This window comes from Mesorhizobium sp. M0195 (assembly GCF_040322115.1).
GTDB lineage: Bacteria > Pseudomonadota > Alphaproteobacteria > Rhizobiales > Rhizobiaceae > Mesorhizobium.
Genome location: NZ_JAMYSV010000016.1, coordinates 1 through 55085 on the forward strand (window position 1 = coordinate 1; position 55085 = coordinate 55085).

60 protein-coding genes (1 of these 60 running past the window's edge) are annotated in these 55085 nt (G+C 63.2%); 32 read left to right on the forward strand and 28 right to left on the reverse strand.

All coding sequences use genetic code 11. The features are described from left to right. Window positions 1–170 precede the first annotated feature (170 nt). Complete coding sequence (locus NKJ12_RS24515) at window positions 171–479, reverse strand: hypothetical protein (protein WP_352705566.1); 309 nt, start codon at window positions 477–479, stop codon at window positions 171–173. 178 nt (window positions 480–657) lie between these two features. Between NKJ12_RS24515 and NKJ12_RS24520 the strand changes: the two genes are divergently transcribed. The 3 genes from NKJ12_RS24520 to dinB all read left to right on the forward strand — a co-directional run bounded on the left by NKJ12_RS24520 (window position 658) and on the right by dinB (window position 2903). Beyond that, window positions 658–1020, forward strand: a complete 363-nt coding sequence (locus NKJ12_RS24520; RefSeq protein WP_352705569.1) for a hypothetical protein — start codon at window positions 658–660, stop codon at window positions 1018–1020. Window positions 1021–1089: 69 nt separating this feature from the next. Then, window positions 1090–1548 (forward strand): GNAT family N-acetyltransferase, encoded by a 459-nt coding sequence (locus NKJ12_RS24525; protein ID WP_352705706.1) that lies wholly within the window; start codon window positions 1090–1092, stop codon window positions 1546–1548. Between the two features lie 113 nt (window positions 1549–1661). Continuing rightward, window positions 1662–2903, forward strand: coding sequence for a DNA polymerase IV (dinB, locus tag NKJ12_RS24530; RefSeq protein WP_352705571.1), 1242 nt, complete (start codon window positions 1662–1664; stop codon window positions 2901–2903). 30 nt (window positions 2904–2933) lie between these two features. Here dinB and NKJ12_RS24535 read toward each other — a convergent pair whose 3' ends face one another. Next, window positions 2934–4454 carry an FAD-dependent oxidoreductase gene (locus tag NKJ12_RS24535; protein WP_352705573.1) on the reverse strand — a complete coding sequence of 507 codons (1521 nt, stop codon included), beginning with the start codon at window positions 4452–4454 and terminating at the stop codon, window positions 2934–2936. 629 nt (window positions 4455–5083) lie between these two features. On the opposite strand from NKJ12_RS24535, the gene NKJ12_RS24540 reads away from it, so the two are divergent. Beyond that, entirely contained in the window at window positions 5084–6241 is a 1158-nt protein-coding gene (locus NKJ12_RS24540; protein WP_352705576.1) for a molybdopterin-dependent oxidoreductase, read from the forward strand. 69 nt (window positions 6242–6310) lie between these two features. Here the strand turns inward: NKJ12_RS24540 and NKJ12_RS24545 are convergent, their stop codons facing one another. Genes NKJ12_RS24545 through NKJ12_RS24555 form a run of 3 tightly spaced genes read right to left on the reverse strand, consistent with a single transcriptional unit; the run spans window position 6311 to window position 7813 of the window. Continuing rightward, the gene (locus tag NKJ12_RS24545; RefSeq protein ID WP_352705578.1) at window positions 6311–6568 is read right to left on the reverse strand and encodes a hypothetical protein; all 258 of its coding nucleotides are present in this window, start codon (window positions 6566–6568) and stop codon (window positions 6311–6313) included. Between the two features lie 13 nt (window positions 6569–6581). Continuing rightward, entirely contained in the window at window positions 6582–7493 is a 912-nt protein-coding gene (locus NKJ12_RS24550) for a sigma-70 family RNA polymerase sigma factor (protein ID WP_352705580.1), read from the reverse strand. Between the two features lie 8 nt (window positions 7494–7501). Beyond that, window positions 7502–7813 carry a hypothetical protein gene (locus NKJ12_RS24555; protein ID WP_352705583.1) on the reverse strand — a complete coding sequence of 104 codons (312 nt, stop codon included), beginning with the start codon at window positions 7811–7813 and terminating at the stop codon, window positions 7502–7504. 144 nt (window positions 7814–7957) lie between these two features. Here NKJ12_RS24555 and NKJ12_RS24560 point away from each other — a divergent pair, with 144 nt between their 5' ends. Both NKJ12_RS24560 and NKJ12_RS24565 read left to right on the forward strand, forming a co-directional pair. After that, window positions 7958–8323: a VOC family protein gene (locus NKJ12_RS24560; protein WP_352705584.1), complete on the forward strand. Its 366-nt coding sequence runs from the start codon at window positions 7958–7960 to the stop codon at window positions 8321–8323. Window positions 8324–8554: 231 nt separating this feature from the next. Next, window positions 8555–8755: a hypothetical protein gene (locus NKJ12_RS24565; RefSeq protein WP_352507818.1), complete on the forward strand. Its 201-nt coding sequence runs from the start codon at window positions 8555–8557 to the stop codon at window positions 8753–8755. Between the two features lie 45 nt (window positions 8756–8800). Here NKJ12_RS24565 and NKJ12_RS24570 read toward each other — a convergent pair whose 3' ends face one another. The 8 genes from NKJ12_RS24570 to NKJ12_RS24605 form a co-directional block, all read right to left on the reverse strand. After that, window positions 8801–10024, reverse strand: coding sequence for an MFS transporter (locus NKJ12_RS24570; RefSeq protein ID WP_352705586.1), 1224 nt, complete (start codon window positions 10022–10024; stop codon window positions 8801–8803). Then, window positions 10021–11403 (reverse strand): FAD-dependent oxidoreductase, encoded by a 1383-nt coding sequence (locus NKJ12_RS24575; protein WP_352705589.1) that lies wholly within the window; start codon window positions 11401–11403, stop codon window positions 10021–10023. Before NKJ12_RS24575 ends, NKJ12_RS24570 begins: the two co-directional genes overlap by 4 nt. 44 nt (window positions 11404–11447) lie before the next feature. Continuing rightward, window positions 11448–11780 carry an ArsR/SmtB family transcription factor gene (locus tag NKJ12_RS24580; RefSeq protein ID WP_254819693.1) on the reverse strand — a complete coding sequence of 111 codons (333 nt, stop codon included), beginning with the start codon at window positions 11778–11780 and terminating at the stop codon, window positions 11448–11450. 69 nt (window positions 11781–11849) lie between these two features. Beyond that, window positions 11850–12272, reverse strand: coding sequence for an arsenate reductase (glutaredoxin) (gene arsC, locus NKJ12_RS24585; RefSeq protein WP_254819694.1), 423 nt, complete (start codon window positions 12270–12272; stop codon window positions 11850–11852). Next, window positions 12269–12955 carry an aquaporin gene (locus NKJ12_RS24590; RefSeq protein ID WP_352705590.1) on the reverse strand — a complete coding sequence of 229 codons (687 nt, stop codon included), beginning with the start codon at window positions 12953–12955 and terminating at the stop codon, window positions 12269–12271. Before NKJ12_RS24590 ends, arsC begins: the two co-directional genes overlap by 4 nt. Window positions 12956–12960: 5 nt before the next feature. After that, entirely contained in the window at window positions 12961–13467 is a 507-nt protein-coding gene (locus tag NKJ12_RS24595; RefSeq protein WP_352705592.1) for an arsenate reductase ArsC, read from the reverse strand. 15 nt (window positions 13468–13482) lie between these two features. Then, a complete protein-coding gene (locus NKJ12_RS24600; protein WP_352705594.1) occupies window positions 13483–13815 on the reverse strand; it encodes an ArsR/SmtB family transcription factor in 333 nt (110 codons plus the stop codon). A 68-nt stretch (window positions 13816–13883) separates the two neighbouring features. Beyond that, on the reverse strand, window positions 13884–14507 hold the full coding sequence (locus NKJ12_RS24605) for an NAD(P)H-dependent oxidoreductase (RefSeq protein WP_502905732.1): 624 nt from the start codon (window positions 14505–14507) through the stop codon (window positions 13884–13886). Window positions 14508–14826: 319 nt separating this feature from the next. Here NKJ12_RS24605 and NKJ12_RS24610 point away from each other — a divergent pair, with 319 nt between their 5' ends. Then, window positions 14827–15570 (forward strand): SDR family oxidoreductase, encoded by a 744-nt coding sequence (locus NKJ12_RS24610; protein ID WP_352705599.1) that lies wholly within the window; start codon window positions 14827–14829, stop codon window positions 15568–15570. Window positions 15571–15614: 44 nt separating this feature from the next. Here NKJ12_RS24610 and NKJ12_RS24615 read toward each other — a convergent pair whose 3' ends face one another. Together NKJ12_RS24615 and NKJ12_RS24620 are read right to left on the reverse strand one after the other, a co-directional pair. Next, window positions 15615–16205 carry a DUF922 domain-containing Zn-dependent protease gene (locus NKJ12_RS24615; RefSeq protein ID WP_352705601.1) on the reverse strand — a complete coding sequence of 197 codons (591 nt, stop codon included), beginning with the start codon at window positions 16203–16205 and terminating at the stop codon, window positions 15615–15617. 331 nt (window positions 16206–16536) lie between these two features. Further along, window positions 16537–16962, reverse strand: a complete 426-nt coding sequence (locus NKJ12_RS24620; RefSeq protein ID WP_352705604.1) for a MerR family transcriptional regulator — start codon at window positions 16960–16962, stop codon at window positions 16537–16539. A 62-nt stretch (window positions 16963–17024) separates the two neighbouring features. On the opposite strand from NKJ12_RS24620, the gene NKJ12_RS24625 reads away from it, so the two are divergent. Then, window positions 17025–17771 carry a cation efflux transmembrane domain-containing protein gene (locus tag NKJ12_RS24625; protein WP_352705606.1) on the forward strand — a complete coding sequence of 249 codons (747 nt, stop codon included), beginning with the start codon at window positions 17025–17027 and terminating at the stop codon, window positions 17769–17771. Window positions 17772–18583: 812 nt separating this feature from the next. Beyond that, window positions 18584–19228 (forward strand): peroxiredoxin-like family protein, encoded by a 645-nt coding sequence (locus tag NKJ12_RS24635; RefSeq protein WP_352705608.1) that lies wholly within the window; start codon window positions 18584–18586, stop codon window positions 19226–19228. A gap of 364 nt (window positions 19229–19592) precedes the next feature. On the opposite strand, the gene NKJ12_RS24640 is transcribed toward NKJ12_RS24635, so the two are convergent. After that, window positions 19593–19901 carry a hypothetical protein gene (locus NKJ12_RS24640; RefSeq protein WP_352705610.1) on the reverse strand — a complete coding sequence of 103 codons (309 nt, stop codon included), beginning with the start codon at window positions 19899–19901 and terminating at the stop codon, window positions 19593–19595. Between the two features lie 132 nt (window positions 19902–20033). On the opposite strand from NKJ12_RS24640, the gene NKJ12_RS24645 reads away from it, so the two are divergent. The 6 genes from NKJ12_RS24645 to NKJ12_RS24670 all read left to right on the forward strand — a co-directional run bounded on the left by NKJ12_RS24645 (window position 20034) and on the right by NKJ12_RS24670 (window position 25696). Further along, window positions 20034–21473: a LuxR C-terminal-related transcriptional regulator gene (locus tag NKJ12_RS24645; RefSeq protein WP_352705613.1), complete on the forward strand. Its 1440-nt coding sequence runs from the start codon at window positions 20034–20036 to the stop codon at window positions 21471–21473. A 93-nt stretch (window positions 21474–21566) separates the two neighbouring features. Continuing rightward, window positions 21567–22331, forward strand: coding sequence for a pseudouridine synthase (locus NKJ12_RS24650; protein WP_352705615.1), 765 nt, complete (start codon window positions 21567–21569; stop codon window positions 22329–22331). Window positions 22332–22487: 156 nt separating this feature from the next. After that, a complete protein-coding gene (locus NKJ12_RS24655; RefSeq protein WP_352475589.1) occupies window positions 22488–22835 on the forward strand; it encodes a hypothetical protein in 348 nt (115 codons plus the stop codon). Further along, window positions 22836–23390: an RES family NAD+ phosphorylase gene (locus NKJ12_RS24660; protein ID WP_352705618.1), complete on the forward strand. Its 555-nt coding sequence runs from the start codon at window positions 22836–22838 to the stop codon at window positions 23388–23390. 150 nt (window positions 23391–23540) lie between these two features. Further along, window positions 23541–24932, forward strand: a complete 1392-nt coding sequence (locus NKJ12_RS24665; protein WP_352705620.1) for an NfeD family protein — start codon at window positions 23541–23543, stop codon at window positions 24930–24932. Further along, window positions 24929–25696 carry a slipin family protein gene (locus tag NKJ12_RS24670; RefSeq protein WP_352705623.1) on the forward strand — a complete coding sequence of 256 codons (768 nt, stop codon included), beginning with the start codon at window positions 24929–24931 and terminating at the stop codon, window positions 25694–25696. Before NKJ12_RS24665 ends, NKJ12_RS24670 begins: the two co-directional genes overlap by 4 nt. A gap of 39 nt (window positions 25697–25735) precedes the next feature. On the opposite strand, the gene NKJ12_RS24675 is transcribed toward NKJ12_RS24670, so the two are convergent. After that, window positions 25736–26665, reverse strand: a complete 930-nt coding sequence (locus NKJ12_RS24675; RefSeq protein ID WP_352705708.1) for a LysR family transcriptional regulator — start codon at window positions 26663–26665, stop codon at window positions 25736–25738. Between the two features lie 105 nt (window positions 26666–26770). Here NKJ12_RS24675 and NKJ12_RS24680 point away from each other — a divergent pair, with 105 nt between their 5' ends. The 3 genes from NKJ12_RS24680 (at window position 26771) to NKJ12_RS24690 (ending at window position 28987) form a co-directional block, all read left to right on the forward strand. Then, the gene (locus tag NKJ12_RS24680) at window positions 26771–27781 is read left to right on the forward strand and encodes a zinc-dependent alcohol dehydrogenase family protein (protein WP_352705625.1); all 1011 of its coding nucleotides are present in this window, start codon (window positions 26771–26773) and stop codon (window positions 27779–27781) included. 115 nt (window positions 27782–27896) lie between these two features. Then, window positions 27897–28292, forward strand: a complete 396-nt coding sequence (locus NKJ12_RS24685; protein WP_352705627.1) for a transposase family protein — start codon at window positions 27897–27899, stop codon at window positions 28290–28292. Then, window positions 28226–28987 (forward strand): ISAs1 family transposase, encoded by a 762-nt coding sequence (locus tag NKJ12_RS24690; RefSeq protein ID WP_352705710.1) that lies wholly within the window; start codon window positions 28226–28228, stop codon window positions 28985–28987. Before NKJ12_RS24685 ends, NKJ12_RS24690 begins: the two co-directional genes overlap by 67 nt. 201 nt (window positions 28988–29188) lie before the next feature. On the opposite strand, the gene NKJ12_RS24695 is transcribed toward NKJ12_RS24690, so the two are convergent. Genes NKJ12_RS24695 through NKJ12_RS24705 form a run of 3 tightly spaced genes read right to left on the reverse strand, consistent with a single transcriptional unit; the run spans window position 29189 to window position 32972 of the window. Then, window positions 29189–31510 (reverse strand): xanthine dehydrogenase family protein molybdopterin-binding subunit, encoded by a 2322-nt coding sequence (locus NKJ12_RS24695; protein WP_352705629.1) that lies wholly within the window; start codon window positions 31508–31510, stop codon window positions 29189–29191. Next, window positions 31507–32490: an FAD binding domain-containing protein gene (locus NKJ12_RS24700; RefSeq protein WP_352705631.1), complete on the reverse strand. Its 984-nt coding sequence runs from the start codon at window positions 32488–32490 to the stop codon at window positions 31507–31509. Before NKJ12_RS24700 ends, NKJ12_RS24695 begins: the two co-directional genes overlap by 4 nt. Next, window positions 32487–32972: a (2Fe-2S)-binding protein gene (locus NKJ12_RS24705; RefSeq protein ID WP_352705633.1), complete on the reverse strand. Its 486-nt coding sequence runs from the start codon at window positions 32970–32972 to the stop codon at window positions 32487–32489. Before NKJ12_RS24705 ends, NKJ12_RS24700 begins: the two co-directional genes overlap by 4 nt. Before the next feature lie 723 nt (window positions 32973–33695). Here NKJ12_RS24705 and NKJ12_RS24710 point away from each other — a divergent pair. Beyond that, window positions 33696–34328, forward strand: a complete 633-nt coding sequence (locus NKJ12_RS24710; protein ID WP_352705635.1) for a TetR/AcrR family transcriptional regulator — start codon at window positions 33696–33698, stop codon at window positions 34326–34328. A gap of 18 nt (window positions 34329–34346) precedes the next feature. Here the strand turns inward: NKJ12_RS24710 and NKJ12_RS24715 are convergent, their stop codons facing one another. Further along, complete coding sequence (locus tag NKJ12_RS24715) at window positions 34347–34787, reverse strand: lipid-binding SYLF domain-containing protein (RefSeq protein WP_352507169.1); 441 nt, start codon at window positions 34785–34787, stop codon at window positions 34347–34349. A 264-nt stretch (window positions 34788–35051) separates the two neighbouring features. Here NKJ12_RS24715 and NKJ12_RS24720 point away from each other — a divergent pair, with 264 nt between their 5' ends. Continuing rightward, complete coding sequence (locus tag NKJ12_RS24720) at window positions 35052–35987, forward strand: hypothetical protein (RefSeq protein WP_352507168.1); 936 nt, start codon at window positions 35052–35054, stop codon at window positions 35985–35987. 29 nt (window positions 35988–36016) lie between these two features. Here the strand turns inward: NKJ12_RS24720 and NKJ12_RS24725 are convergent, their stop codons facing one another. Together NKJ12_RS24725 and NKJ12_RS24730 are read right to left on the reverse strand one after the other, a co-directional pair. Then, a complete protein-coding gene (locus NKJ12_RS24725) occupies window positions 36017–37540 on the reverse strand; it encodes a serine hydrolase (RefSeq protein WP_502905728.1) in 1524 nt (507 codons plus the stop codon). Window positions 37541–37711: 171 nt separating this feature from the next. Then, window positions 37712–39145: a coiled-coil domain-containing protein gene (locus tag NKJ12_RS24730; RefSeq protein ID WP_502905733.1), complete on the reverse strand. Its 1434-nt coding sequence runs from the start codon at window positions 39143–39145 to the stop codon at window positions 37712–37714. 452 nt (window positions 39146–39597) lie between these two features. On the opposite strand from NKJ12_RS24730, the gene NKJ12_RS24735 reads away from it, so the two are divergent. From NKJ12_RS24735 to NKJ12_RS24760, 6 genes are all read left to right on the forward strand, one after another. Beyond that, entirely contained in the window at window positions 39598–40338 is a 741-nt protein-coding gene (locus tag NKJ12_RS24735) for an ATP-binding cassette domain-containing protein (RefSeq protein ID WP_254819718.1), read from the forward strand. Window positions 40339–40393: 55 nt separating this feature from the next. Next, the gene (locus NKJ12_RS24740) at window positions 40394–41455 is read left to right on the forward strand and encodes an ABC transporter permease (RefSeq protein WP_254819719.1); all 1062 of its coding nucleotides are present in this window, start codon (window positions 40394–40396) and stop codon (window positions 41453–41455) included. A gap of 53 nt (window positions 41456–41508) precedes the next feature. Then, entirely contained in the window at window positions 41509–42513 is a 1005-nt protein-coding gene (locus NKJ12_RS24745; RefSeq protein ID WP_352705642.1) for a sugar-binding protein, read from the forward strand. Window positions 42514–42561: 48 nt separating this feature from the next. Further along, entirely contained in the window at window positions 42562–43311 is a 750-nt protein-coding gene (locus tag NKJ12_RS24750; protein ID WP_254819721.1) for a glucose 1-dehydrogenase, read from the forward strand. 181 nt (window positions 43312–43492) lie between these two features. After that, on the forward strand, window positions 43493–44404 hold the full coding sequence (locus NKJ12_RS24755) for a DUF930 domain-containing protein (protein WP_352705644.1): 912 nt from the start codon (window positions 43493–43495) through the stop codon (window positions 44402–44404). A 152-nt stretch (window positions 44405–44556) separates the two neighbouring features. Continuing rightward, a complete protein-coding gene (locus NKJ12_RS24760; protein ID WP_352507161.1) occupies window positions 44557–45357 on the forward strand; it encodes a class I SAM-dependent methyltransferase in 801 nt (266 codons plus the stop codon). A 122-nt stretch (window positions 45358–45479) separates the two neighbouring features. Here NKJ12_RS24760 and NKJ12_RS24765 read toward each other — a convergent pair whose 3' ends face one another. The 4 genes from NKJ12_RS24765 to NKJ12_RS24780 form a co-directional block, all read right to left on the reverse strand. Then, window positions 45480–46055 carry a dihydrofolate reductase family protein gene (locus tag NKJ12_RS24765; protein WP_352705646.1) on the reverse strand — a complete coding sequence of 192 codons (576 nt, stop codon included), beginning with the start codon at window positions 46053–46055 and terminating at the stop codon, window positions 45480–45482. Between the two features lie 93 nt (window positions 46056–46148). Next, window positions 46149–46682 carry an SRPBCC family protein gene (locus NKJ12_RS24770; RefSeq protein ID WP_352705648.1) on the reverse strand — a complete coding sequence of 178 codons (534 nt, stop codon included), beginning with the start codon at window positions 46680–46682 and terminating at the stop codon, window positions 46149–46151. Then, the gene (locus tag NKJ12_RS24775) at window positions 46679–47068 is read right to left on the reverse strand and encodes an ArsR/SmtB family transcription factor (protein WP_352705711.1); all 390 of its coding nucleotides are present in this window, start codon (window positions 47066–47068) and stop codon (window positions 46679–46681) included. The genes NKJ12_RS24770 and NKJ12_RS24775 overlap by 4 nt, the downstream gene beginning before the upstream one ends. A gap of 143 nt (window positions 47069–47211) precedes the next feature. After that, complete coding sequence (locus tag NKJ12_RS24780) at window positions 47212–47847, reverse strand: ankyrin repeat domain-containing protein (RefSeq protein WP_352475611.1); 636 nt, start codon at window positions 47845–47847, stop codon at window positions 47212–47214. A 230-nt stretch (window positions 47848–48077) separates the two neighbouring features. Between NKJ12_RS24780 and NKJ12_RS24785 the strand changes: the two genes are divergently transcribed. Next, entirely contained in the window at window positions 48078–48932 is an 855-nt protein-coding gene (locus tag NKJ12_RS24785; protein ID WP_352705651.1) for an aldo/keto reductase, read from the forward strand. A 536-nt stretch (window positions 48933–49468) separates the two neighbouring features. Here the strand turns inward: NKJ12_RS24785 and NKJ12_RS24790 are convergent. Continuing rightward, entirely contained in the window at window positions 49469–49774 is a 306-nt protein-coding gene (locus NKJ12_RS24790; RefSeq protein WP_352507157.1) for a hypothetical protein, read from the reverse strand. Window positions 49775–49939: 165 nt separating this feature from the next. On the opposite strand from NKJ12_RS24790, the gene NKJ12_RS24795 reads away from it, so the two are divergent. The 5 genes from NKJ12_RS24795 to NKJ12_RS24815 form a co-directional block, all read left to right on the forward strand. Then, window positions 49940–51331, forward strand: coding sequence for an Nramp family divalent metal transporter (locus tag NKJ12_RS24795; RefSeq protein WP_352705653.1), 1392 nt, complete (start codon window positions 49940–49942; stop codon window positions 51329–51331). Between the two features lie 606 nt (window positions 51332–51937). Continuing rightward, on the forward strand, window positions 51938–52495 hold the full coding sequence (gene msuE, locus NKJ12_RS24800) for an FMN reductase (protein ID WP_352705655.1): 558 nt from the start codon (window positions 51938–51940) through the stop codon (window positions 52493–52495). A gap of 52 nt (window positions 52496–52547) precedes the next feature. Beyond that, complete coding sequence (locus NKJ12_RS24805; RefSeq protein ID WP_352705658.1) at window positions 52548–53912, forward strand: LLM class flavin-dependent oxidoreductase; 1365 nt, start codon at window positions 52548–52550, stop codon at window positions 53910–53912. 40 nt (window positions 53913–53952) lie between these two features. Continuing rightward, complete coding sequence (locus tag NKJ12_RS24810; RefSeq protein WP_352690332.1) at window positions 53953–54801, forward strand: ABC transporter permease; 849 nt, start codon at window positions 53953–53955, stop codon at window positions 54799–54801. Window positions 54802–54858: 57 nt separating this feature from the next. Then, window positions 54859–55085, forward strand: partial view of an ABC transporter substrate-binding protein gene (locus NKJ12_RS24815; RefSeq protein WP_352705660.1) — the start only. Its footprint extends 772 nt past the window's final position; only the first 227 of its 999 coding nucleotides appear in the window; the start codon lies at window positions 54859–54861; the stop codon falls past the right edge of the window.

Sequence of the window (55085 nt, forward strand, 5' to 3'; positions counted from 1 at the left end):
TTGTGGGGTTGGTGTTGTCTTCTTTTCCCCCTCGCCCCTACCGTCGGTGTGCTGTTGGGGGGCGCTTGGCTCGCCCTGCGCCCCGCCTCCCCGTTGCCCCCCCCCCGCGGCCGGATGAGGGGGACCCGTATGCGATAGCCCGCCCTGAGAAGCGGACCCGCGCCCGCCCCTCAAGCCCGCCTCGACTGCTCCGGCTCTCGACCGTTGAGCAGGCGCGCCTCGGCGCGCACCCGTTGCCGGTCGTCGATGAAGGCGGCCTGGATCGAAACGGCGGCGCCCGGCAGGCCATCGGCACGGCAGGCCTTGCAGATGAGGCGCCCCGAAAGCGCTGATAGCGGCGTCTCCGGCCTCACCCCATGCCGCTTGAGCTCGGCCGGCTTCCACCACCTGTTGCGGCCGCAGTCGATGCACTCGACGGCAATCGAGACAACATCGGCGATCGTCGCTTCCTTGCCCGCCAATGCCATGGCCACCCCCATCGTTGTTCCTGCTTTGTTCACATCATTATCGGTTTTTGGAGCGGAGTCGAGTCGGTTCCGCTTACATCAACGTGAAAGTTTCACTTGTTCAATTATTTGAGTTATGCTTATATCTGGCTGCGGGCTGGAATCGGCGCGAGCCACAGAACCGCGGCCGGCCGGCAGCAAGGGAGCGACGATGAACCCAGCCCAGTTCGCCCATGCCTGCGGCTATAGCGGCGACAGCCCGGCCATGCTTGCCGCTTTCGCGGCCATCCGCCAGGACGGCATCCGCAAGGCACGCCAGGGCCATCGCCAGCGCAAGGCGGCGATTGACCAGATGAAGCCGAGCGGCGTTCTGTTCCTGGCGGCGATCCGCCCGGCGCAGACAGCCGAGGAGGCACTCGAGGACGCCGCCCGCTTCCTGTCGATGTTCCGCAACATGCCGCGCTGGCGGCAGGAAAGGCGCGCCGCCGACCTCGCCCGTGCCAGACAGCAGCGCCTCTTCGCCCGCTTCTTCCGCCGCTACGGCCAGCGCCTCTGGGCGTTTGAGACCGCCTGAAGGCGCGGACCTCCCTTGCGGGTCAAAACGGATATTGCGAACGCCAAATCTACGCCGTATGTCCAGGCGATGAGCGAGATCGAATTCCGTGCCGCGCAGGCGCCCGACCTGCCGGCGATCGTTGCAATGCTTGCCGACGATGTGCTCGGTGCAGACCGGGAAGACCCATCCACGCCGCTTGCGCCACCCTATCTCGATGCCTTCAGCGCAATCGATGCCGATCCCAACCAGTTGCTGGCCGTGGCTGTCGAGGCCGGGCAAGTGGTCGGGACCCTGCAACTCACCTTCCTTCCGGGTATCTCCAGGAAGGGTGCCTGGCGCGGCCAGATCGAAGGCGTTCGCGTCGCCCGGCAATGGCGCTCGCGCGGCGTCGGCAAACTGATGGTCGAATGGGCGATTGAAACGTGCCGTTCGCGCAATTGCAGCTTCGTCCAACTCACCACGGACAAAGGTCGACGGGAGGCGCACGATTTTTACGAGCGCCTCGGTTTCACCGCCAGTCATCTCGGCTACAAGATGGCGCTGTAGGTTGCGGCGGCGGCCTCCGCGCTGCTTGACAATTCACCCGCAATGTTCTCTTTATGTTCCTATCATAACGCGAGACAATGCGGCGTTCGAGTGGCCGCGGGCGAACGGGCCGGATGGAAGCCAACATCCTCCACGCGGATCTGGATGCCTTCTATGCCTCGGTCGAACAATTGCTCGACCCGGCCTTGCGCGGCAAGCCGATTGCCGTCGGCGGCGGGGTCGTGCTTGCCGCATCCTATGAAGCCAAGGCGTTCGGCGTGCGCGGCGGTATGCCGGGACGGCGGGCGCGGGAACTCTGCCCGCAACTCATTTTCGTCGGCGGCCATTTCAAGGACTATCAGCGGCTGGGCGATGCGGCAATCAAGGTGCTCGGCGACTTCACGCCGGTGGTCGAGCGGATTTCGATCGACGAGGCCTTTGCCGACGTCGCCGGCTGCACCCACCTCTTCGGCTCGCCGGCTGAGATCGCCGGCAAGATACGCCGCCGCGTGCGGGCCGAGCTCGGCTTGCCGATCTCGGTCGGCGTGGCCCGCACCAAGCATCTGGCCAAGATCGCCTCACAGGTCGCAAAGCCGGACGGGCTGGTGGTGGTCGATCCGCGCCACGAGCTGGAGTTCCTGCACCACCTGCCGGTCGAGCTGATGTGGGGTGTCGGCCCGGTCACCAGGGAGCGGCTGGCCGGTATCGGCGTCGACACCATCGGCGAGTTGGCGAAGACCAACAGTGGTGCGCTGGAGCGCCTGCTCGGGCCGGCGGCGGGAGAGAAACTGAATGCGCTGGCGTGGAACCGCGATCCGCGCAAGCTTGAGACGCAGCGCCGGGCGCGCTCGGCCGGCGCGCAATCGGCGCTCGGCCGAAAACCGGCCGACGAGCAGGTCTTCGTCCCCGCCCTGCTGCATCTGGCCGACAGGGTCGCCACAAGGCTGCGGGCGAAATCCCGGCCCGGCCGCACGGTGACGGTTCGCGTCCGCTTTGCCGATTTGCGCTCGGTGACGCGCTCGATCACGCTCGATCAGCCGATATCGGCAACCGCCATGCTGGCCGAGATCGCCGAGGCGCTGGTCCGCAAGGTGCTCATCGATCATCCGCACGAAAAGACCATCTCGCTGCTGGCGATCGCCGTATCGCATCTGGAGCAGCATGCCGGCCTGCAACTGGAACTGCCGCTCGGGCTCGACGACGACCGCCGCCGCCCCGGTACCCGGAAGGGCGCGGCGCGCTGGACCGCTGATCGCGCCATCGACAAGATCCGCGACCGCTTCGGCTGGGAGGCGGTCGGCTACGCCTCGGTCGCGCTCGGACTACAGCGGTCGGTTCCCGACGCATTTCGGGAGCTGGCCGAGAAGGAATTGTGAGTTGCGCGGCGGCGGCGAAAAAAAGAAGAATTATCCGACAGGAGCCAGGGGCGATACGGCCGGCCCGTTCAAAGCCGTGCCGTCGACGGCAAAATGCGAGCCGTGGCAGGGGCAGTCCCAGCAGCGTTCCAATGAGTTCCAATGGACATGGCAACCGACATGAGTACATGCGGCCGAGCGCTTGTGGAGCGTGCCGTCCTCATCGCGAAAAGCCGCGACTTTGGTAAGCCCTTCGCGCACGATAGCGCCCTCTCCCGGCCGCAGCTTATCGGCGGAATCGATTTCGCCAGGCGCGACATACTCGGCAAAACTCCTGATCGCTGTCGCATTCTCCACCAAATAGTCGCCGATCGCGCGTGCCGTCTTGCGGGAGGGTTCGTAAAGTTCCCGCCAAGGGCTTTCCCCCTTCAGGATCAGGTCGGAAACCAATTGGCCGGCAACAACCCCATGGGTGATGCCCTGACCGGAATCGCCGGTGACCACGAAGACATGCCGGTTGCCGGGATTGCGGCCGATGAACCCGGCATGGTCGACGGTCTCCATCACCTGCCCGGACCATCGATTGGTTTCCGCGCCGATATCGGGCACCAATTTTTTGATCCAGTCCGCCAGGGCCGCGAAGCGGTTGTCGGCATCGTCGGCCTGCCCTGTCTTGTGGTCCTCACCACCGACGATCAGAAAGTTGGTTTTGCCTTCACCAGGCTGCAGGCGAACGTAGTGATAGGGATCCAGCGTGTCCCAATAGAGTGCATCCGGCAAAACGTCGCGCGCGATCTCGAACGACATCGCGTAGGTCCGATACGGCGCTTGCTTGGTGTGGAGCGCGACCCGATCGTTGATCGGCGAATTGGTGGCGACAACGGCCGATTTGGCAGACACGGCAAAGCCCGAGACCGTGCTTACGCGGACGCCGCCGTCGGTCTCCTCGACCTTGTCGACGATGGTCTCCGCATAAAGCGCGCCGCCGCGCGCGCGAATGCCCGCAGCCAGCCCGCGGAGATATTTGAGCGGGTGAAATGTCGCCTGATTGGCGTAGCGAACGACGGGCGCATCCGAAAACTCTGCAAGCGGCACACCCACGGTTTTCTCGACGTCGACACCGATCTTCAGAGCGGCGTCCAGTTCGCGCTCGATGACGGATTCCCGTCTGCCTGACGCCGGAAACAGAAAACCGTCGAGGCGGCGGAAGTCACACGCGATACCCTCCGCCTCCAGGATCGATTGGATACGGTCGATAGCGGCCGACTGGCTTTGGTAGTAAATCCGCGCCAGTTCCTCGCCGCGCAATTTGATCAGTTCCGAAAAATAGTCGTCGCAGATCGACGACAGATGCGCGGTGGTGCGTGCCGTCATGCCGCTTCCGATCCGGCCGCGATCGAGCACTGCCACCTTTTGCCCGGCGATCGCCAGTTCGTAGGAGACCGACAGTCCGGCAATGCCAGATCCGACGACCACCACATCGACCTGTTCACTCCGCTCGAGCGGAACCGCCTCAGGCGCGACTTCGGTTGCCGCCCAAAGCGATACAGTCCTTTCATCGCTGACATTCATGGCGGAACCTCCAGACGTGATAGCCGGTAAACGGGCGCGAGGGTTCAAAGTTCCTCGACGCCTGAATGCCTGCGTAAGCTTGACGGCACCGCCGGTCCGCCCCGACGCGTTGTGAGCCGGCCTGGCTGGGCGGTGCGATGCACTTTGGGTCAGGAGGTATCGTTTCCTGCAAATGCGAGATTCGAGGCAGCCCTGGTCGTCAGACCAAAAGCGTTGCGCCGCCCCAAGCGATCAGGGCGGTGCCGGCCGCCCGACCAACCACCGGCCGGCAGGAAACACCGGTTCGACGAGAACCCACGAAGGTCCGAAAATGCCCCAGAAGTGGGCGTTCGGCAGCGATCCGAGCAGCAACGATTTGGCAGAACCGGAAATCGGCATGGAATGTCGCAATCATCATCATGTCCCCGTCCAAGTTGTGGACACTTCCTTCTCAAAGGCGCACTCTTGGCATGCGAAACGCGAGCCAGAGTTTCGTCCAACGCTTCACATGCCTGACTTGCGTCGGTGATTGTCTGAGCCATCCGGATATTTCCGGGTTGGCAGACCTCACATTGTGTCGCCTATCCGTGATCAGGCTACGGCCGAAGGCACGTTGCAGCCCGTTCCGGATCAACTGGGAGGTAAACAACATGCCTGATTTTCAGCGCAGAGAACTTCTTGTTCAAGGAAGCGCGGCTCTTGCCGCAATTGCTGCTCTCTATACCTCGCGTCGGGCTTACGCTTTTCCAACACGGCCGAGCGAGGAAGTTATTCCATGGCTGGATCAGCTGACCGAAAATCCCGATCCGGTAGGTATCCAGAAGCAGCTTGTCTGGGAGGATTTGGATAGCTGGATAACGCCAAACGACAAGTTCTTCAGCATCTCGCATTTCAACCGACCAACGATCGACGAGAAGACATGGTCGATGGAAATCGGAGGCCTGGTCAAGAAGCCCTTAAAATTGACGCTCGCCGACATCAGGGCACGACCGCGGCAGGAGGTCGTTTTCACAGTGGAATGCTCGGGCAACCACGGGTTTCCCTTTTTCACCGGCGGCATCGGCAATGCCCGCTGGGCTGGGACGTCGCTCCCCCCGATCCTCGAGGAAGCCGGCGTTCTGGAGAAGGGCATCGAGGTCGTCTTTTTCGGTACTGACATAGGCGAGGTCGCAATACGCGACGTCAAGATGCGGCAGAACTTCGCCCGCAGCATGTCGCTCGCCGACGCGATGAACGCCGATAATCTCCTCTGCTATGAAATGAATGGAGCCGTCTTGCCGGCGCCCAATGGCTTCCCGGTACGGCTCATTGCGCCAGGCTGGTACGGGATCGCCAACGTCAAGTGGCTAAAGCGCATCGAGGTTCGCGATACGCGGTTCATGAGCCTTCTGATGGCCCGTGACTATGTCACCATCCGGGAGGAGGACCACAACGGCGAGACCGTATGGGCCGAGACGTCAGTCGGGCGAGCGCTGATAAAGTCCGCGCCTGCGAAGATTACCCGGAAAGACTCAGATTACCGCATCGTTGGGGCAGCCTGGGGGGCGCCGATCGACCGGGTCGAAGTGCAAATCGACCAGGGGCCTTGGGCACCAGCGACCATTGACCACAGTGAGGAGGCAGAACACGCCTGGAAAATTTGGTCCCTGGCTTGGGCAAATCCCTCTCCTGAAGAACACACGGTGACCTCGCGCGCGGTCAGCACCACGGGACAAATTCAACCGGCGATGGACGATCCCTTGATTGCCAAGAAACACACATACTGGGAGAGCAATGGCCAGGTGACGCGCCGCGTGCGTATCGGCTAGAGCATTTTGCAGCCAAATGGAATCATTTTGCGTCCGCATAAATGCGGCAAAACAAATAGTTAGAGCGGGTTACCGGTTCCAGGAGAGCCGGAACCGCTCTAAGAACTTGCTGCCATGTGGCAATTGCGTTTGGGTCAACCAGGAAGAGGCTGCCTGATCCGAAAGCTGGCGCCGCTCTATATCGAGCATGACGGCTGTGGGCCGTAGATCCTCTTCGCGACGATACCGCTCCCCGAAATCGGAAGCGGAACCCTTCAGCTTGGTGACCGAGGCGATGGCAGACTTGTCCGGTGGCGCAACCTTGGCCCCGTCGCCTCCGCGCGCCATCGCGGCAAGCCCCTCACCGCTCTATCGTACTGATCTCCGCATCGGGCAAGCACCAGGGTGCGTAGCGGAAATCGCGGATCTGGATGACCTCCTCGCCCGCCCATTCGACCAGCATGAAGCCGCGCACGGCGCCGTCCGGGTCCCCAGGGTTGCGGATGAGGATCGCCGGCCGGCCGTCGACAAAGCCCAGCGACAGCGCCCAATCGGTCGCGCGGTCGTAATTGCCGAAATAGGTCGACACCTCGGCCTTGCCGCGCAGGCGGACGCGGTTGACGACATCGAGCCGGACGTCCTCGGCGATCAGAGCCCTGACCGCGTCGAAGTCGCGCGCGTTGAACAGGTCGACATAGCGCCGCAGCCGGCGCTCGTCATCGGCGTCGAGCCTCGGCGCGAGCGCCTGCTCGGGCTGCAGCGCCAGCAGCTTGAGCTGCGCCCGCCCGCGATGCAGCGCGGCCTTGGTGGCGGCGAGCGTCGCGCCGGTGACTTCGCAGGTCTCGTGCAGGCTGAGGCCGAGCACGTCGACCAGGATCACGGCGCTGCGCTGCGGCACCGAAAGCTGCATGAAGGAGCGCAGGCCGGTCTGGGCGGCGAGCCGGCTGTCGGCGCTGCCGGAGGGATCCTCGATGACGCTCATGTCGGCCTCGGTCATGCGCGACCTTTCCCGATTGCGCCGCCGCAGATGATCCTGCGCGGCATTGTGGGCGATGCGAAACAGCCATTGCTCCGGCCGTTCGACCATCGCGCCGCCGTCGATCGCCTGTAGCGCCTTGATCAGCACCTCCTGGACGATATCCTCGCCGTCGATCACCGAGCCGGCCATGCGCGCGCAGTAACGATGCAGCCTTGGCCGCAACCCGACGAGCATCGCCTCCAAAGTCGCCCTGTTCATTTTCGGCGTACCGTCCCATTTCTGCGCGAGCGGCATGGCAGGCGCTACCCGGCTTTTTGATCCGCCAGCATACGGTAGTTGCCGATGACTTTGACAGGCGATCGCATTGCCGGGGTGGAGCGGCGCTGGGCGTGGTTTTCCGCAAACGCCTTGAAGGCCGCAAGCTCGGTCAGCGCCGACGAATCGCCGTCCTGACCGACGATGTGGACGAACGAACCATCGTCCAGCTCGAGCACGAGATAGCGCACCGTCGGCGGTGCCGCCTGGCCCAGCGCTTCGAACACTTTTTCGACCAGCGCGCGGTTATTGTCCAGGTCGGCTTGGTTCACACCATATCGAATGAGCGCATAGTTCATCGTCGTCTCCTGACTGGTTGGTATGAACGAAGGACGACCGGCCGCGCCGAAAAGATTCTCACTACCGAAGAATCTTTTCGGTTGCCCGCATCGTCTTTTCCGCGTGGGCGGCTGCGCGGCAGCCATCAAGCAGGAGAGACGATCATGCATATCCAGTTTGCCGAGCTTCCAGTGTTCGACCAGGACCGTGCCAAGGCGTTCTACACCAGGCATCTCGCCTGTCAGGTGCTGGCCGACCAGAAGACGGGCGATGGCGGCTGGCGCTGGATCGAGCTGGCGTTTCCGCATGCCGTGACGAACCTGCATTTCATCAGGCGCGCCGACGACACCCCCGCCGCGGAGCCGGTATTGGTGCTGGTCGACGAAAATGTCGGAGCAATGACCGCGGCGCTGAAGGCGGGCGGCGTCGAGATCGTCACCGAACCTCATGAGGCGCCGTGGCAGCCGGGCCGCACGGTGGCGGAGTTTCGCGACAGCGAAGGCAACCGCATGGTCCTCGCCAGCCGATAAGCCTCCGGAACCCTCTGTCCGGCGGGGCGTCGTACCTAGGTCCTACCTCCGGCCGGACCATCGGCCGTGCTTCCTTCGCATTATTATTTCGTGACCTCCGCGCGCCGGAACCTTCCCTTGCATCGGGCGTTCGGGCGCTGTATTCGCGATGCCTCATATTTAGGCAGGCGGAGGAAATGCGAATAAGGGCGGGTGGCAAAACAAACATGGGCCGGGGAGGAGCATCTTACCATGTCGAACCGTAAAATCGGAATGTCCCACAGTTTGGGGCTGCGCGTTGCTGACCTCAAAGCCAGAATGCGAAGCGCCCAGATCACCGAGCACGAGATGAAGACGTTTCAGAAAGTTGCCGCCATCATGGGAGGCGCCGAAGGCTCCCTGCGGCTGGATGCCGACGATCTGATCGCCGCATCCTTCCTTGCCGACCCTTAGAAGATCTCCCGCTACCCAGGTGAACGGGTGAACGCTGGTCAAATCCTATCGGGATTGAACCTGCGATTCTCGCCGGCGGAGCATCCGCCAGCCCAAGCCGCATGCCAGGAGGACGTTGGCCAGCGCTAGACCGGAAAGCGCGGCCAACGTCCCATGCGGGCCGAAGCGCTCCAGCAGCAATGCGCCGGCCGAGGGTGCCGCCGCCTGGGCGATCAGGCTCGGCATGGCGAGGCGACCCATTAGTCTCGCATAGCCGTTCGAGCCGAACAGCGCGAGCGGCAGCGTTCCCCGTGCGATGGATTCGAGGCCGATGCCCGCGCCATAGAAACCGAGCGCCACCGGGATGATTGGCATGCCGGCCCAGAGCGCCGAAACGCCGATCGCCACAAAGGCAACCGAGGCGAACTTGGTCAGGATCGGATGGTGGTAGCGCGCAATCATCATCTCGATAGCGCGCGCCGCCACCTGGGACGGGCCGACCAGAGCGCCGAGCCCGACGGCTGCGGCCAGCGCCATGCCGCTGCCCTGCAGGATGGTGAGCAGATGCACCGACAGCGTCGAGGAGATTACCGCCGCAAGCGTGAGGGTCGCGGCCAGAACGATCATGATCGACGGATCCATATTGTTTTCCAGGACCGGTGCCGCCTCCTTCAATTCTGGTTTGACTGCCGGTTGCGGCGCCGCGCGGGGCAGGATCACCAGATAGAGCGGAAGCGCAATTGCCAGCTGAAAGGCGGCGTAAACCAGGCAGGTGCCGCGCCAGCCGACCTCCCCCAGCAGCAAGGCTGAGATCGGCCAGCAGATCGTGCTCGCAAGACCGCCGAACAGCGTCAGCGCGGTGATGGCGGAGCGCGCGCCGTGGCCGTAGTGGCGGCCAAGCGTGGCGAAAGCGGCATCGTAGAGCCCCGCACCCATGCCCACTCCGATGATCAGCCAGGCGGCGATATAGGCCGCAAGGTTGGGAGCAAGGGCTAGCCCGATCTGGCCTACCCCGATGCATCCGGCGCTGAATGCCAGGACGTTGCGGCCGCCATGCCGCTCGATCGATGAACCGACGCGCGGAGAAATCAATCCCGCCATGAGCAAGCCGAGAGACAGCCCGCCGACAACCCATGCCAGCGGCCAGCCGGTATCGGAGGAGACCGCCGGTGCAATGACCGCGGGAAGATAGTAGGACGATCCCCACGCCATGATCTGCGTCAGGCCAAGCGTGGTTATGATCACGCCGCGGCTGCGCAGGACGGCCGTCGAAGGCGGCGAAAGGCTCATGCCGCGACGCTGCAACCGCAACCGTTTTTGCCAATCGTCTTCGCCTCGACATCGGCGACACAGCAGGCATCCGAAGCGGCGGGCGCCGGACCGCCGCAGCACCCCTTATCGACAGTACCGATCGTCGGCACGGTGCAGACGCCGGTCTCCGGCAGCACGAGCTGGACATTGTCGGCCGCCACCATGTCGCCGGCGATCGCTGCGGCGACGGAGCGGACCTGCTCATAGCCGGTCAGCAGCAGGAAAGTCGGCGCGCGGCCATAGCTCTTGATACCGACCGTATAGAACCCTTGCTCTGGATGGCTGAGCTCGCGGTGACCGTGCGGCGGCACGTCGCCGCAGGAGTGCTCGTTGGGATCGATCAGCGGCCCCAGTGCCTTGACGCTTTCCAGCCACGGATCGAGCTCGAGCCGAAGCTCGCGCGTCAGCGACAGATCGGGGCGTTGTCCGGTCGCGGCGATGATACGGTCGACCGGGCCAAGCGCCTGCAAGCCGTCCCTGGTCTGGCCTTCGACGACGAGCCGTCCGTCGGCATCGCGGATCGAAACAGCCGCAAAGCCCGTCACCAGCCTGACGCCGCCGCTCTCGGCGAGTTCGCGCACTTCGGCGCCGAGTTCGCCCCGTGCCGGCAATTGGTCGGCATCGCCGCCGCCATAGATGCGCACCAGATCGGTGCCGCGCGTTGTCCAGATGAAAGCCGTGCCGGCCTCCACATTTGCCAGGCTGGCGAGATCCAGCACCGCATTGGCGGCGGAATGGCCGGAGCCGGCGACCAGCGTCGTCTTCCCCGCATAAAGGCTGCGATCGCGGCTGAGAATATCGGGTATGCCGTAGGCGATGCGGTCGGCAAATTCGGCTTCGCCTTCTGCAGGAATTCCGCCGGCGCCGAGCGGGTTCGGCATCTGCCAGGTTCCCGACGCATCGATGACGGCGCGGGCGCTGTCGCGCCTGGCGCCGGTGGAGGTTTCGACCACCAGCATGAACGGCCGGTTTTCGCGCTCCTTGCTCAGCACCTTGTCGGCGCCCCAGCGCGAAATGCCGACGACGCGGGCGCCGATTTCGATCGACGGCGACAATTGCGGAAGCTTTGCAAGCGGCTCGAGATAGTCCGCGACGAGGTCGTCCGCGGTCGGGAATGCCTCGGGCTCGCGCATCCGCCAGCCATGCGCCTCGAGCAGGTCTCTGGCCGCCCGATCGACGCAATAGCGCCAAGGCGTGAACACCCGGACATGGCCCCAACCCCTGAGATTGGATGCAACCGCATTGCCGGCTTCATAGACTTTGACAGGAACGCCCTGCGCGATGAGGTGGACCGCTGCCGCCAGACCGACCGGCCCGGCGCCGATCACCGCCACAGGGAGTTTTTCGATCGTATCCATATCTTCCATCCTTCCGGTAATTTCGAATTATAATGCCAAAAAAATCACGCCGCCGTTTTGGCGACCGCTTCCGCCGATGCCGGCGCACAGGTGCCGTCGGCGCAGCATTCGTCCGCGAGGTATCCGATGAGCCCGTTCATGGCGGGATAGTTGGCCCGGCAGATCAGCGTGGTCGCCTGGCGCTCCTGCGTTACCAGGCCGGTGTCGACCAGCCGCTTGAGGTGATGCGACAGCGTCGAGGCGGCGATGCCGAGCCTGTCCTGGATGCGCCCGACCGGCAGCCCCTCATCGCCGGCTCGCACCAGCGTCCGATAGAGCTGCAACCGCGTCGGGTTGCCGAGGGCTTCAAGTTGCGCGGCTGCTTTTTCGAGTTTCATGGAAATAAGCTATTTCCAGAATCGCTGCACGTCAAGAGAATTTCGACAAAGATCGAAATAAGACGATATCTAGCCGACGCGCTTACCGCTGGCGTCGATGACGACCTCGCCGTCCTCCTTGGTGAACGGGCCGATATCCGGATTGGGCAGGATATCGAGCACCGCTTCGGAGGGTCGGGCGAGCATGGTGCCGAGCGGCGTCACCACGATAGGCCGGTTGATCAGGATCGGATGCGCCAGCATGAAATCGAGGATCTCGTCGTCGCTCCACTTGGGGTCGCCCAGGCCGAGTTCGCCATAGGGCGTGCCCTTCTCTCGTAGCAATTGGCGCGGCGTCATGCCCATCGCCGCGATCAGCTCGACGAGTTTTTGCCGCGATGGCGGGTTCTTCAGATATTCGATCACCTCCGGCTCCTCGCCGGACTGCCTGATCATGGCCAGCGTGTTGCGCGAGGTGCCGCAATCGGGGTTGTGGTAGATGGTGATGGTCATTGCGCAGCTTTCATCTGTCGGACTGGTTTCGGTTGGACGAGCAGCCACCCTGCCAATGCCATGGCCAGCAACGCGCCCAAAAGCTCGGCGGCGATGAACCCCGCCAGATCGGCGGGGCGGATCCCGGCAAACGTGTTGGAGAACGCACGGGCGATGGCGACGGCCGGATTGGCGAAGGATGTCGACGCGGTGAACCAATAGGCGGCGGTGATATAGAGCCCGACCAGCCAGGGGATCGAATCCGGACGTGAGCGCAGGCCGGCGAGGATGGTGAAGACCAGCCCGAAGGCGGCAACCAGCTCCGCAATCCATTGCCCGCTTCCGGTCCGCACCGTCGCCGACACTTGCGGGATCGGCAGTTCGAACATCGCATGCGCGAGCAACGTTCCGGCGATGCCGCCGGCAATCTGGGCGGCGACGTAAGCAAGCGCTGCGTTCGTTTCGATCTCGCGTCGAAGCGCGAATACCAGCGTCACCGCCGGGTTGAAGTGCGCTCCGGATATCGGCCCGAATATGGTGATGAGCACGACCAGGATCGCCCCGGTCGGCAAGGTGTTGCCGAGCAGGGAGACGGCGACATCATTGCTCAGCCTGTCAGCCATGATGCCGGAACCGACCACGGTGGCGACCAGCAGAGCTGTGCCGAGGGCTTCGGCGGCAAGGCGGCGGGAAAGATTGGCCATGATGCTCAGCCGGCCTTCGGCAGATTGCGGCCGATTTCATCGAGGCGCTTCTGCAGCGCAAGTCTGTCGACCGCATTGATCGGCAGGCTGACAAAGATCGAAATTCGGTTGTTGAGCATGCGGTACGCTTCGGCGAAGGCGAGATGCCTTTCCGCCTCGGTGCCTTCGACGGCTGCAGGATCAGGTACGCCCCAATGCGCCGTCATCGGTTGCGCGGGCCAGACAGGGCAGGACTCGTTCGCAGCATTGTCGCAGACCGTGACGACGAAGTTCATCTCCGGGGCTCCGGGCACGGCAAACTCTTGCCAGTCCTTCGAACGGGCAAAGGACGTATCGTAGTTGAGGCTTTTTAAAAGCTGGAGGGCATAGGGATGAACCTCTCCCTTCGGATGCGACCCAGCCGAATAGGCCTTGAACTTGCCGGCGCCGACGCGGTTCAGGATCGCCTCGGCGAGGATCGATCTTGCCGAATTGCCGGTGCAGAGAAAAAGAACATTGTATGGCTCGCTCATGGCGTACCCTCCCTTCTAGCAGTTGCAGGTCACGGCCTGGATGACCGGCTGGCAAAGTTCCGGCGCGCCATTGCAGCAATCCTCCATGAGGTAGGCCAGCAGATCGCGAAAGCCGGTCATATCGGCGAAGTAGCGCACGCTGCGGCCCTCTCGTTCGGTCCGCACCAGGCCGGCATGCGACAGGACCTTGAGATGGGCCGACATCGTATTCGGCAACGCGGCGAGCCGTGAGGCGATCTCGCCCGCAGCTACGCCCTCGGCGCCGGCCCGCACCAAAAGCCGAAAAACGTCCAGCCGGGTCTCCTGGCCGAGCGCGGCAAGTGCCGAAAGGGCGAGTTTCTTGTCCATATTTCCAGATTTCCAGAAATGGAGAATAGAGTCAACGCGCCTATGCCGGTGACGGCCCGCCTAGCTTATCAGCCAGGCACTGTGGCGGCGACCGCATCAGCGCGTCCAAGGCTTGCGACCGTTTTTCTGACCCGCTGCAGATGCGCCTGGCGTCCGGCGGCCGAGACGCTGTCCATCCGGTAGAGCGCCAGGAATTTGGTCCGGCACAGCGGATGGCAGACGGAGCGGAAGCCGCGCAGCAGGGTTCGCCGGCCGGGCTGCCCCATGATCCACGACATCAGCGGCGTGGCACCGCATGTGGTCATCGCCATCACCCGGCGTATGTGCCGCAATTTGGGCCGCGGACCGCGTCGTGCGGTCGGCATCTCGAAAGCGAAGCCCGGCACCAGCACGCGCTCCAGCCAGCCTTTCAGCATCGCCGGCACGCCATACCACCAGGTCGGGTAAATGAAGACGACCGCCTCCGCCCAGAGCAGCTCCTGCGCATGTTCGTGCACGGGTTGCAGGTTCGCCGCCTTGTCGTGGTAGCCGCGCCACTCCTGCGTGCGCATGACTGGATCGAAGCCGGTCGCATAGAGGTCGAGCAGGTGGACCTGATGGCCGCGATCGGCAAGCGTCTCCAGCACCATATCGCGGACGGCGCCATTGAAGCTGTCCGTGCAGGGATGGCAATAGACGACGAGGACCTTCATCTTGCGCTCAGCCCGGTCGGTCACGAGAGGATCGCGGTGGTGCCTGCAGGCGCGTCGCATGCAAACAAGCCACCCGCAGACATAGTCGATCAGCTGTTTTCATGCGAAGCCCCCCAGCCCGTATCAAGACGCAACAGCTCCAGTCACGTCAAGGCCCGCTCGTTCGCTCAAAGAAAATTGCGCAGACATGGGCTTGCCGGAGGGCGCTGTCCCGGCCCTTCTGTCCCGCAAGCCGTCCGGTCCTTCAGTCGCCCATAAGCATTGCTTTCAGAGCATCCGCACCTAGCTTCAGGGCGTATCCAAACCTCGGGAGAAAAAGATGCAGACAGGAAAACTGAGCGGCAAGATGGCCTTGGTGACTGGTGCCTCCTCAGGCATCGGCGAGGCCACCGCCTTGGGGTTGGCGGCCGAGGGCGCCACGCTGGTGATTGCTGCGCGGCGCACCGAGCGCCTGGACAAGCTGGCGAGGCGGATCCGTGAGACCGGCAGTGCGGCGCTGCCGATTGTCGTCGACGTCACCGACGAGACGCAAGCCACGGCGATGGTCGAACGGGTCCAGCAGGAGTACGGCCGGCTCGACATTCTGCTTGCGGTTGCAGGCGTCGGCGTCGCCGCGCCGTTCCGCAACACGACGCCGGAAGAGTACCGCCGGATGGTCGACGTCAACATTCTCGGGCTGCTTTATCCGATCCATGCGGCACTGCCCTCGATGCAGCGGCAAGGCGCCGGCCACATCGTCGTCGTCTCGTCCGGCACCGGCCGTTATATCCACCCTTCGGTGGTCTATTCCGGCACCAAGCACGCGGTGAGCGCGATGGCGGAATCGCTGCGCCGCGAGATCGGCAAGGACGGTATCCGCGTCACCTGCATCGAGCCCGGCGCCGTCAAGACCGAGTTCACCCGGAATATGCGCGCCGATGTGCGCCAAGCGGTCGAGCAAAGGCTGGGCGACATGGAGCAGCTGGAAAGCGAGGACATCGCCGCCGCCATCTTGTACGCGGTGACCCAGCCGCCACGGGTCAACGTCAACATCCTGACCCTCTATCCGACCGAGCAGGCGTGAGGGCCGCAAAGGTGGTACCCTGCCGCCCCCGCAGCCCTGCAGCATCATCCGCCGGTCATCAGCGCGAACACAAGCTGCCGCAGCTTGCCGCCCGGGCCGAATTCGACCCGGTCGAAATCGCGGCTCGCCTGCCGCTGTGCCTGCGAAATTCCGGCGAGACGTCTCGTAACTTCGGTCCTGATCTTGCTGCAGCCACGGTCATCGGCGACGGTCAGGCCGATGGTGGCCGCCTCGATCTTATGCACCATGTCGATGATGCTGGCGCCATGCACCTTCTCGTGGGCGGCAAGGCCGGCTGAGAAGATCTCCCAGTTCTTCTGGATTGCGCCCGGCAGCCGCGCAGCCGGCTTCGGCAAGGTGTAGGTGATGATCAGCTTCGGTCGCGCCGACACCAGTACGCAGGCGTCGCCTTGCGGCTGGTAGTCCCTCACCCAGGTCAGCTTGAAATTGGTATGCGCGATGACCCGGCGCTCGCCGAGCAGCGGCCCGCGCCCGCCGATCGAGGCATAGAGCTCCGGGCCAGACTGCCCCGAGATGGCATAGGTCTCGACCTTCTCGACCGCCTGCCAGCCGGCATGCGCCAGCGATGTCGGCAGAAAGGCGAGCAACAGGCAAAGGCGAACGGCTGTTTTCATGCAAGTCCTCGCAGCCGCCGTGATCGATGCAAGTGGCGAGCAGTTCCCTTCCGTGGACACAGCCGGCAGCCGGCTATGCTGGGATGCTCGTATACAAGAATCCACAGGTAACGCCATGTCGCCGCGACCGAACATTGCCGGGCAACGCCCTGCCCCCGGAACCCAGCCTCCCGGTGTCAGCCTGCCGCGCGCTGTCTAACTTGGCCTGTGCTCGCGCAAGTCGGAGTGCGTTATCGCTTCTAGCGACGCCTGAATGCTTCGAGTCGGGGTTGACATTCTGTGAAGGTGCGCCGGTTGCCGCCGCCCGCGAACGCTGCCATCACCTCTCCGATCAACTTGCCGCCAACTTCCCATGCGCATGCGTTCGGTCGGCGAGCGTTTCGATCACGCGACACTCGCCGACCCGCCCGCAGGCGCATTCCTCGACCATCTTCCGCAATTCCCTGCGCAGAGCCTTGAGACTGGCGATGCGCTTCTCCACCTCGACCAGCCGCGCCTTCGCGATCTCGTCGGCGCGGGCGCATGATTGATCCGGATCATCCTGCAGCGAAAGCAGCATACGGATCGCATCAACCTCGAAGCCGAGTTCTCGCGCGTGCCGGATGAAGGCAAGCCGCGCTACTGCCCTCCTTCCATAGCGTCGCTGCTTTCCTTCGGTTCGACCCGTTTCGGGCAACAGGCCAATTTGCTCGTAGTAGCGGATCGTCGGTATTTTCACCTCCGCGCGACGAGACAATTCACCGATCGACAAATCCATAAAAAGCCTCTTGAACCTCTAGCCACTAGAGATCCTACAGTGTCTTCATTGAGGAGTCACCCATGTCTGAAGCTTGCTGCGATCATAAAACCAAAAGCTGTGCGGGACCGCCGCCGCTGGTTCTGCCGGCGAAGCTGCACGGTCATTCGCATGATCGTGCAGCGGAAGCCTCATGCTGTTCGGGCGGCGTGCCGGTCTTTGACGGCATGAACCCGCGCTACAAGCGTGTGCTGTGGACGGTCATCGCTATTAATGCGGCCATGTTCCTGACCGAAATGACTGCCGGCTCACTTGCCGGTTCTCAGGCGCTGAAGGCCGACGCGCTGGATTTCCTCGCCGACACCCTCACCTATGGGCTGAGCCTCGCGGTCATCGGCGCGAGCTTGAGGACGCGCGCAACGGCTGCGCTGCTCAAGGGTCTGTCGCTCAGCCTGATGGCGCTTTGGGTTTTCGGCTCGACCGTCTATCAAACGCTGATCCTCGGCGTACCCAGCGCGGAAATCATGGGCATCATCGGCTTTCTGGCCCTTGCCGCCAATCTTGCTTCCGTTGGTTTTCTGATGCCCTACAAGGATGGTGACGCGAATGTCCGCTCGGTTTGGCTGCGCTCGCGCAATGACGCGATCGGCAACATGGTGGTGATGGCCGCAGCTGTCGGCGTCTGGAGTACGTCAAGCGCATGGCCGGATCTGGCCGTCGCCGCACTTATGGCCGGTATCTTTCTAACCTCATCGGTGCAAATCCTGCGGCAGGCCTGGAGCGAATACCGCGAAGGCGCACCAGACCGAACGACTGTGCCTGCCGAATGATCTGTTGGTTATGTGGGCAAGAGCGGATGTCCAGGATACCCGTCTCGTTGTCTGTAATCGGGTCACGGAGCGACGCTTTGTGAAAGCGCCGCTCCCTGTCTTCTGCACGATCCCCGCCTGATCACGCACGCTGCCGGAAAGGGCGACGTCTCCGACGGTGATCGTGACCAGGTCGCAACCCCGCAGCTTGCTGTCGATGGCAAGATTGAACAGCGCAAGATCGCGTTCCGCACCTGATACTGCAGTCGCGTTCGGATGCTCCAGACCTCTCGTGCCTTGGGCGGAGGCTTCTGACGACGATGTGACCCGTGTTCCAACTGCGCATGGTTCTTCTCCTATGCCGCCCTCCACAGCCGCAGCGCCCGATGCGGGCCTGCGAAATTGCAACGTCTAACCTGGAGCCGCCTCCCAGGATTCTGTTCGGAAGGTTACCGACTTGCGCCGCGTCCGATGAAGTGGACCACGCAATGCGCGCAGTCGCGCCATTCGCTGCGCCTCTAAAAAGCGAAGGGCTCAAGTCGACCAAGGAACGCCCATCTGGAGCATAAATCGACTTCGCCGCTGGGTCGCCCCCACGGATGAGGCGACCCACTGTTCCGCGGCGCTCGAGACGGCTCGCGAAACGGACGACCCGCAGATGAATTTTCGTGTTATGATGAGCTTGCAACACGCGTAATCTCGACCTCGGCAATATGGCAGAGGTCGAAAGCTATTGCCTTGGCACAGGAAGCTTTCGCCCCCGGCAACTTGATCGCCTCCGAAACGCTGGGTGTGCTGCTTTCCCTGACTGACCCAGGGCGAGGAGGTTGTCCATGTCCACGAGTAGTGTTGACCGCCCGCTGCAGCCGGGCGACCGGGCACCGAATGTTGTGCTCAATGCGATCTCACGCGAAGGCAAGATCGCGCTCGATGATTTTCGAGGCCGTAGCCCGTTGTTGATCGGTTTATTCCGAGGCCTGCACTGTCCGTTCTGCCGGCGCCATGTCGCGGCGATGGCGCAACTTAAGCCGGCCCTGCGTGAGAAAGGCGTCGAATGCCTGGCGGTGGTCAATACGCCAGTCGAGCGGGCGCGGCTCTATTTCCGTTACCACCCGGCACCCGATCTTCTCGCCGCATCCGACCCGGAGCGGGCCTCGCACCGTGCCTTCGGCTTGCGCGAGGTCGGGATGGAAACGGTCATGGCGATACCGTTCCATCTCCCGGGCGAGTTGCCCGAGCCTATGGACGTCATGGCAATGAATGAATTTCTTAACAAGAAGGAAGGTTATGAGATTACGGAAGTCGATCAGCAGGCGATGGCTTCCAGCCAGGCGCAGCTTGTCGGCCAGTTCCTAATCGACCGGGCGGGCATCGTACGCTGGAACTTCACTGAAGTTCTGGAGGATGGCCTCAACACCTTCAGAGCGCCGAATCCCGAGGAATTGATCTCGGCAGCTTCCGAAGTTGCACATACTTAGGCTGCGGAACCAGGCTGCTGAAAGCTCGCTCGACGAGCACCGAACTGTGGTGATTTTGGATTCAACCATCATCGAGATGCTCAGGCGCGGAGGGCTAACGGCCGGCTGGCGTGCCGTCCAAGTGGTACAGCGCGTGGTCCAGGCGGAGTGGCGCATGGTCGTCTTCGATCCCCATCAATGGTTTGCTGCCCGGGTGTGTACCCGGCGCGTTTACCTGAGGTGTCGCCCGGTGTCGGGCGGCAGCATCGGGAAGATTTCTGGGCGCGTTGACAGCGCACGGCGCTGAGCGGATCAAGATGGATCCGGCCCGGTCTTCTGCTCAACATTGCCGAAAGCTTGCGCCGCAAAGGGGGATCGCTGGTTGCTAGCGGGCGGCGAGCTTGTCGGACCGTTTGCAATACAAGCGGACGCCGACGGGCACGATCTCATAGCCGGCGTTGTTCAACTGGAGCTTCATCTCCTCGAAATGCCGCTTTGAGCCGCTGACGATCGATTCAGGCGTGTAGTCCCAGCCGTTGCGGGCGGCATTGGCCAGGATGTCGGCGTAGAGTCGCATGCTCGTGATTTTCACATCCGATTCCAGCACCTGCCTGCATCCTCTTGCGAACGACGGCGACGGGGCCGCCGAAGAACTCAAAATCGTGCATGCAATAACGACCGAAACGGTACGCATGGAAGCCCTCCCCTGACTACAGCTGTTGCTGCGGGCGATCTTGCAGTTTGTGCGTCAGCGGCGGCATCGGGCAGATGCAGTATTCGACCCCCTGCATTTGTAGTATTCTTCCGCTGGGGATGGGGTTCCAGCATGATGCTCAACGACGCTTCGAAAGCGCAGGCGCTCGACGCCTTGTCGGGTCGCGAGCGCGCGGTTGCGGAAAAATTCGCGTCCGGTATGACTTACCGTGAAATCGGCAAGGCGCTTTTCATTGCCCCGACCACAGTTCGCACTCACCTTGCGAGCATCTACGAAAAGCTCGGCGTACGGACCAAGATCGGGCTTGCGACCTACTTTAGCGGTATCCCGCGCGCGTCGCAGGAAGCGCTTTTGCCTTTGTCCGAAGCCCCGCCAGCGCTTGCCATATTCCCGATTGAATGCCTCAATTCCGAAGAGCGATGGCGTCGCTTTGCCGATGGCCTGTCGTCGGACATCACCATCGACCTGGCGCGCTACGCAGGCCTGCCTGTCATAGCCTTTCACACGATGAAATCACTGGGCAGCAAGCCGGCCGATTTTGCCGCGGACGGTAAGACGCTCGGCGTCACCTATATAGTTTCGGGCCGGTTGCGCGCCGACGACCAGAGGGTTCGCTTGACGATAGAGCTTGCCGATGCTCGTAACGGCGTCAGCCTGTGGAGGGAGCGCTACGACCGGCCTGTCGAGGACATTTTCCAGCTGCAGGACAGCCTGACCGAAAGCATCATCAATGTGTTTGCCGGCAGTTACGGAACCCTCGCTACCGTCGGCCGCAACGCGGTTCGCCGCAAGCCGCCGGCCAGCCTGCGCGCCTATGATTGCTATCTGCTCGGTGTAGAACAGCACACGACGTTCAGCCGCGCCGGCAATGCGGCGGCGATCCGTCTGTTTTTACGAGCGCTGGAGCTTGACCCCACTTTCGCCAACTGCTGGGCCGAACTCGCCTATGCCTATTCGATCGAGGCCTGCAACGGCTTTGGCGACGACGTGCTGACCTCGATCGAGAACTGGCGGACGGCGGCCGAAAACGCACTGCGCCTCGACCCGACGGACAGTTGCGCCCACGCGTGCCTTGGCAACCTCAGAGCATGCCTTGGCGATCTCGAAGGAGCGGAGAGCGCCCACCGGCGCGCTCTCGAATACGGCTTCAATCATGCCGGCATATTGCCGCTACTTGCCGGCAGCAAGGCGCTTGTCGTTGGCGATCCGGCCGAGGCAATTCCGCTCATCGAGCGTGCCATGCGGCTTAACCCACTGGCCCCGCCCTGGTATTTCGGCATGCAGGGCCGCATTCTGTTCGCCGCCGGCAGACACCGGCAAGCCATTGCAGCGCTCCGCCGGAGTTCGCCGGAGTCGCCGGACGTGCTGATGTTTCTCGCGCTCGCGCATGCGGCCACGAGTGAGGCCGGCGAAGCGGCCAGGTTTGCCGCCCGTTTGAAAGCCGAATTCCCCGAATTTTCGGTCGAACGCTTCATCACTGCCTATCCCGTGACCAATCCGGATGCCGTGCTGGCCATACGCGACGCCGCAAGGCTGGCAAGGCTCATCTAACAGGGCCGCATGCATCCGAGGCGACATTCCAGTCCTTGCGTGGACACAGTCGGCAGCCGGTTATACTGGAAACGCGTAACGAGAACCAACGCCATGTCGCCGCGACCGATCATTGCCCGGCAGCGCCCTGCCCCCGGGACCCAACCTCCCGGCGTCAGCCTCTGTCGCGCGTTGTCGAAGCTTGGCCTTTGCTCGCGCAAGCAGGCCGAGCTTCTGGTTGCCGAGGGCCGCGTGCGGGTCGCCGGCAAGATCGTGCGCAACGGCTCGATGCGCGTCGATCCAGGCCGCGACCGCATCGAGGTCGACGGCCGCCGCGTCGCCGCCGAGCGCAAGGTCTATCTGATGCTCAACAAGCCGCGTGGGCTGGTCACCACGCGTGTCGACCCGCAGGACCGCGGCACCGTCTATGATTGCCTGGCCGGGCTCGACCTGCCTTTCGTCTCGCCCGTCGGCCGCCTCGACAAGGCCAGCGAAGGCCTGCTGTTGATGACCAACGACACGCGCCTCGCGCAGCGCCTGCTCGACCCCGCCTCGCATGTCGCCAAGACCTATCACGTGCAGATCGGCGCCCTGCCCGACGAGGCCATGCTGGCGCGGTTGCGCGCCGGCGCGACAGTCGACGGCGAATTGCTGACGGCCCGCTCGATCGAGCTGCTGCGCGGCGGCACCAGCACCGCCTGGCTGGAAATCGTGCTCGACGAGGGCCGCAACCGCCATATCCGCCGGCTGCTCGCCGCCCACAACGTCGAGGTGCTGCGCCTGGTCCGGATCGCGATCGGATCTCTGCAACTCGGCGACCTTGCCAAGGGCAAGGTACGCCATCTGACCGCCGAAGAGCTGGCGCTGCTTCGGGCCTGAGCGACCAGGCACTGGAGACCCGTCGAACCGAAGCGGCAATTGACATTTGCATCTCCGTTTCATATTTTCCATTTGTGAAACCGAAATGCGCCGATGCAGTCAAAGTGTCAGGCTGACACGCATGGGCGAAGCTGGCTTGGAAGCCGGAGAGAAAATATGGCTACGGCGTTGCGGACGGTTCCCAGATTCCTGGACGAATTGGGCACGTTTGGCGGTCTCAAGGGAACCGATATTGCAAACATCACCGACGTGTCCAAGGCCACGGTTTCGAGGTGGAAGGCCGGCGACATCAAGCCCCAGCCACGCAGCGAGCTCATTCTATCGGATCTGCACTATATCGTCGGCCGACTGCAGGAATTCTACGAGCCAAGCGATATCCGCACCTGGCTTTACGCTCGCCACCCGCAATTGAACGGTGAAAGGGCGATAGATCTCATTCACGACGACCGTGCTCTCGACGTGCTCAAAGTCATCGATCGGCTTGAGAACGAGGTCTTTCTCTAGTTGGCGATCGCCGGGCGGAAACGACGCGATAGCCGGCTCATCGACGCTATCGAGGCAATAGTTCCGGTCGAATACTCCGGAACGGTTTGGCGTGTCGTGCGCCAGGGCCGCAGCCCGATCCAATGCTCGAGCTCCGGTGGCCGTTGGGACGATGGAACATTCGACGTGCTCTACACCTCGCAAGAGCGCGAAGGTGCCTTGAGCGAGATGAGATTCCACCTGACGCGGGGGCAGCCAGTGGTCCCTTCACGTGTCAGATACAATCTCTTCGAGATCGATCTTTCTTTGGACCGGACGCTCAGATTGCTCGACCTGGCCGCCTTGCAGACCCTTGGCCTCGACACCTCGCGCTACGGCCAGCTTTCGTATCACGAAAAGCACGCCGAATATCCGAGGTCGCAAGACATCGGCGAGGCCGCATATTTCCTCGATTATGACGGTCTGATCGTGCCCAGCGCGCGATATGACTGCCTGAACGTCGTCGCGTTTTGTGATCGGCTGCCGGCCGGGGCGATAACGACAAGAACCGATCACGGGGAAATCGACCGGACTTAGCGGCGGGTCCGCCGCCGTCAGGTAAGGCCGCCGACCTCGTCTATGTGGCGCGACATGTCGTCGGGTCTGCACAGCCGCGGGACGTCACCCGCCGCGAAGCGTCATGGATTTCGGCAAAATCCAGCCCATATCCTAGGTGGAGCTTTGAGCGTGAAACTCGCGCGTGCGGTTTTGCTTGCCGCGGCTTTCGTGGCTGTTGCGGCCGTTTGTCCCTCTTCCGCAACCGGAGAGGCGAATGGCCGGGAGAAAATTGCGTTGCGCGTCGAGATCGACGGCGCCATCGGTCCGGCGAGTGCCAGGCAGCTCGAGGAAGCGCTGGCGGTGGCCGCGGACCGAAACGTCGAGGCTCTCATCCTGCAGATGGACACGCCCGGCGGGCTGGTCACCAGCATGCGCGAGATGATCGCCGGCATCCTCGCCTCGCCGGTTCCAGTCATTGGCTATGTGGCGCCCGCCGGCGGGCATGCGGCGAGCGCCGGGACCTATATTCTCTACGCCACCCATCTGGCGGCGATGGCGCCCGGCACCAATCTGGGCGCGGCAACGCCGATCGAGATGGGCGGGCCGCTGCCATCGTTTCCCGGTGGCAAGAACGATGGCCCCGAGGGGGACAAGGACAAGAAGAACGCCCCCGCGGGCGATGCGATGATCGCCAAGGCGACGAACGATGCCGTTGCCCTGATCCGCAGCCTGGCTGAATTGCGCGGGCGCAATGCCGAATGGGGAGAAAAGGCCGTGCGCGAGGCGGCCAGCCTGTCGGCCGGCGCGGCGCTGCAGCAGCATGTCATCGACTTCCTCGCCCGCGACACCACCGAGCTGCTTCAACTGGCCGACGGCCGGACCGTCGAGATCGCCGGCAAAAAAGAGGCATTAGCGACGAAAGGGCTGCCGGTCGAAACGCTCGAGCCAGGCTGGCTCATACGGCTACTCGCCGTCATCACAGATCCGAACATCGCCGTCATCCTGATGCTGGTCGGCGTCTATGGCCTCGTCTTCGAGTTCACGAGCCCGGGCGCGGTCGCGCCCGGCGTCATCGGCACGATCAGCCTGCTGCTCGGGCTCTATGCGCTCAATCTCCTGCCGATCAGCTATGCCGGCCTGGCCTTGATGCTGCTTGGCATCATCTTCCTGGTCGTCGAAGCCTTGAACCCGACTGTGGTCCTTGGGCTGGGAGGCGTGGCTGCGTTTCTGCTGGGTGCAGCCATGCTGCTCAGGATCGAGGGGCCCGGCTTCGAGATGTCGTGGGCCGTTATCGGCACCGCCGCCGTCCTGACGCTCGGCCTGGCACTGTTGACCGGCAGCTATCTGTGGGCGGCCCGCAAGAACGTTCCGCGTGTTGGCGCACAGGCCATGCAGGGTCTGCCGGCGGAGGTCCTCGACTGGCAGGGCAGCGAGGGCCACGTGCTCGCCCGGGGCGAGCGCTGGCGGGCAAAAGCCGACGAACCGCTTGCAGTGGGCGACAGCGTCGAGGTGGCCGATGTCAGGGATCTTGTGCTGACGATACGGCGCCGCAATGTGAGAAGCGATGGAGCAAGGCAATGATCATCGGTTATGTGGCCTATCTGGCAGCAGCGCTCGTCGTGGTCATGTTCCTATCCGCGGCCATTCGCATCCTGCGGGAATATGAGCGCGGCGTGGTCTTCACGCTCGGCCGCTTCACCGGGGTCAAGGGCCCCGGCCTTATCATCCTCATCCCCTTCGTGCAGCAGATGGTGAAGGTCGACCTGCGAGTGGTGGTCCAGGACGTGCCGCCGCAGGACGTGATCTCGCGCGACAACGTCTCCGTGAAGGTGAACGCGGTGCTGTATTTTCGTATCGTCGACGCTGAGCGGGCGGTGATCCAGGTCGAAGACTTCATGACCGCCACCAACCAGCTGGCACAGACCACGTTGCGCTCGGTGCTCGGCAAGCATGAGCTCGATGAAATGCTGGCCGAACGTGACAAGCTCAACAGCGACATCCAGGAGATACTCGATCAGCGAACCGATGCCTGGGGCATCAAGGTCTCCGATGTCGAGATCAAGCATGTCGACCTCAACGAGAATATGGTCCGCGCCATCGCCAAGCAGGCCGAGGCCGAACGGCTGCGGCGTGCCAAAGTGATCAATGCCGACGGCGAACAGCAGGCGGCGGCAAAACTCGTGGAGGCCGGCAAGATGCTGGCCGAGACACCGCAGGCCATGCAGCTGCGCTATTTCGAGGCTCTCCATGACATCGCCGGTGAGCGCTCGTCGACGGTCGTGTTTCCGGTGCCGATGGATCTGCTCGGTCATTTCATCAAGCAGGGTGGAGGCGGAGGCGGCTGAGCGCGTAATCTCCCGCCTCGAGGAGGGAGATCAGCACCCTCACCTCCGCCACGGCGGGACCGGCGCAAAGCGTTTGCCGATCCAGTCGGCGAAGGCACGTGTCTTGGCGGCTTGCCCCTTGGCCGAAGGCATGACGACATAGACGGCGCCCTCATCGGCAAGCGTCCAGTCCTCCAGCACTGGCACCAGCCGGCCGTCGGCGAGCTCGCGTCCGACCAGCCAATCCGTGCTCATCATCAGCCCGACGCCTTGCACGGCGGCTTCGACCAGCACCTCGGCATCATCGGTGACCAGCGGGCCGGAAACCTCGATACTGACGCGCCGGCCCGAACTGTCGGTCATCTCCCAGGCCGGAAAGGTCTGGAAGCCTGAGAAGCCGAGACAGCTGTGTTCCAGCAGCGCTTCAGGTTCGGTCGGCGTGCCCCGGCGGGCGAGGTAGGACGGTGCCGCGCACAGCAGCCGCCGCCGTGTCGCGACCTTGCGCGCCACCAGCCGCGAATCCTCCAGTGCGCCGAGACGCACGGCGACATCGAAATTCTCGGCGACGAGATCGGCGAAGCGGTTGGAGAACTCGGCCTCGATACGAACGTCGGGAAATTCGGCGAGAAACTGCGGCAGCAGCGGGGCGATCCACATGCGCCCGAACGAGCCGGGCAGAGCCAGCCGCAGCACGCCGCGCGGCCCGCCGCCGGCATGCGCCGACGCGGCAGCCTCGGCTTCGTCGACCGCGGCCAGGATGGCGCGGACGCGGACGAGAAATTCCGAACCCGCCTCGGTCAGCGACACGCTTCGCGTCGTCCGGTGCAGCAGGCGCACGCCCAACCGCTCTTCCAGCGAGGCAAGGCGCCGCGACAGGATCGTCGCGTCGCGGCCGATGCGAGCCGCCGCCTTGGTAAACGAGCGTGCTTCGGCGATTGCCGCGAAGGCGGCCATTTCGGCCAATACTGCCGGTTCGTACGATTGCTGCATCACGCGCAGAGCTCAAATGTAAAAGCCAAGGATTATATACCAATAGCGCAGCAGCTAGTTTCACTCAATCCCGGCCCGTCAATCGGCCATCAACCGGAGTGAGACATGAAAGTGATCGAACTGACTGCCCCGAGACTGGACGCGTTTCGCGCGGCCACCGTTCCCACGCCTGAACCGCAGCGCGGCGAAGTGCTGATCCGCCTGCGCGCCGCAAGCCTCAATTTTGTCGATGTCGCGATAGCGAGCGGCAACTATCCAGGTCCGAGCTTTCCGCTCATTCCCGTCGTCGACGGCGCCGGCGAGATCGTCGGCATCGGCGAGGGCGTGTCGAGGGTCGCCATCAACGACCGCGTCATCGCCCACGCAAAACCGCGCTGGATCGGCGGCCGTCCCCGGCCTTACGAGACCAGAGAGATGCGCGGCCTGACGCTGCCCGGCTCGCTCGCCGAGTATGTCGCGCTGCCGGCCAATGCCGTCGTGCCGATGCCGGCGCATCTTTCCTTCGAAGCGGCAGCGACGCTGCCGATCGCCGGCACCACCGCGTGGAATGCGCTTCGCGCCGCCGATGCCGGGCCGGGGTCGGTCGTCGTCCTGCTCGGTACCGGCGGTGTCTCGATCCTGACCCTGCAGCTGGCCAAGGCAGCCGGCGCGACGGTCATCATCACCTCGTCGTCGGACGAAAAGCTGGCCCGCGCCAAGGCTTTGGGTGCTGATCACCTCATCAATTATCGTCAGACGCCGGACTGGGACGCCAAGGTGCTCGAGTTGACCGACGGCCTCGGCGCCGATCTGATCGTCGAAACCGGCGGCTCGGCCACCTTCGCCCGCTCCATCAATGCCGCGGCGCCTGGCGGCACGGTGTTCGCCATCGGCTTCGTCACCGGCGCCGAGGCCACCACGAACCTGCTGCCGATCATCATCAAGGCACTCAAGGTGGTGGGCAACAACACCGGTTCGGTATCCGACCTGCGCGACGCGGCGCGCGCCATCGGCGCCGCCCATATCGATCCGGTCATCGACACGGTCTACAGCCAGCACCAGGCGACCGAGGCCTACGCCCATATGGCAGCTGGCGGCCGCCATTTCGGCAAGCTTGCGTTCAGCCTGTCGTGGTGAGCCTGGAGAAGGCGCCGTCGCTGAAGCTGCCGATCTCCCCCTTGCGGGCAGGGGAATCGCATATGGCGATTTTGGGGTTGAGTTTAGGCTGAGAAAGGATTCTTTGGAGAGGCAGTTGAGCGAAGGAGCGACTGCCATTTCCTGCCTTGAGAGCTACTTTGGCGCGGTGCCTGATCCACGCGCGCCCAACGCCACGCACCGGCTTGGCGACCTGATCGTGATGATGATCGCGGCAAGCCTGTGTGGTGCCAGCAATGCGACGGAGTTCGCGCTGTTCGCGCAGGAGCGCAAGCAGGCGCTGTCGCGGCTGATCGACTATGACGCAGCTCCCAGCCACGACACCTTCTCGCGGCTGCTGCGCCTGCTCGACCCGGAGGCCTTTGGTCGCGCCTTTGCGCCTTTGCCGCAGCTTTCGCCCGAGCCAGCCGAGAGACGCCCGAGGTGGTGTCGCTTGACGGCAAGGCTTTGCGGCGGGCCTACGAGAAGGGCTTGGCAGCCAGTCCGCCGTTGACGGTGTCGGCCTTCGCCGCCGAGACCCGGCTGTGCCTGGCGGCAGTCTCGCCGAGCGCTGGTGAGAACGAAGTCGAGGCCGCGCTCAAAGTCGTCGAACTCATTGATCTTACGGGCAGATTGGTCACCGCCGACGCGCTCCACTGCCACACCCGCATGGCTGCGGCCATTACCCAAAGAGGTGGCGATTACCTGCTTGCGCTGAAGGGCAACCGTCGTCATTGGCTGCGCCGTGCCAACCTGCAACTGGCCGACGCCACCCCTTCCATTGCCGAGCGGACCGAGACCAGCCACGGCCGCAACGAGTGGCGGCAAGCCGAGATCGTGGCGGCGGCCGAGCCGCTGATGCCCGGCCACCGGGCCTTCATCCGCATCACCAGCCGGCGCGATCAGGCCAGGCCGTTGATGCGCCTGTTCATGGCCTCCACGCTCATGTCGCCGCAGCGGGCGCTCGACCTCACTAGAGCTCATTGGCACATCGAGAACGGCCTGCATTGGATGCTTGATGTCCATTTCGATGAGGATCTCAGCCGTGCCCGCAAGGATAATGCTCCCGCCAACACAGCCCTTCTCAATCGCCTCGCCAGAAACATCCTTCAGACCGCCGATGCTGCCAAAGTCCCCATCAGCCATCGCATCAAGAAATGCGCCTGGAACGACGACTATCTCATCAATGCCATCACTCATATGCGATAGCCCTGCCCTCGTGGGGGAGATGTCCGGCAGGACAGAGGGGGGCGCGAAGGATCGCCGGCATTCCGGTCGACCTATGATGAGCTGAGAAATTTGGGCAGTTATGTGAACAGCGATGGAAGAGGTCGGCGGGACAGCGCCCCCCTCTGCCCTGCCGGCCATCTCCCCCTCAAGGGGGGAGATTGGCACCTTCGCCGTCTGCCCCTAAATCAGCTTCTCCAGCGTGATCGGCAGGTCCCGCACCCTTTTCCCGGTGGCGTGGAACACCGCGTTGGCGATCGCCGGCGCCACGCCGACAATGCCCAGTTCGCCGACCCCCTTGCCGCCAAGCACCGAGGAGTGCGGATCGGGAATACCGACCGAGATCACCTCGATATCGGGAATGTCGGCATTCGTGGCGATGAGATAGTCGGCGAGATTGTTGTTGACGATGCGCCCATGCCGGCGGTCGACGATGCCTTCCTCGAGCAGCGCCTGGCCGATGCCCATGATGATACCGCCCTTCCACTGGCTTTCGGCGAGCTTGGGGTTGTAGAGCCGGCCCGAATCCAGCGCCGACACCACACGCGACACACGAACCGTGCCAAAGTCCTCGTCGACGCGCACCTCGATGAAATGCGCGCACCAGCTGTAGCGGGAATAGTCGCCCTCGGTGTGTGGCAGCGCCATGGCTATGGTGGTGTAGTTCTTGTAGCGGTCCTCGACCGTCGAATTGGCCGGCATGGTGTCGCCCTTCGCCTCGATATGCTCGCGCCCGACGCTCCTGAGCAGTTCGGCGATGGAAACTTCAGGGCCGTTGCCGCGCGGTGAAGCGATGCGGCCATTGGCGACGACGAGCGTGTTGGCCTGCAGTGCATGGAACGGCGAAGCCGGATCGCTGATGGCGAGCCCGATCAGTTGGTCGAGCGCGGCACTCGCCGCCTTGTGGGCGGCGCCGGTCATCACCCCGGCCAGCCGCGAACCGCCGGTGACGCCGGCACGGGCATAGCGGGAATCGCCAAGCTTGACGACGACGTTTTCCGCCGGCACGCCCACCACCTCGGCGGCGGTCTGCGCCAGGATCGTGTAGGTGCCCTGCCCCATGTCGATCGATGAGCTTTCGACCTCGACCGAACCGTCGGCGAGAATGCGCACGACCGCCTCGCCATAGGCGCGCCGCACCGGGTAGGTGCCGGCGGCGGCACCCCAGCCGATCAGCTGGTTGCCGTCGCGCATCGAACGCGGCTCGGGGCTGCGCTTCGACCAGCCAAAGGCTTCGGCGCCGGCGGCGAACGCCTCACGCAGCTGCCGTGTCGACCACGGCTTCTTGGCATGCGGGTCCTGCTCGGCATAGTTCCTTAGCCGGATTTCCAGCGGATCGATACCGACCTCATAGGCGAGCTCGTCGATGGCGCTTTCGATGCCGAAAGCGCTCGGGTTCTCGCCCGGCGCGCGCAATGCCCCCGGCACCACCGTGTTGACCCGCACGACGTTCTGCCGCGACGAGAAATTCGGCGTCGCGTACATGACCGAGGTGACCGAGCCGAGCGGCTCGACCCACATGCCGTCGACAGAGGTCTCGTTGACGCCGCGATGCACGATCGACTGGATTTTGCCGTCGCGATCGGCGCCGAGCGCCACGGTCTGGCGCGTCGCCGCCCGTCCGCCATAGGCGGTGAAGGTCTGCGGCCTGGTGACCGCTAGCTTCACCGGCCGTCTCAGCATTTTCGCGGCGACTGCCGCTACAGCGCCGTAGCCATAGGCAAACGCTTTGGAGCCGAAGCCGCCGCCAATATAGGGCGAGACAAGGCGCACATTCTCGAACGGCACGCCAAACCATTCGGCATAGGTCCGCGCCATGCCGTCGACCCATTGGCTCGGCTCCCAGACCGTCAGCTGGTCGCCCTGCCACTTTGCGATCAGGCCATGCGGCTCCATCGGCGCCTGGTATTCGCGCGGCGTGTTGTAAGCGTTGCAAATCCTGACCGGAGCCGAGGCGAACGCTGTCTCCGCCTCGCCCCATTCCTTGGTCATGGCGTCGACCGGGATGCCGTCGCCGGCCTTCGGATCGCTGAGGTCGACGATCGCCGGCGCCTCGTCATAGGCGATCTTGACCAGCGCCGCGGCCGCTGCCGCCTGCTCGAAACTCTCGGCCACCACCGCCGCGACATGCTGGCCGCTGAAGGTGATGTCGCGCGCCAGCGGGCAATAGGCGACATCCGGCGGCGGCGTGCCCAGCCAGTCCGTTGCGGTTCTCAGCGGCAGGATATTGTCAGGCGTCAGCACCAGCAGCACGCCGGGCGACGCTTCGGCCGCGGCCGTGTCGATCGAACGCACCCGGCCAGCGGCAATGGTGCTCTCGACCAGCACCGCATGGGTAAGCCCCTCGAGCCGCTGCTCGACGGCGTATTTGGCGGCACCGGTGATCTTGGCCGGGCCGTCGACGCGCGACAGCCGGCCGCCGACCTGATCGGCGAGGGCGGCACCGTCCGAAGCGTCGCCGTGTTTGGCATCGCCGGGTCTTGCTCTCAACTCGTGAACGGTCATGCCGTTTCTCCCATTTTTAGGATGGCGCGGGCGACGACGCGCGGCGCCAGTTGGATCTTGTAGTGGTTGGCGCCATGGTCGACGGCGCCCTCGACGGCGAGCAGGCTGGCTTGCCTGACGACCTCCGGCTCGAGCACTTTGCCTTTCAACGCCTCTTCGACGGCGCGGGCGCGCCATGGCTTGGTGGCGACGCCGCCAAGCGCGACGCGAAGATCGCGGATCGTCCTTCCGTCGGCCTCGAACTCGATACCGACCGCGGCACTTGCCGCGGCGAATTCATAGGACTGGCGGTCGCGGACTTTGAGATAGGTCGAGCGGCGGGCGGCGGCCGAAGCGGGAATGCCGATAGCGGTGATCATCTCGCCGGGCTCGATCGCATGTTCGTTGTCGGGCGTGCTGCCCGGCAGCAGAAAAAAGTTATCGACGGCGATTTGGCGGTCACCGAGATGGACGATTGCGTCGAAAGCGACGAGTGCAACCGCCAGGTCGCCGGGATAGGTGGCGATGCAGGCCTCGCTGGTGCCGAGCACGGCATGGCCGCGGGTGACGCCGCCGATAGCCGAGCAGCCGCTGCCGGGCGAGCGCTTGTTGCAGGCGGGAAAATTCGCCGGGTCGCGGAAATAGGGGCAGCGCGTACGCTGCATCAGATTGCCGCCGATCGTCGCCATGTTGCGCAGCTGCGCCGATGCCGCCTGCCACAGCGCCTCTGAGACGGCAGGGCACCCGCTCTTGATACCGGCATGGTCGGCCACGGTGCTCATCCTGGCCAGCGCCCCGACCGTGGCGCCCCGGTCATCGATCACGATCGTGTCCAGTCCGGTGAGATGGGTGATGTCGACCACGATCTCGGGTTCGGCAACGCCGCATTTGGCGAGATCGACAAGCGTCGTGCCGCCGGCGAGCAGCATGGCGCCGGGCAGTGCTGCTGCCTCACGCGCTGCGTCGACCGAGCCGGCACGGAGATACGAAAAGTCCCTCATGATGTGGCCTCCACGGCTGCCTGGCGCACGGCGGCGACGATATGCGGATATGCGCCGCAGCGGCAGAGATTGCCGGCCATGTATTCGCGGATCTCCTCATCGGAGCCGGCATGGCCTTCGCGAATGCAGGCGACCGCCGACATGATCTGGCCCGGCGTGCAATAGCCGCACTGGAAGGCATCCTGTTCGAGGAAGGCGGCCTGCACCGCATGTAGCGCGCCATCCTCCCCGGCAAGCCCTTCGATGGTGGTGATGGCACATCCTTCGGCCTGCGCGGCAAGAGTCAGGCAGGCCAGCACGCGCTGGCCGTCGATATGGACGGTGCAGGCGCCGCACTGGCCTTGGTCGCAGCCCTTCTTGGTGCCGGTCAGGCCGAGATGATCGCGCAAGGCGTCGAGCAGGGTAACGCGCGGCTCTGCCTCGAGCTCATGTCGATGTCCGTTGATTTGAAGCTGGATCGGAGTTCGGGTTTTGCTTGTCATGGGGCGTCTGGCTCCAGTTGCTTGACGCGGGAGGGGATGATCTGGCGCCCGGCCAGCGAGCGGCAAGGTCAGCTTATGGCGAGGTGAAGGCTAATCTCCCCTTGCGGGGAGATGCCCGGCAGGGCAGCGGGGGTCCGCTTGGCTTGATGCGACCTCCGGGAGGGCCGCGGCTTGCGAGGTCGAAAGACGTGACATACCCGATCCCGTGATTACATGATCCCGTGATTACATGATAAAGGCGCTCCACAAATCGGAGGCGCCTCCGTTTATTAACTAGGAGCGTGCTCCGCCCTGTTCAAGCCCCGGATCGAAATTGATCGAAATTGGAGAAAAATGGGGGCGGGCAGCCAGCCGTCATGCCGGGGGACAAAAAAGCACCACCGGCCCAAGCCGGTGGTGCTCTCTGGACTGTCTGTAGGGGCAGGACAGTCCAATGATCCTGAGGGGATCGCGCTCAACGTGGGCTCATTTTTGCCCCACGGCATCGGCCGAACAGATGAGGAGTGCGGGCCGCGAGGAAATATCCTCCGTCGTCATCCACCGGCCGTGCACCAGAGGCGGGCAAGATGCCTCGCCTGCCGGAACGCCGGCCCAAACTCGATCCTGTGATTATAGTTACTTGCGATTATATTTGTCGGAGACGTAACGAAGGTGGAAGAGTCTGCGTTCTTGAAACGGGGCCTGCCTATCCGGTTATGCTTCGGATCAGCACTGGAGAAGAAATTGGCCGCGGAGCCGCCCGTCATACCTGGAGACAAAACCGAAACCGCCGTTGCAAAACCGCTGCGCGCCGACGCGCAGCGCAACCGCGACGCGCTGGTCGAGGTCGCGGCAAAGGCCTTTGCCGCGCATGGCGTCGACGCCTCGCTGGAGGAGATTGCGCGCCAGGCCGGCGTCGGCATCGGCACGCTCTACCGGCATTTCCCAACCCGCGAGCATCTGGTCGAGGTGGTTTATCGGCGCGAAGTGGAAGGGCTGTGCCAGGCGGCCGACGAACTCGCCCACGATCATTCGCCCGACGTGGCGCTTGAACAATGGATGCAGCGCTTCGTCGACTACATCGCCACCAAGCGCGGGCTGTCGACAAGCCTGCGCATCCTGCTCACGACCAACTCCACCCTGTTCTCCGACGTTTCGGGCAGGGTGACGCTCGCCTTGCGGCGGCTGATCGATGCCGCGGTCGCCGACGGCTCGATCCGCAGCGACGTCGATGCCTCCGACGTGCTGCATGCGCTGGGCGGCATCTATTCGGCCCCGGACACCAAGGACTGGCGCGACCGCTCGCGCCGATTGGTGTCGCTGCTGATGGATGGGCTGCGGTTTGGAGCGGCCAAATCCCGCCCATCCAAGGAATAACGAATGCAGTGACTGTCCTTATTTCAGCGAGATGCTCATACCGCTGAGATCGGCATTGACTTGCAGGCCTACCTGCCTGCCTGTGAGTTCGAGTTGGGCACCCTTGTCATTGGTCATGACGATCACCTGGGCTCCTTTGCCGAGCGCGCCGCCACCGCCCGCTGCGCCGTAAACCCCCGTCACATCCCGGGCGCGCCGTATGTGGCGCACGGTACCTTTGAAATAGGTCTTGGAGGCACCGAAGGCGAGGCCGCCCGAGATGCCGCCGACCGAGATGGGATACCGGCGACCATGGAAGGTCAGTGTGCCCTCGCCTCCGGCGCCGCCGATGAAGAAGGCCGCCTTGTAGATGGCGAAGCGGATCGTACCGCTGTCGGCATGTGCGACGCTGGCAAAGCTAACTGCCGCCGCAGTTATGACGGCAACCGCGACTGAACGAAATCTGGACGAAATCTTCATGATGAGAACTCCTCAAGATCGCCGCATGCCCAGCCGGCCGGGCACGTCGGCGCCGTATCAAAGTCATAGCTGAACAGTCTCGCCCGTCATTGGTTCCAAGCACGCGGCCTGAATCCGGCTGCGAGAAGACCGCTACGAAACGAGGCGGATGGCGAGCGTAGTCCTGGCTGTAAGAACATGACTGATGGTGGGGATGATCGTAGGTGTTGAGGCGGAATGGTATTAGTCTGCGCTGTCCTGGGGTTTCGGGAGCGCGGCAAAGGAATGGATTTCAACTCACGGCATGGCTACCTCCTGATCGGCGGCCTTATCCTGGTCGGTGCCGGGCTGCTGGTCCTTTCGCTGATCGTCAATCTTCGCGTGGCGCACAGCGTGCGCGACGACGTACGCCATCGTGAAAAGCTGCTGGAATATTATCGCAACATCTTTTCGCAGCTGGGCGTGATCATGATCGGGATTGGCGTGTCCCTGTTCATCTTCTTTTTCCAGCAGAATTATCAGGACCAGCGCAAACGCGAAGCGGAGCTCCAGCAGGTTCTCGCCAAACTGGCGGCACGTGTTGCCCGCGGCAGCGCTGTCGTGGAGGCCCTCGGCGAATTCGACGCGCTGCTGGATGATGGTGGTGCTTATGTCAGTCCGGAACACGGCGGTGACAACGCCGCTGTCAGCGCCCACGGAACGGCGCTCGCCAAGCAGGTTTCCCAGATCCTTCTGGTCGAGCGCGACGTCGATGTTCAGGGGTTCGATATCCTGAATCTGTCGCGCGATTTCGAAGCATCGTTCGTCGTCAACGAGCTCAACCCAACGCTATGGTTCAACGTCGTCCGGGACGAGAGCGACATCAAATATGCCACCACCCAGATGGCCCTTGATTACAAGGACCTGCAGGATGCGATCGGCGGCGAGCCTATCGAGGTTGCGATCGCCAATCCCGAAAAGGAGCGGAAGATCAAGCAGGAGGTGCTCGACGTGTTTTATGATGCCGACCTCCTGCGCCAGCGCAGCAGGCGGTTTCTCGGCCGCGCGTGCTGGCTTTTCAGCAAGGGGCGCGACTTCGTCAAGCTTGCACCGGCCAATGAGATCGAAGCCGATGCCAGGTCGCACCAGGAATGGATCGATCGGTCAAAAGGCTTCCTGACGCAGTTGAAGTCGGGAAGCGGCGATTGCTTCAAATTGCTCCAGTTCGGCCCGGCATCCTGAACCGGCAAGCATCGCCCGCCCGGCGGCGGCTAATCCCCCACGCGTTGCAGCGTGCCGAGACGATTGTCGTCGAGAAATTCGACGGTCATGGCCGACGCCTTGCCGTCGGGGCCGAGGGCAAAGCTGACGGCCGAAGGCCTGTCCGGCATCTCGGCATCGGGGAAGGTCACGAAGAGGTCGCGGTTGAAATGCTTCAGTGGATAGGACCGCGCACCGGCAGGCCCGACCTTGAGGACAAGAGCGTCTCCTTCGCCTGACACAATAGCATCGCCGATGAAGTCGTTGAAGTAACGGCCCGCATAGGCGCTGGCCGGCGCCGCCGGACTTGCTGGAGAGGGCGGCGCGGCATAGGTAGCCTTGGCCGCCGCAATCACCGGGCCGAACATGCCTGCATAGATATCATTCCAAGCCTTTACCTTGTCCTTTCCCAGCGTTCCGTCGAAGACGAGATCGGCGAAGCTGTCGGACAGTCCCTCCGGCACGCCTGTCGGAAAGGCGTTGGCGATGACGACGATGCCAAGCTTCTCCTCGGGAAAGAGCATCACCAGACTGCGGGCGCCGGCGCTGAAGGCGCCCGCATGACCCCAGATCGGTCCGTGCCGGCCGAATTCGACATTCCAGCCGAGGCCGTAGAAGGCCTCGCCTCCGGAGACGGGGTTCTTGCCGCGAACCATCAAGGGAATATGTGTCTGGTCCAGCGCATCGGCGGCAATGAGTCTCTTGCCGGCGTAGTCCCCGTTGCCGAGCACAAGGCGCATCCATTGCGAGAGGTCGCGTGCGGTGGAACTGACGCCGCCTGCTGGCGCCTGCGCATCCGGATAGCGCTGGACCTTGGCGGTCCACGCGCCATCGATTTTGGCGTGGAGCTCGGCGCGGTTGGCGTGCTTGATGAAGTCCGAATGACGGGAACTGGTCGAGGCCATTCCAAGCGGACGGTAGAGCTTCTCTTCGGCGACCTCTTCCCATGATTTGCCTGTCGGCTTCGCGGCCGCGACGGCACCCTCGGTCAGTCCGAAATTGCTGTAGGAATAGCCCGCGCGAAAGCTGGATGACGGCGACACGAACCGCAGGCGGCGCAGGATCTCCGCGCGGTCATAGCCGATGTCCTCGAGGTCGTCGCCGGCGGTGCCGGGAAGCCCGCTGCGGTGTGCAAACAGATCGCGGACCGTGAGTTCGCTGGTCGGATAGGGCTGAGCGAGCCGGAAAGCCGGATCGAGGTCGGCGATCTTGGAATCCCACGAAGCGATCCCGTCGCTGACCAGCGCCGCCACGACGGTGGCGGAGACCGGCTTGGAGAGCGAGGCAATCTGGAAGACCGTGTCGGCATCGACGATCTCCGGTTTTCCGGCTTCGCGATGCCCGAACCCCTTGAGGAAGATCACCTCGTCGCCGTGCACGACGCCGATGGCCAGACCGGGCACGCTACCATCCGCGACGACGCCTTCGGCAAGCAATTCGAGCTTCGACAGGGCTGCGGCGATCCTGTCGGGTGGGATGGTATCGGCCGACGCCGCCTTCGGCAAAAGCACCATGATTGCGATGAAGGCCAACATCCTCCACCGGAGGTGATTCCGGTTTGTGAACCGCCGCATGCTCAGCCCCTCCGCTTCACCGGCGTGCATTATTGCAGGCCGACGCAGGGAAGGCCAGCCTCACGGTCGACCCGCCATCCATTGACGGATGTCCGCTTCACACCAGTCGAAATGCAGACAGCCGCGCCTGAGCTAGGATGCAGCGCGCAGGCGGAGGCGCCGCCTGCCGGCGCGGGCCTTCTCCGCCACCGCGGCGGTGATCTCGACCACGCCGTCTTCACGCGGTCTGGCGTTGGTGACCTTGTGGAGCCGCTCATAGGGCAACAGTTCCTTGACTCGGGCTTGAAGCGACGCGACTTCGGCTCGCAGATCCTCGCATTCCTGCCTCTGGACGTCGAACTGTATCTGTTCGGATGCCTGTTGCAGAGAAAGCTGCGAAAAATTTGCGCTGATTGCGGAAAGGTTCATCTTGTCGTTTTCGCTCTCTTTCATGAGAGCAGACAATTTTTGCTCGACAATTTGCCTTTCGGCCACCGCGTCGCTCGCCTGGGCCTTGAGCATGGCGATCTCGCTGGCGGCTTCGCTGTTCTGGTTGGAGGCGGCCTCCAGCCGCGATCGAAGGTCCTCGATTTCAGAACGCAGGCCGGTCATCTCCGCGACACTGCGTGCAAGCTCGGCTTCCCTGTCACCGTCCCTGAGGCGGGCTGCTTCCGTTATTTCCGATAGCTTCGCCTGCCCCATATCGAGCGATTTCTGCAGCCGCATCTCCTCTTTCTCGCTCTTGCCAAGCGCGGCCAGCAGTTCCGAAAGCTGCGCGGCATCATTGGCATGGACAGTCGAGAGTTCGTCCAGCCTGTGCCGGGCCTCGGCCTCCCGTTTCAGCGCCTTGTCGAGGTCGATCGACAGGCTGACATGTTTCTCCCGCAGCATTTCGTTCTCGCGCGAGCGTCTGTTGGCCTCGACGGCTCTGGCCGAGAGTGTTTTGACAAGCTCGCCGAACTCGGCCTCGCGTTTTGCGCTCGCATTGCCTGCCACGACGAGTTCCAGCCTTGCCGCAGCCAGCGCGCCGCGAAGTGCTTCCTTGTCCTCGACCAGGCTCGCCTCGTGCTGCTGCAGGGCCTCGATAGCGCTGTCGCGCTCGCGCTGCTTTCTGGTTGCATCGTGGAGCTGTTCGGACAGCACCCTTTGCTGCGCCGTCAGGCCGGTATTTGCCAGCTCCAATTCGTTGGCGCGAAGAATGTCGCCGTGGAGCAGTTTTAGAAATTCGCCCGTCAGATGATGCGAGGTCGCGATCTCCGACAGTTTCGCATTGATCTCCCCCAGATACTCCTGCGCGTCGTGAAAGAGCCCATCGACCGCGCTTAAGGCAGCCAGCCGGGTTTGCGTATGGGGGGACAGCCTTCGTGCGGTCTCGAAGGCGTCCGCATTGGCCTCGATCTGCGAGCTGTCATCCGTTGCCGCGAGATTCTTATCCGATTCCGTCTCATCCGGCACGGTGACGTCGTTCAGCGGCGGCTGATCGTCCACGTTGAGACATTCGCTAAACGCATCCGCCAAATCGGTTTCGAGCTCCTTGAACGCTCTCTCCACAGTCTCGGCACGCTTGATCAAACCTTTGAAATTCATGACCGAATATCCCTCTCGTGCAGCGCCGTTAAGGAGCGGACTTTCAACACTTGACCTCGCCTCCCCGAATACGGGTTCATCTCCTGACGTGCGCTCTGGCCGACGCAGGCTAGGGACAGGCTTGGCCACTGTCCTCGTGTGTTTGAATGACGCAAAGCCGTGTTCTGCGGCGCTCCATACCCGAAGCGTTGGCACCGCTCGCAAAATGCCACTCATTTCACCCGAAACGAATATCAAGCGGCGCAAGCCTGAGAATCGCCTGGTAATTGTCTTAAGGACCGGCCGAGCACCTCGGTGTTCTGCAGCAGCTACAAGGTCACGGCCTAAGACGACGCGTGTCACTGCCGAGAGGCCTGACCTAATAAATGATTGTGTTGAATACGTTTCGCTGATTAGCTGCTGTGAATAGACCAGGGACAAGACCGACAAAATGTTGTCCCGGGAGGACCGCGATGCCGGTGCTTGAGGTTCGCCACGTCTCCAAGAATTTCGGGGCTATCCAGGCCCTGACCGACGTCAGCTTCCAGGTGGAGCGAGGCGAAGTCGTTGGTCTCATGGGGGATAACGGCGCCGGCAAGTCGACGATAGTCAAGACGGTGGCCGGGAATTTTCCTCCGAGCGACGGCGAAATTGTAGTCGAGGGCGAGGTGTGCCACTTCCACCAGCCTGTGCAGGCCCGCGCCAAAGGGATCGAAGTTGTTTATCAGGACCTGGCGCTCGCCGATAACTTGACGGCCGCGCAGAACGTCTTTCTGGGGCGCGAGATCAAGAAAGGCTTCTGGCCGATCAGGATTCTTGACAAGCAGGCGATGATCGATCGCTCGGCAGCGCTGTTCAAGGAACTCAAATCGGAAACCCGGCCGCGCGACCTCGTCAGGAAGATGTCGGGTGGGCAGCGCCAGGCGGTCGCCATCGCGCGGACCCGGCTTTCAAATGCCAAGCTGGTGCTGATGGACGAACCAACGGCCGCCATCTCGGTGCGCCAGGTGGCGGAAGTACTCGAACTGATCCGACGCCTCAAAGCACAAGGAGTCGGCGTCATGCTGATCAGTCACCGAATGCCTGACGTGTTCGCCGTGGCAGATCGTATTATCGTCCTCAGGCGGGGCTCGAAAGTTGCCGACAAGCCAGCCGACAAAACGTCGCCCGAGGAAATCACTGGACTGATAACGGGGGCCATCCGTGGCGAATAGTGTTCAGGAGTCAGTTGGCGTTCAGGGCTCAGTCGAAGAACATGGCCGGCCGGTCATGTCGGATTTCGTTCCGACCAAGGAAAAAACAGTTCTCCAACGTGTGATTTCAAGTCAGCCCTTCTGGGTGACGATCGCGCTCATTGCGCTCGTCATGTTGATGACTGCCATGGAGCCGAGCTTCGGCACCTCTGAAAACGTCGCCAATGTGACGCGCAATTTCGCACCTTTCGGCATCATGGCACTTGGCATGACGATCGTCATCATCACCGGCGGTATAGATCTGTCGGTCGGCTCCGTCATGGGTCTCGTGGTCATCGTCGCCGGCCTGTTCCTCACCTGGCACTATCCCTGGTATGTCGCCTTCGCCATGGGCCTTTTCTCCGGTCTGGCCTGTGGCGCGGTCAATGGATTCTTTGTCGCCTATGTCGGGATGCCGTCCTTTGTGGTCACCCTCGGCATGCTGTCCGTCGCGCGCTCGCTGGCGGTCGTATTCTCGGCCAACCAGATGCTCTACCAGTTCGGGCCCGATGCCCCGATCGTAAAGGCAATCGGTCAGTGGAAATGGCCGCGGCATGGTCTGGACGACTGGGCACCGCATTGGATACCAGAACTGTCGTCACAATTCTGGACCATGGTGATCCTGGCCCTGATTGTCGGCTTCGTGTTCAACTTCACTGCCTGGGCCCGGCATCTCTTCGCCATCGGCGGCAATGAGGAGGCGGCACGGCTCACCGGCGTTCCGGTCAACTGGATCAAATTCCAGGCCTATGTCTTCTCGGCTTTCACCGCCGCGCTCGCCTCGCTCCTGCTCCTCGGCTATAACGGCTCGGCCATCAATGCCATGGGCCAAGGCTATGAGCTGCGCGTTATCGCCGCGACAGTCATTGGCGGCGCCAGCCTCATGGGCGGCGCCGGCACGGCCTTCGGTGCGATCATCGGTTCCGCCTTCCTCGAGGTGATCAGGAACGCGCTGCTGATGGCCGGCATCGATTCAAACTGGCAGGGTGCCTTCGTCGGCGCCTTCATCGTTCTTGCGGTTCTCTTGGGCATGCAAACCGGCGGCAAATCGATTCTCGCCGCGTCGCTGGCAGTCTTGATGCCCAAAAAACGCCGCTAGAAACCCGCCGGCGGGAGGCTTGCGGGACATCACACCAAGGAGGAGAACGTCACATGAAAAAACATCTGCTCACGGCCGCCGTCGCGCTTGGCGCAATGGTGCTCGCCGTTTCCGGCGCCCAGGCGAAATACACCTTCGCCCTGGTGCCGAAGAACATGAACAATCCTTTCTTCGACCAGGCACGCGACGGCTGCAAGAAGGCCGAGGCCGAATCCAAAGGCGCTGTGGAGTGCATGTATATCGGTCCCGGCGAACATGGCGGCGGCGACGAGCAGGTGCAGATCGTGCAGGATCTCGTGGCCAAGAAGGTGGACGGCATCGCCGTGTCGCCATCGAACGCCGCGGCGATGGCGGTTGCGCTGCAGGCCGCCAAGGAGGCCGGTATCCCGGTTCTCACCTGGGACTCCGATCTCCTGCCCGAAAACAAGGATCTGCGCGTTGCCTACATCGGCACCCACAATTACGAGATCGGCGTGAACCTCGCCAAGCTTGTCATGCAGATCAAGCCCAAAGGCGGCACGATCTGCATCCAGTCCGGCGGCGCCGCGGCGGCCAACCACAACGAGCGCATGCAGGGCATTCGCGATACGCTTTCGGGCACCAAATCGGCGGCCTCGCCCGGAGATCGGCTGACAGGCCAGAACGGCTGGACCGAAATTGAAGGCTGTCCGCTCTACACCAACGATGATTTCCCGCTTTCGGTGCAACAGTTCGAGGATATCATGGCGAAAAACCCGAACCTCGACGCGTTTGTCCCAACCGGTGGCTTCCCGCAGTTCATCCCTGATGCCAACCGCGCCGCCGTCGCACCGTACAAGGACAAGATCGCCTCGAAGGCCCTGGCCCTTGTCGTCGCCGACACGCTTCCGGTACAGATCGACCAGATGAAGGAAGGTTTCTCGCTTGGCCAGGTCGGCCAGCGGCCGTTCGAGATGGGCTACAAGACGATGATGGCGCTGAAGGACATGAAGGACGGCAAGGCTCCGCCGGCCGACCCGACCTACACGGGCCTCGATGTCTGCACTCCGGAGACAGCCGACACCTGCGTCGCTAAATAGTGCTTTTGGGCGGGAGGAAACTCCCGCCCTTTTCCATAGGGGATCTCAATGCCGGAATTGTTCTCGCTCAAGGGCCGTGTCGCATTGGTCACGGGCGCCTCGCGTGGCCTTGGTTTTGCCATGGCCAAGGCACTTGCGGAGAACGGCGCGACGGTGGTCGTCAACGCCCGCGACGTGGCCGCCCTTTCCGCCGCGGCGGACAGGATAGGTGCAGAAGCCCTGCCGTTCGATGTCACCGACGCGGCGATCTCAAGGGCGTCGCTCGAAGGAATCGTCGAACGCCACGGCCGCCTCGACATTCTGGTCAACAACGCCGGCATCCAGCATCGTAAGCCGCTGGTCGAATGGCAGGACGAGGATTTCAACCACGTGGTTGCCGTCAATCTGTCGGCTTGCTTCCGCATGATGCGCGACGCGGTGCGCCTGATGCTGCCAAACAAGTTCGGGCGCATAATAAACACCGGATCGGTCGCTGCGATCCTTGGCCGTCCCACCATTCACGCCTATGTGGCGGCAAAGGCGGGGCTGCACGGGCTGACACGCTCAACTGCCGCTGAGCTGGGCCGCCACGGCATCACCGTCAACGCGATCGCCCCAGGCTATTTCGCCACCGAGCTCAACACCGCACTTATGCACGACGAGGCCTTCACCAAATGGGTCGAGGCACGAACCCCCGCGGGCCGCTGGGCCCAGCCTGAGGAACTCGGCGGAGCCGTGGTGTTTCTCGCCTCCGACGCTGCCGCTTACGTCAACGGGCACGTGCTGGCCGTTGACGGCGGGCTATCGGTTTCCCTGTGATTTCAACCGGCGACACCGTGCCGACAGGGCGTGCCTGCTAGCCGCCTGAAACGACTTGCTGCATGTGCTGCTGGCCCGGTCCCCCTGCGCGGACGCAGACGCCACACGATTGGATGGCGCGCCGTATTGCAGCCGCCGACTCTCGATTCGCAACGGGTTATTTCGACGTCTGGCGGCATCGATGCTTGATGCCGCCAATATTTCATTCCACACACCGGCCACGATGAGAAACGACATACGGGATCAGCGCCGGGTATTCGGGTGGGCCTTGCCCACTTCGATTGCCCTGCATCTGCTCATCGTCGCGTTTTTGTTGTTCGGACTGCCGGCAACGCTCTCGCAGCCAGGGAAGGAGCAGGCCATTGCGGTGGATATCGTGCCGCCGCCCAAACCGCCGGAAAAAACCAAACCTCCGTCCCCCGCTGAACCGCCCAAGCCGGAAAAGCCGCCGGAAGCAAAGGTCGAGACCCCGGCGAGCCGTGAGGTCGCCGCGCAGAGACCTGTCTTCCAATTCGGTGAGAAGGACGCCGGTCCTCGCAAGTCTCTGGACGGCAACAGTGCGGAGGATGGTTCGGAACAACCGCCCGCGCCGCAAGATCCCAATAACCAGGATCTTGCACAGCCACCTGCCGTGACTGCGGTCGACGGGAAAGACCAGGCTCCGCCGCCTGGCGCATCACAGCCGCCAAAGCCCAAGCCGGCGGATGTCGCTAACGTGCAAAAGCCGTTGAAGCTTGAAGAAGCGAAAAGATTGTTCTCGCAAGCAGCAACCGATGATCCAATCGCGACAACCGCCATGAGAAACGTGCCGCGCGCAGTACGAATCGGTCAGCTCTGCAACACGGAGCTCGCGCAGCAATTGGTGCACGCGTCGCCCCCCTATTTCCCAGACAGCTTGCTTGAGTATCGGCTGAAGGCCGGCACGGTCATGAACGTCGCCAGTGCGCCGTTCCCCGCAAACGGGCAGTGGTACGATCTGAGCTTTCGTTGTGAGGTCGATCCGGACGCAACGAAAGTCGTGTCGTTCGCCTTCCGTGTTGGAAATCCGGTGCCGCGCAGTGAATGGAAGCGCCGCGGGTTGCCCGCCGAATAGGTGGTCAAGGCCACGGAGGCCGGCTGTCCGGCGCCATCAAATCCGGCCGGCGATGTCTTCGCGCGGCCCGAGTGACCGAACCAACACGCGCCAAAAATGGCTTTCGTCAGTGGCCGCCGAAGTCTAGCATACGGCTTTGGGAGGAGGCTTCGATGACTTCAAGTTTCAATGTTCACCATGCTGCCGGCTATGAGCAGCTCATGGGCCGCTGGAGCCAAAGGCTCGCGCCGCTGTTCATCGACTTTGCGGGCCTTAAAGACGGCGAAAAGATCCTCGACGTCGGTTGCGGCACCGGCAGCCTGACCTTCGCGCTCGTCAAGGCCGCTGACCTCCGTGAGGTCGCCGCGATCGACTTTTCAGGCGTTTTTGTCGAGGAGGCAATCCGGCGCAACTCCGATCCGCGGATAAAAATCCGTCAGGCGGATGCCTGCGCCCTGCCCTTTGAGGACGGCGCGTTCGACCGTGCCCTGGCCCTGCTCGTGCTCCATTTCGTGCCCGAAGCCGGCAAGGCAGTCGCCGAGATGCGCCGCGTCGTGCGGCCGGGCGGCGTGGTCGCGGCGACGGTATGGGACCATCTCGGCGGCATGCCGGGGATGCGCATGATGATCGACACGGTGGCGGTGCTCAGCGAAGGCGGACGCCAGCTGCGCGCCCGCTATTGCACGCAGCCGATGATGCAGCCGGGTGAAATGAAACGGACCTTTGTCGAGCAGGGTCTCCGCGACGTTACGGAGACCGAGCTGATGATCCGCATGGACTATCAAAACTTCGACGATTACTGGGCGCCGATAGCCGCCGGCGAAGGGCCGCTCGGCAAGTATGTGGCCACGCTCGATCCAGAAGAGCGGGCGCGCGTCGACGCCGCCATGCGCGACGCCTATGAGGCCGGCCGGCCCGACGGCCCGAGATCCTTTGCGAATGTCGCCTGGGCCTGCCGCGGTATCGTTGCCTGACCGGCCGGCAGCCGGGATGCATTCTTCGCATAGGAAGCATCGCTCTCCTCGCGCCGGCTTGTCCCGCTGTTGACGGGACGGCCTCCGCTTCGGCCCCGCTAGATCCGCCAAGGGTGGCTGCATTAGCCGATCCCGTAGACCAGCCTGACGCGGCCGTCCGAAAGCTGCTCCACTTTGCGCAGTTCGAGCCCACGACGATTTTTCGCCGTCCCAAACAGCGGCTTTCCTTCACCGGCGAGCAGCGGATAGACGATCAGCCTGAGCTCATCGACCAGCCCGGCATCGATAAGGCTCGCGGTAATTCGGGCGCCGCCCATAAGGTAGATGTCTTTGCCGGGCTTCTGTTTAAGCGCAGCGATATCCTCGAAATTCCGCACGAAGCGCGTCTTTGGCCAGGCGGCCGAAGTCATTGTGTTCGACAGCACATAATGCGGGGTCTGCGCGGCGAATCGGGCCCATTCGAGCTCGGCCGGCTTCGGCAATTTGCCGGTCATCGGCAGCGGCTTGTCGGGCTCGTTCTGGATGGCGCTCCAGTAGCGCTCGTAGCCGGCATACATGACGCTGCCAAGCAGGCAGGCGTCGATTTGCGGCGTCAGGCCATATTCGTCCGACCACGCGTCGACCCAATCGGCGTAACCCTCGGGCCCCTCCATCTTGCCGTCGACGGAGATTTTCATCCCAGCGATCAATTTGCGCATGACTTCCTCCATCAGGCTTGCGGGATGCAAGCACGTTTCATCGTTGCTTCGTGTTGCTGGCGGCGACCTCAGGGATGGACGCCGCGAGTTACATCAGGCCGGCAGGCGGCGATCGTATTCTTCCCGCAGGCGGCTCCAGCCGTCCCAGAACGAGGTCGGCGTCTTGCCAGCCAGGCGGGCGGCCAGCAGGTCGAGGTGTATGTGCCAGCCGGCCGTGATGTTGAGCTGGATTGCACGTTCCGGCAGGCGGCGATGGACGACGGTGAGCAGCACATCGCTACCCTTCGCCTCCAGCAAGAAGGAGACGCCGCCGGTATTTCCCCAGGTGATGGAAAGCTTGCGCGGCGGATCGAGGTCGGTGATCCGGCCCTCCATCCGATGCTCTTCGGGAAAGTCCGCGGGGCGCTGGCCAGGCGGGTCCGTCAGCTCGTCGTTACGCCAGACCAATTCGAACGAGCTGCCCGCCTTCATTTCCATCTGCCCCGCTGCCATCCACTGCCGGCGCAGGTCACTCTCGGTGAGATAGGCCCAGACGCGCTCGATGGGTCCGGGCAAAAGGCGTTGGATAGTGAACGTGGCGGGCTCGCTTAGCGCGCCATAGGCGTCGATGCTTCTCATCTGGTTCATTGCTCGTCTCTTTCTTTCGGATTGGGCGATTTCCTGGGCTCATCCTGGGCTTTGCGTGCGTCCTCTTCGCGAAGAAGGCGTTCGAGAACATCGAGACGACCGGTCCAGAAGCGCTCGTAGAAGCTGAGCCACTGATGGGCGCTGGCCAGCGGTCCGGGGGATAGTCGGCACAGATGCGTGCGGCCCCTCACCTCTCGACGAATAAGCCCTGCGTTCTCCAGCGCCTTGATGTGCTTGGAGGCCGCCGCGAGCGACATCGCGAAGGGTTCCGCCAGCTGGCTTACCGTTTTCTCGCCATCGGCGAGATCGCGAAGCATGTGCCGGCGCGTGGCGTCGCCAAGGGCGTGAAAGACCGCATCCATCTGAGGTGTTTGTAATTCAACCATGTAGTTGAATATAAATGCACGCTTTGAGATAGTCAACCGTTTGGTTGAATAAATTATGTGAAGCGCCGCAGGGCGGTTTGCGCCATCGAGCGCATCGACGTGACGGGAGATACGGACGGCCCGCGACAGTAAGGGCGAGGCCCTTATTTGCCGTTGAAGAAACTGTGGATCGCGGCTTCCAGCTTTTCGATAAGCTGAGGGTTGTGGCAGCTGCCAGCCCAGATCAGGGCGTTTAGCCTTATTTCTTTGTTGATAAAGCTCACTTTCCCAGAATCCAGCAGGTATTCCGCGATCTCGTAGTGCCGCCCTTTGATAGCCTCGATGAGCGCGTTGTTTCTCCCCGTCTTGTCGGTCAGATTTACTTCCGCGCCATTCTCCACGAGCAACTTGACGACTTCGAGATGCCCGTTCTTCGCCGCCTCGATAAGAGCCGTTCTGCCGTAGTAGTCAGCTCGCGCGTTGATCTCTATTTGGGGGTGTCTCACGAGGCCTGAGATACACGAGTAATGTCCCTTGGCCGACGCAAGGCTCAAGGGCGTGCTCTTCCACTTGTTTCTGGCATTCACATCGATTTCCGGGTCTTCGATCAGCACCTCGACCACCGCTGTGCGGTCATTGAGGGCTGAAAGGTGAAGTGCAGACCAGCCGCCGTCGTCCGACTGATTGATGTCGGCGCCAGCCGCCAATTCCGATCGAACCGCATCCGCATCGCCTTGTTCTGCCGCGACCAGCAGGGGCGACCAGTCTCTTGCTCCTTCGGCTTCCAAGCTGTTGGTCAACGCAGTCGCCTCCTCGAATAATCCACAGAATACCACAGAAATCCGCGACAGCGGGATCGTCCTGAATGGAGTTCCCTGGAGTCCGTGGGTCACAGAGAGCTGTCGGCCCGAAGCGGAAGATCAGCGCTTCACGTCCGTCTCCTCACATTCTCCTGATATCGACTGGCTTTGGCGGCCATTCAGACTAGATAGAGCCTGCGCCGGGCGGAACGATGCAGAAGGACCTGAACATGCCTGAACAGATTACCCTGAAAAGACCTGAACAAATCAGATTGAACGACGGCTCCGCCATTCCGCAAATCGGCCTCGGCGTGTGGCAGGTCGATCCAGCCATCACCGCCAAGGTAGTGCGCTGGGGAATCGAGGCCGGCTACAGGCTGATCGACACCGCCGAAGGCTATCAGAACGAAGAAGGTGTCGGGCAGGCGATCCGCTCGGCCGGCGTGCCGAGAAGCGAGTTGTTCATCACCTCGAAACTGCGCAACGGCGCCCATCAGCGCGACGCCGCCTTGCGCGCCTTCGACGGGACGATGAGCAAGCTCGGCATCGAACAGATCGACCTGTTCCTGATCCATTGGCCGGTACCCAGCCAGGACAGATATGTCGAGGCCTGGAAGACGCTGATCGAACTCAGGCAATCAGGCCGCATCAAGTCGATCGGCGTTTCGAACTTCAACCAGGACCATCTCGAACGGATCATCGGCGAGACCGGCGTCACGCCGACCGTCAACCAGATCGAGCTCCACCCCCGCTTCCAGCAGCGTGACAAACGTGAATTCCACGACAGGCACAACATCCGCATCGAGAGCTGGAGCCCGCTGGGCGGCGGCCGGCTGTTGAGCGATCCGACGCTCGAAAGCATCGCCAGGAAACACGGCAAGTCGGTGGCGCAGGTGATTATCAGGTGGCACCTTCAGGAAGGGCTGATCGTCATCCCGAAATCGATCCACCAGGACCGGATCGCCGCCAATTTCGATGTCTTCGATTTCGAGCTGGAAGCGAAGGACCTCGAGCTCATCCGGGGCATGGATTCGCCCGACGGCCGCACCGGCCCGAACCCCGCCACCGCCGCGTTCCTGTTCTGACGAAGGCGGGCATCACCGCGGCGTTGGCATTCCTTTGCGACCCCTGTGTCCTGCCCTCTTTGGCACCACTTGGCATCTCCCCCCGGGGGAGATTGGCAGCTTCAACGGGAGCGCCGTTCTTGCAACGTTGGAGACTAGCGAAAAGCCGAGATGAGAGCCAATCTCCCCCCTCGTGGGGGAGATGTCCGGCAGGACAGAGAAGTGGTCGTTTCCAAGTTACAAGGGGGGCGCTGTCCCGCCGGTCTTGCCAGGGTTCTGCTGCCCATCCGTCGCTCACGGAACTCGCGCTTTGGCCACCCATTCAGGATGCAGCGGCGAGCCCAGTCACAATGCCAATGTGCTGGCCTTGGGCATCGATTTGGCATTTGCGCGGTGTCGTGGAGGCAATGGCGTGTGAGGCATTGTCAACGCTCTTTGGCGATCGAGGTCGGCGTTCTACGGCGCCCCCCTCTGTCCTGCCGGACATCTCCCCCACGAGGGGGGAGATCGGCAGCTTCGGCCCCAACGCGGTCCTGTAGCGACCGCGACAGCTCACCTCAGATCCCCGAGCCATCCAGCAGCGGGACATCATCCTCCTCCCAGGGGCTCGGCATCGAACCCTTGCTCAGATTGGCCGACGGCAGCGGCATCCAGCACTTCAGCTCCGGTTCGGCATATTCGACGATGCGTCCCGGAGAAGAGTCGGAAGCCCTCCAGCCTTCGCTGCCGAACTGATCGGCCCGGGCCCAGAAAGCCATGTCGACTTCGGCCGGCCCCTGTTCGGATGGCCGAACCGTGACAAGGATTCTGCTGCCGTCCCTTGGCGCACTCGACATGTGGCGCCACCGATCGGGCTCGTCCATCGTATTTCCTCCTGCGGAATTCACCTCGCACGGATAGTCGCTTCGCCTTCAGAAGCGGTCAACCCGAACTTTCAGGCTTACCCCCCGGAGGGAAGGATCTGGGGCAAGCCTCTGCTCCGCCAGGCCACGGAACAAGTCATGGCGCGCCGGGTTTGGGCAAAGTTGTTGAGGAAGCAAAATGAGATCAGCGGCGCGACCGATCCTTACGATCGTGGCATGGAAGGCCGTGCCCACGCCCTTCCATCCCAACCCGGTCCGATCGCAATGAGGCAGGCCGGTTCTGACCGTTCCAACTCACCGGAGGAGAGGAATGGCGGCATAGGCCGAGCGCTCGGCCTCGGCCTGATAACCGGGGCAGCCGACGACGATTGTTCTGCGATAGGCACCTATGCCAGCGCCGGCGCCCGCTTCGGACCCGACCTGCTTTGGACGGCTCCGGTGACGTTGCCGATGATGTATGCGGTCGTCTACCTGTCGTCGAAGCTTGGTCAGGTATCCGGGCGCGGATTGTTCCACGTCATCAAGGACTTCTATCCGCGGTGGCTGCTCTGGTCGGTGCTGTTGGGTGTGCTCGTCGGCAACACCATCGAGGCAGCGGCCGATCTTGGCGGAATGGCCGCGGCGATCAATATGTTCGTGCCGCTTCCCATTCCGCTGATCGTGCTGTTCGTCGCCGCCCTCATCTTCGCCCTCCAGGTCTTCGGCTCCTATACTTTGATCCGCAACATCTTTCGCTGGCTGGCGCTGGCGCTGCTCGCCTATGTCGGTGCCGCCATTCTGGCCAAGCCGGACGCCGCGGCGGTGCTGCGCGGGACGCTGCTTCCGAGGATCGAATTCAATCGCGAGTTCCTGTCGATCCTGGTCGCCATCATCGGCACGACGCTGTCCGCCTATCTCTATACGTGGCAGTCCAATGAGGAGGTGGAGGAGGAGATTGCCCAGGGGCGCACGACGCTCAGGCAAAGGAAGGGCGCCACCGCCGGTGAACTCCGCCGCTCGCGCCGGGACATCCTCATCGGCATGATGTTTTCAAATCTCATCATGTATTTCATCATCCTGTCGACCGGGGCGACGCTCTACAAGGCGGGGCATCACGATATCGACACGGCCGCGCAAGCCGCGGAGGCGCTGCGGCCGCTCGCCGGCCAGGCCGCAAGCGTTCTGTTCGCCGCAGGTGTGATCGGCGTCGGTTTCCTAGCGGTTCCTGTCATGACCACCGGCGCTGCCTATGACGTGGCACAAGCCATCGGCTGGAAAAACAGCCTGCACGCCCGGGCTCGAGAGGCGCCCAAATTTTACCTCGCCATCGGATTTTTTACGGCGATCGCCGCTGGCCTCAACTTCCTCGGCTTCAATCCGATGAAGGCGCTGGTCTGGTCCGGCATCGTTCAGGGCTTCTCGACACCGCCCTTGCTGCTGCTCATCATGCTGATGACGAACAGCCGCAGGATCATGGGGGAGCAGGTGAACAGCCGCAGCACCAACATACTCGGTTGGGCAACGACCGCCGCTATCTTCTCGGCGACGATCGGCCTGGTGGCCACCTGGTTCTTGTGATCCGGCGGAACAAAGGCGCGCTGTCCCGCCGGTTGGATTGCCTCTGCCGCTTGCGGAACTATCGCAACCTTGCCGATCTTGGAAATTCCACAACGTCCGCAGGCGGACGCGTGTACTGGGCCGCGACAATTGCATCGACCAGGAGATCCAGAGCCGCACGAGCCGTGCGGCTCGTCTCGTCGTCGCCGCGCAAATAATGGCAGGCTCGTTCAAGGTGCAGGTGTGCGGCGGCAAAGTCGCTCGTCATAGGCTTCTCCTTTTTGCCCACCGGCCGGCCGGCAAGATGACCGCCCGGATTTACCCAAAAGCAAATATCCACAGCCGGATTTGAATCAAGATTGACCGAACTACCGCATGCCGCCGAGCCACTCCAGCACCTTGACCTGTGCTTCGCCCGCACCTTCCCCCAGCACCGCGAGGCCGTCCGGGATGGTGGCGCCAGGACATGGTACACCGCGTTGAATGAACCAATTACGGGCGGTGTTCCGCAAACTCTGTCCGCTCACCGCGCTGCTTTTGAAATTTTCTCGCTCTTTTAATTCTACAAACTCTCTAGACTTAACATGATCACCAGACTTGAAATCGAGCGCTTGAGAGGAGCCGGGAATGTCGAAAAAGCTCGTGGTGGGACTGTCGGGCAATTTGACCCGGCCCTCAAAGACCAAGGCGTTCGTCAGCCACATTGTCGGGCAAGCCGCCGAAAGCATCGGCGCGGCCTCGGCGGTCTTCGACATCGATGATCTCGGCGCGTCCCTGCCGCAGGCAAGGCGCCTTGGCGACCTCGACCCGGCGGCCCGCAACATCGTCGAACGGCTGCTGGTCGCCGACATCCTGGTGGCCGGCTCGCCTACTTTCAAAGGCAGTTATACCGGGCTTTTCAAGCACTTCTTCGACCTGCTCGACCCGTCCTCGCTGAGGGGCAAGCCGGTCATCCTCGGCGCGACCGGCGGTGGCGAGCGCCATTCGCTGATCGTCGAGCACCAGCTGCGGCCGCTCTTCGGCTTCTTCGAGGCGCTGACCATGCCGACCGCGATCTACGCCTCCGACAAGGACTTCGCCAATGGCGTGCTGACGTCGGATGCCATCCACGCCCGTGCCCGGCAGGCGGTGGCCGAGGCGTGCCGGGTAACCGGAGTGCCTTACGGCGTCGGCCTTGCCGCCTGAACGCACCACTGACCCGAGATCCACTCCCCGATCCACCCAGGAGCACGCCGCGATGACCAGATCCACCAAATCCAGGCAAATCAAACTTGGCGCTTTCCTTCCCGGCGGCGGACAGCATATCGCCGCCTGGCGCCATCCCGACGCACCGGCCGACGGCGCCACCAATTTCGAGTTCCACAAGCAGCTTGCCCTGACCGCCGAGCGCGGCCTGTTCGATGCCTATTTCCTCGCCGACAATCTGACGGTCGGCCTCGGCGCCCGCGAAGGCGGCAACGCCAAGATCGCCGGCTTCGAGCCGGTCACGCTGTTTGCAGCGCTGGCGCCGCTCACCACGCATCTCGGCTTCATCGCCACCGCCTCGACCACCTACGAAGAGCCCTACACGCTCGCCCGCAAATTTGCCTCGCTCGATCATCTGTCGAATGGCCGCGCCGGCTGGAACGTCGTCACTTCGGCCGGCGACGAAACCGCGCGCAATTTCAACCGTGAGACGCAGCCTGCCCACGCCGAGCGCTATGCCCGCGCCCATGAGCATGTCGAGACGGTCAAGGCGCTGTGGGACAGCTGGGAGGACGATGCCTTCATCCGGGACAAGAAATCGGGGCGCTTCTACGACAAGGACAAGCTCCACGACATCGACCACAAGGGCGCGCATTTCAGCGTCAAGGGGCCGCTCAACGTCCCACGCCCCGTGCAGGGACACCCGGTGGTGGTGCAGGCGGGGCAATCGGAAGACGGCCGCAAGCTCGCCGCCCACTCGGCGGAAGTCATCTTCACCGCCCATCAGAACCTGGCGTCGGCGCAGGAATTCTATCGCGACATCAAAACACGTGTGACGGCCGCCGGCCGCGATCCCGAGCAGGTGCTGATCATGCCGGGTGTAGCGCCCTTCGTCGGCCGCACCGAAGAAGAAGCGCGCGCCAAATACCAGCAGCTGAACGATCTCATCCTGCCCGAAGACGGCGTCGCCCTGCTCAACGGGCTGGCCGGCCAGACGCTCGACATCAGGGGCTATCCGCTCGATGGACCGCTGCCGCCGAGCAAGGAAACCGAAGGCATGAAGAGCCGCCAGGCGCTGATCCGCCAGATTGCCGACGAGCACAACTTCACCATCCGCCAGCTCTATCAATGGGTGGCGACGGCCCGCGGCCATTATACCGTCATCGGCAGCGCCACGCAGGTCGCCGATCAGCTGGAGGAATGGTTCGGCAACGAAGCCGCCGACGGCTTCAACATCCTGCCGCCCTGGCTGCCCGGCGGGCTCGACGATTTCGTTGAGCTGGTGATCCCCGAACTGCAGCGCCGCGGCCTGTTCCGCACCGCCTATGAAGGCAGGACCCTGCGCGAGAACCTCGGCCTCAGGCGGCCGGAAAACCCGTGGACCGCCGCGCGCTCGGCCGTGCTGGCCGCCGAATAATTCCACGAAGCCCACTACCCTCGAAGCGAGAGGCACGACGATGACCTTGCAGCACATCGGACAGGCCGCCAGCCTCGGCACGCGTGACAGCACGACAAGCCTCGGCACGGATTTCCTGCGCCTCGGCGGCCGGGCGGGAATTCGCTTCCTGTCGCGCTACGGCGTCCTCATCGCTTTCCTCGCACTGTGGCAAGTGTCGAGCAGCGCCGGCTGGGTCAACACGGCCGTGCTGCCGCCGATCGACATGATTGTCGCGGCACTTTGGAAGGGGCTGGCCGGCGGCACTCTGCTCGGCGACATCGCCATCAGCCTGCAGCGCGCCGGTCTCGCCTTCGCGGCCGCCGTGCTGGTCGCGATCCCGCTTGGCCTGTTCATGGGTCAGGTGCGCACGGTCGAAACCGCGCTCGATCCCATCCTGCAGGTTTTCCGCCAGACCTCGGCGCTGGCGCTCTATCCGGTGTTCATCCTGCTGCTTGGGCTCGGCGAAGCCTCCAAGGTGTTCGTCATCTTCTGGGCGACGCTGTTTCCGCTGCTGCTCAATACCATCGGCGGCGTCAAGCAAGTCGATCCGAAACTGCTGGAGATGGCGCGCGTCTATGGCGCCAGGCAGCTCACCGTCTTCCGCCGTGTCGTGCTGCCCGGCGCCGTACCGTCGATCTTCGTTGGGCTGAGGCTCAGCGCCACCACGGCGCTGCTGTTGTTGATCGCGTCCGAAATGATCGGCGCCAACAAGGGCATCGGCTTCCAGGTGATGAACGCGCAGTACAACTTCCAGATACCGCTGATGTTTGCGGCAATCGTCATCCTCGCCGGCCTCGGCCTGATCGCCAACCAGGCACTGGTGAGCCTGCAGCGGCGGCTCTGCCGCTGGAGCAATGCCGTCGACTGACCACCGCCTTTATCAATCTCAACCAGGCCAGAACTCAAATCAGGAAAGACCCGGACCATGAAAATCTCCCGCCGTTCCCTGCTTGCTGGCGCGCCCTTCGCCGCCGGCCTTCTCGCCGCCGGCCTGCCGCGCCTCGCCCTTGCCGAAGCGGCACCAGTGAAGTTCCGCTCCCTCGCCAGCCGTGGCAGCATCTCTCCGCATGAGCTGGCCGGCGAGCTCGGCTATTTCAAAGGCCTCGGTATCGAGGTCGAGAATGTCGGCTATTCCGGCGGCGGCCCGGAATC

Coding starts and splice junctions, on each gene's coding strand:
- NKJ12_RS24515 (WP_352705566.1), bottom strand. CDS start 479: ATGGGGGTGGCCATGGCATTGGCGGGCAAGGAAGCGACGATCGCCGAT.
- NKJ12_RS24520 (WP_352705569.1), top strand. CDS start 658: ATGAACCCAGCCCAGTTCGCCCATGCCTGCGGCTATAGCGGCGACAGC.
- NKJ12_RS24525 (WP_352705706.1), top strand. CDS start 1,090: ATGAGCGAGATCGAATTCCGTGCCGCGCAGGCGCCCGACCTGCCGGCG.
- dinB (WP_352705571.1), top strand. CDS start 1,662: ATGGAAGCCAACATCCTCCACGCGGATCTGGATGCCTTCTATGCCTCG.
- NKJ12_RS24535 (WP_352705573.1), bottom strand. CDS start 4,454: ATGAATGTCAGCGATGAAAGGACTGTATCGCTTTGGGCGGCAACCGAA.
- NKJ12_RS24540 (WP_352705576.1), top strand. CDS start 5,084: ATGCCTGATTTTCAGCGCAGAGAACTTCTTGTTCAAGGAAGCGCGGCT.
- NKJ12_RS24545 (WP_352705578.1), bottom strand. CDS start 6,568: ATGGCGCGCGGAGGCGACGGGGCCAAGGTTGCGCCACCGGACAAGTCT.
- NKJ12_RS24550 (WP_352705580.1), bottom strand. CDS start 7,493: ATGCCGCTCGCGCAGAAATGGGACGGTACGCCGAAAATGAACAGGGCG.
- NKJ12_RS24555 (WP_352705583.1), bottom strand. CDS start 7,813: ATGAACTATGCGCTCATTCGATATGGTGTGAACCAAGCCGACCTGGAC.
- NKJ12_RS24560 (WP_352705584.1), top strand. CDS start 7,958: ATGCATATCCAGTTTGCCGAGCTTCCAGTGTTCGACCAGGACCGTGCC.
- NKJ12_RS24565 (WP_352507818.1), top strand. CDS start 8,555: ATGTCGAACCGTAAAATCGGAATGTCCCACAGTTTGGGGCTGCGCGTT.
- NKJ12_RS24570 (WP_352705586.1), bottom strand. CDS start 10,024: ATGAGCCTTTCGCCGCCTTCGACGGCCGTCCTGCGCAGCCGCGGCGTG.
- NKJ12_RS24575 (WP_352705589.1), bottom strand. CDS start 11,403: ATGGATACGATCGAAAAACTCCCTGTGGCGGTGATCGGCGCCGGGCCG.
- NKJ12_RS24580 (WP_254819693.1), bottom strand. CDS start 11,780: ATGAAACTCGAAAAAGCAGCCGCGCAACTTGAAGCCCTCGGCAACCCG.
- arsC (WP_254819694.1), bottom strand. CDS start 12,272: ATGACCATCACCATCTACCACAACCCCGATTGCGGCACCTCGCGCAAC.
- NKJ12_RS24590 (WP_352705590.1), bottom strand. CDS start 12,955: ATGGCCAATCTTTCCCGCCGCCTTGCCGCCGAAGCCCTCGGCACAGCT.
- NKJ12_RS24595 (WP_352705592.1), bottom strand. CDS start 13,467: ATGAGCGAGCCATACAATGTTCTTTTTCTCTGCACCGGCAATTCGGCA.
- NKJ12_RS24600 (WP_352705594.1), bottom strand. CDS start 13,815: ATGGACAAGAAACTCGCCCTTTCGGCACTTGCCGCGCTCGGCCAGGAG.
- NKJ12_RS24605 (WP_502905732.1), bottom strand. CDS start 14,507: ATGAAGGTCCTCGTCGTCTATTGCCATCCCTGCACGGACAGCTTCAAT.
- NKJ12_RS24610 (WP_352705599.1), top strand. CDS start 14,827: ATGCAGACAGGAAAACTGAGCGGCAAGATGGCCTTGGTGACTGGTGCC.
- NKJ12_RS24615 (WP_352705601.1), bottom strand. CDS start 16,205: ATGAAAACAGCCGTTCGCCTTTGCCTGTTGCTCGCCTTTCTGCCGACA.
- NKJ12_RS24620 (WP_352705604.1), bottom strand. CDS start 16,962: ATGGATTTGTCGATCGGTGAATTGTCTCGTCGCGCGGAGGTGAAAATA.
- NKJ12_RS24625 (WP_352705606.1), top strand. CDS start 17,025: ATGTCTGAAGCTTGCTGCGATCATAAAACCAAAAGCTGTGCGGGACCG.
- NKJ12_RS24635 (WP_352705608.1), top strand. CDS start 18,584: ATGTCCACGAGTAGTGTTGACCGCCCGCTGCAGCCGGGCGACCGGGCA.
- NKJ12_RS24640 (WP_352705610.1), bottom strand. CDS start 19,901: ATGCGTACCGTTTCGGTCGTTATTGCATGCACGATTTTGAGTTCTTCG.
- NKJ12_RS24645 (WP_352705613.1), top strand. CDS start 20,034: ATGATGCTCAACGACGCTTCGAAAGCGCAGGCGCTCGACGCCTTGTCG.
- NKJ12_RS24650 (WP_352705615.1), top strand. CDS start 21,567: ATGTCGCCGCGACCGATCATTGCCCGGCAGCGCCCTGCCCCCGGGACC.
- NKJ12_RS24655 (WP_352475589.1), top strand. CDS start 22,488: ATGGCTACGGCGTTGCGGACGGTTCCCAGATTCCTGGACGAATTGGGC.
- NKJ12_RS24670 (WP_352705623.1), top strand. CDS start 24,929: ATGATCATCGGTTATGTGGCCTATCTGGCAGCAGCGCTCGTCGTGGTC.
- NKJ12_RS24675 (WP_352705708.1), bottom strand. CDS start 26,665: ATGCAGCAATCGTACGAACCGGCAGTATTGGCCGAAATGGCCGCCTTC.
- NKJ12_RS24680 (WP_352705625.1), top strand. CDS start 26,771: ATGAAAGTGATCGAACTGACTGCCCCGAGACTGGACGCGTTTCGCGCG.
- NKJ12_RS24695 (WP_352705629.1), bottom strand. CDS start 31,510: ATGACCGTTCACGAGTTGAGAGCAAGACCCGGCGATGCCAAACACGGC.
- NKJ12_RS24700 (WP_352705631.1), bottom strand. CDS start 32,490: ATGAGGGACTTTTCGTATCTCCGTGCCGGCTCGGTCGACGCAGCGCGT.
- NKJ12_RS24705 (WP_352705633.1), bottom strand. CDS start 32,972: ATGACAAGCAAAACCCGAACTCCGATCCAGCTTCAAATCAACGGACAT.
- NKJ12_RS24715 (WP_352507169.1), bottom strand. CDS start 34,787: ATGAAGATTTCGTCCAGATTTCGTTCAGTCGCGGTTGCCGTCATAACT.
- NKJ12_RS24720 (WP_352507168.1), top strand. CDS start 35,052: ATGGATTTCAACTCACGGCATGGCTACCTCCTGATCGGCGGCCTTATC.
- NKJ12_RS24725 (WP_502905728.1), bottom strand. CDS start 37,540: ATGTTGGCCTTCATCGCAATCATGGTGCTTTTGCCGAAGGCGGCGTCG.
- NKJ12_RS24730 (WP_502905733.1), bottom strand. CDS start 39,145: ATGAATTTCAAAGGTTTGATCAAGCGTGCCGAGACTGTGGAGAGAGCG.
- NKJ12_RS24735 (WP_254819718.1), top strand. CDS start 39,598: ATGCCGGTGCTTGAGGTTCGCCACGTCTCCAAGAATTTCGGGGCTATC.
- NKJ12_RS24740 (WP_254819719.1), top strand. CDS start 40,394: ATGTCGGATTTCGTTCCGACCAAGGAAAAAACAGTTCTCCAACGTGTG.
- NKJ12_RS24745 (WP_352705642.1), top strand. CDS start 41,509: ATGAAAAAACATCTGCTCACGGCCGCCGTCGCGCTTGGCGCAATGGTG.
- NKJ12_RS24750 (WP_254819721.1), top strand. CDS start 42,562: ATGCCGGAATTGTTCTCGCTCAAGGGCCGTGTCGCATTGGTCACGGGC.
- NKJ12_RS24755 (WP_352705644.1), top strand. CDS start 43,493: ATGCTTGATGCCGCCAATATTTCATTCCACACACCGGCCACGATGAGA.
- NKJ12_RS24760 (WP_352507161.1), top strand. CDS start 44,557: ATGACTTCAAGTTTCAATGTTCACCATGCTGCCGGCTATGAGCAGCTC.
- NKJ12_RS24765 (WP_352705646.1), bottom strand. CDS start 46,055: ATGCGCAAATTGATCGCTGGGATGAAAATCTCCGTCGACGGCAAGATG.
- NKJ12_RS24770 (WP_352705648.1), bottom strand. CDS start 46,682: ATGAACCAGATGAGAAGCATCGACGCCTATGGCGCGCTAAGCGAGCCC.
- NKJ12_RS24775 (WP_352705711.1), bottom strand. CDS start 47,068: ATGGTTGAATTACAAACACCTCAGATGGATGCGGTCTTTCACGCCCTT.
- NKJ12_RS24785 (WP_352705651.1), top strand. CDS start 48,078: ATGCCTGAACAGATTACCCTGAAAAGACCTGAACAAATCAGATTGAAC.
- NKJ12_RS24790 (WP_352507157.1), bottom strand. CDS start 49,774: ATGGACGAGCCCGATCGGTGGCGCCACATGTCGAGTGCGCCAAGGGAC.
- msuE (WP_352705655.1), top strand. CDS start 51,938: ATGTCGAAAAAGCTCGTGGTGGGACTGTCGGGCAATTTGACCCGGCCC.
- NKJ12_RS24805 (WP_352705658.1), top strand. CDS start 52,548: ATGACCAGATCCACCAAATCCAGGCAAATCAAACTTGGCGCTTTCCTT.
- NKJ12_RS24810 (WP_352690332.1), top strand. CDS start 53,953: ATGACCTTGCAGCACATCGGACAGGCCGCCAGCCTCGGCACGCGTGAC.